This window comes from Gemmatimonadaceae bacterium (assembly GCA_036273715.1).
GTDB lineage: Bacteria > Gemmatimonadota > Gemmatimonadetes > Gemmatimonadales > Gemmatimonadaceae > JADGGM01.
This window is the reverse complement of the sequence record DASUHB010000028.1, coordinates 1-57,671: the sequence shown is the minus strand read 5'-3', so window position 1 is coordinate 57,671 and position 57,671 is coordinate 1. Positions and strand designations below refer to the sequence as shown.

The following is a 57,671-nucleotide window of genomic DNA, read 5'->3' as shown; positions in this document are numbered from 1 at the left end:
TTTCCCGCTCGACGAACAGCTCGTACTCGTATCTGAGAGAGCGTGGTCGTTGGCTCATTTTGGCACAGTCGCGGGGAGACGAGTGGGGTGCCACCTAAAGTAGAACTTTGTCCGTAGCGCGCAAGTCCCTATGCAGGTTCGACGTGGACTGTGACGCTTGATGCACCAAGTTCAGTGTGCAGTCTAGCCTCCACTGCGTCGGACACACGATGAGCCGCTTCCACGGACATGTTTCGGTCGACGCCGATGGTCACCTCGACGAGGAGCACACCTGAGGCCATGGCGCGCGACCGCACCGCACGCACATCCATGACGCCGGTAACCGCGCTCAGCAGCTGGCGAATGTCGCGCGCTTCGATGGCTCGTTCATCGACCAGGACCGGAACCGTCCGCCGCACGATGTCGAATCCGTTGCGGGCGATCACGAGCGCGACGGCGATCGCGAGGAATGGATCGACGATGCCCCACCCGTACCGCGTGAGCACGAGCGACACGACGGCGGCGCAGGTGACGTAGACATCGCTCCGCGTATGCGCTGCATCGGCCGAGAGAAATGCGCTGTCGAGCAGCTCGCCGCGCCGTCGTTCGTACCAGACGACGAGCACGTTCACGAGCATCGTGGCGGCGACGAGCGCCAACTGCGGAATGGTCGCTTCGTGCGGCGTGTTGCCGCCGAGCACGTAGCGCACGCCTTCACGCAGCAATTCGAAGCACGTGATCGACAGAAATCCGACGATCGCGAGCGCGCCTAACGTCTCGAACTTTTGGTGTCCATAGGGATGTTCTTCGTCGGGAGCGCGCGACGCGACGCCGACGAGCACGATGCCCAGCACGTTGTTGAGCACATCGAGACCGGATTCGAGCGCCGCGCCGAGCACCGAGAGTGCGCGCGTGTGCACGCCGACGGCGATTTTGATCGCCACGACGAGCACGTTCAGCGCGAGAATGATCAGCAGTGTGTTGCGGACGGCGGTCGCGCGCGCCGAGCGGGGTCCGGCCGCTGCGGCTGGCGAGGGCTGAGTGGCATGCGCAGGGCTGGGCACGCCGAAGGATACGGTGCGCCTGGAATCGTAGCCAGTGTCGTGCGCGCGTAGATTCTGAGGTCGCGTCACCATCGTGGACCGGGGTCGAAATGCCGGAGCTGCCTGAAGTCGAGCACGCCGCGCGCGTCCTTCGCGCGGCGATCACGGGTCGTCGCATCACGCGCGTGCGCGTGCTGCATCGATCGTTGCGGCGGACGCTGCCGCCGGCCGCGCAACGCCGCCTCACCGGGCGCGTCGTGCGGGCGGTGGAGCGCCGCGGCAAGCACCAGGTGCTGCACCTGGACGACGGCACTGCGTTAGTCGCGCACTTCCGCATGACCGGAGACTGGGTGATCGGTCGAGCGGGGGCGCCCATGGAGCCGTACGCGCGCGCCGAGCTCGAGCTGGACGATGGCGGGCGCGTGACGTTGTCCGACTCGCGCGCGCTGGCCACCCTGACGCTGACCCGCGATCTGGCCGGCACGCTGCCGCCGTTAGGCCCGGAGCCGGAGGACGCATCCCTCACGCCGGCGTCCCTCGCCGCTTCGTTGGCGCGCCGCCGCGGCGCCATCAAACCCGCGCTGCTCGATCAGCGGGTGATCGCCGGCATCGGGAACATCTACGCCGCCGAGGCGCTCTGGCGTGCGCGCATCGACCCGCGCACCGCCGCCAGCTCGTTAGGCATTCCGCGCCTCCGCCGCTTGATCGGCGCCATCCGCACGGTGCTCCGGCGTTCGCCCGCCGGCCGCTACCAGACCGACGCCGCCGTCGCGCGCTGGAACGTCTACGACCGCGAGGGCCTCGCGTGCCGGCGCTGCGGCAGCACGATCACCAGAATCGTGCAGGCAGGGCGATCGACGTACTACTGCCCGCAGTGCCAGGTGTGAGCGGTCAGTCTGCTTCGACGATTGCCGCCTTGATATAGCCGGTTTCGGGGATCGTCAGCACTTCCGGATGATCCAGCGGTTGACCCAGCAGCTGGCGGAGCGTGATGCGGCGGCCGCTGTCCGCGGCGGCGCTTGTCAGCATGTCGAGGAACATCGGCTTCGACAGATGGAAGCTGCAGCTGGCGGTGAAGAGCATACCGCCGGGAGCGAGCAAACGCATCGCGCGCAGGTTGATCTCCTTGTAGCCGCGGAGCGCGGCGGCAAGCGAGGAGCGCGTCTTCGCGAACGCGGGGGGATCGAGCACGATGGTGTCGTAGTGTTCGCCGCGCGACTCCGCGTCGCGCAGAAAATCGAACACGTCGGCTTCCACGAAATCGATCGTGGCGAGGTCGTTCCGCGCGGCGTTCTCGCGCGCTCGCGCAAGCGCGGCGCCCGAGCTGTCCACGGCGGTCACCCGCTCCGCGCGTTGGGCGAGGTGCAGCGCGAACGAGCCGTGATAGCTGAAGCAGTCCAAGGCGCGTCCACGCGCCAGTTGGCCGGCGCGCACGCGGTTCTCGCGCTGATCGAGAAACGCGCCGGTCTTCTGGCCGTCCCACGGCGCCGCAAGGTAGCGCACGCCGTGTTCGCGCACCTCGATCTCGCGCGGCACGGCGCCCGCGAGGAGCTCGGTCGTGCGCGCCAGGCCTTCTTTCGCGCGGACGGCCGCGTCGTTGCGCGCCAGGATGCCGGCCGGCGCGAGCACGTCGCCTAACGCTTCCAGGATGGGGCCGCGAAACGCGTCCACGCCGGCGCTGAGCAACTGCACCACCACCCACTCGCCGTAGCGGTCCACGATCAGCGATGGGCATCCGTCCGCCTCGGCGTGCACGACGCGCCAGGCCGACGTCACTGCGCCTAACGATGCCCGCCGGCCGGCGCTCCGGCGCAGCCGGTCGCGCCACCACGACGCGTCGATCACCGCATCGGCGCGCGCGTCGAGCAGCCGGAGCGAGATCTCCGACGCCGGGCTCCAGAGCGCCCAGCCTAACGGGTGCCGCGAGGCGTCGCGCACCAGCACCGCGCCGGCCGGAGCGTCCGGCCGCCGCGCCACATCGCTGCGATAGATCCACGGATGGCCGCTCGCCCAACGGCGGGCGCCCTTCCTCGATACCACGGCCTCCGCGTTCACTGCCCCGTCGTCGCGGCCGATCCGCCCGCGGCCAGCACCAGCCGCCGAAGCTGCGGAATGATCGCCAGCCGCAGCAGTCCCCGCGGCGCGGCGAGCGAATCGAGTTGCGCCAATCGGCCCGACGTCCACGCCGGCGCCGCGGGCTGGCCGCCTTCCAGCTGCCGCAGCGCTTCCGCGCCGATCGCCCCGGCCGTCGCCAGCGCGGCAGCGGCGCTGTCGGCGTCGGTCAGCAGCGGTGCGCGCGCCGAGAGCGCGGCGATGGCGGGCGCGATCTGCTGCCACCGGTTGAACATCGTCGCCAACGAGTCGCGCAGGCCCGCGCCGCGCTCGGGCGCATGAAAGAGCGTGTCGAGCATCATCGAGAGCGCGCGTCCGCCCGCGGCGTCGGGCGTCACGATGTCGCCCGGCGCCACCAACGGCGTGAAGGACGTCGGCCGGCGCATGTGCATCCGCTGCCCCAGGCTCACCGGTTCGACCACACGCTGCAGGTCGCGCAGCGGCGCGATGCCGTCGGTTTGCGCGATCAGCCGCCACAGGGCGTCGGGCCCGGAGAGCTGGTGCACGCCGACATCGGCCAGCTCAACGTTCACCGCGCCTAACCGGCGATACATGTCGTGCACCTGCACCACCGTAGCCGGCGACCACAGCCGCTCGGCGATCGCCGCCGTACGCGGCCAGATGCGCGAGTCGATCGTTTCCGGAGTCACCAGCTCGCCCCACATGCAGGCCTCCCCGCCTAACACACGCCCGGCCTGCGCGCTGTCCACCTCCGCCCCCGCGGGAATCGGGTCCACCGCGTACAGTTGGCCTGCGGTCGACATCGCATCCAGATAGTAGCCTGCCGAGAGAATGCCCGAGTAGCCTTGCTGCGCCGCCGTGAACAGCGAGGCCTGACCGCGCCACGATTGAATCACCACGTCGTGCGGAAGATCGGGATGCAGAATTTCGTCCCACCCCACGACGCGCTTGTGTTGGGCGGCCAGGATGCGCGCAAGGCGCCGGTTGAAGTACGCCTGGAGCGCGCCGAAATCCTTGAGCTTGTGGCGTCGCATGAACCGGTGGATGGCCGTGTTGGGCTCCCATGCGCGCGCATCCACCTCATCGCCGCCGATGTGCCAATATCGATCCGGAAACAGCGGCGCCATCTCGGCCACGAATCGGGTGATGAACCGGTACACCGATTCGCGCGTCGGATCGAACGCGGCGGCCGTGAAGTTGTAGTCTGTGGGGAGCGAGTAGGGTCCCGGCGCGCTGGCGAGCGACGGGTATCCCACGAACCAGCTGATCGAGTGCCCCGGCATGTCGAACTCGGGGACCACGCGAATGCCCCGATCGCGTGCGTACGCCACCACCTCGCGTATCTGCGCCTGCGTGTAATACGATCCGTCGGAGCCGAGCGCCTGCAGCTTCGGATAGCGTCTGCTCTCGACGCGGAATGCTTGGTCGTCGCTCAGATGCCAGTGCAGCACGTTGAGCTTGACGGCAGCCATCGCGTCCAGATTGCGCTCGATGACGTCCACCGGTTCGAAGTGCCGCGAGACATCGATCAACAGGCCGCGCCAGGGAAATCGGGGACGATCGGCGATGTGCGCGAGGGGAATCGTGAAACCCGCGCTCCCGCCCGTGACTAACTGTTGAAACGTCTCCAGTCCGCGCAGCGCGCCAACGACCGTCGGCGCGCGAAGCACGGCACGAAACGTCGTCACGTCGAGCGTGTACGATTCGTTTTCGTCGACGGATTGCACCGCTTCGCCGGGGCCCCGCACGTCGATCACCAGCGTGCCTAACAAGGAGTCGTGCGCCACCGCGTGCGACAACGGCAACCCGGTGCGGCGCGCCAGCCGGGTGATCGCCCGGTCGGCGGCGCGGAGGAGCCGGCCGTCCTTGAAGCGGGGCACCGCGACGCGGAACGAGGAGGTGAGCGCAAGCTGTCCGCCCGAATCGACATGAACCGACGCGGGCATCGGCATGAGCGACAACTGAGCGACCGCGGTGGAGTCGAACGATTGGGCTGCGCCAGACGTCGCAGCAGCGACCAGCACCAGGCTGAGCGAGAACGAATAAGACGGGTGCATGAAACGACGGCGTGAAGGGAAGTGAGAAGCGAGGCGACTTGGCTGGAGGTACGAGATCAGTTCGTGTCCACCGGGATGACGATCGGCGGATGGAATCGGTGGCGGGTTGCTATCGAGGCCGGCGTTGTCGTGTGCTGGTGAAGCGCACCCGAGTTTCGGGTCGCATGAGTTTAGAACATTTACGCTCGCGAAGAAACGGACAGCGCACGCGCTCCATCAGCGGCCGAGCGCCGCGCGGAGGGTTCGCGCGGCCTGCTCCGGATCACTCGCGCCGAAAATCGCGCGAATCACTGCGACGCCGACCGCACCTGCGGCAATGGCGTGAGCCCCGTTGATCGCATCGATTCCACCGATCGCCACCGCGGGCTTCTTCGTGAGTGCAATGAGATCCGCGAGGCGGGTTGTCCCGATCGACGCGCCGGCGTCGTGCTTCGAATCTGTCGCATAGATGGGCCCGATGCCTACGTAGTCGGCGTCGGCCGCAAGCGCTACTTCCGCATCCGAGCCGACGCTCGCGCCGATAATGAATGCGCGCGGTACGACGCGACGCAGCGCCGCCGGCGGAATGTCTTCCGGTCCCACGTGCACGCCGGCGGCGCCGGCCGCGATCGCGACATCGGCTCGATCATTCACGATGAGCGGAACGCCGGGAGGAAGCGATGCCACGAGGGCGCGCGCCACTTCCACCATCGTCCGGGCATCGGCATCTTTGAGTCGCAATTGAATCATGGTCGCGCCGCCGCGCGCCGCGGCTTGCGCGCGAGCGATGAGACCGGCCGCATCGTCCGGCGCACCGTCGGTGATTGCGACCAGCGTCAGCATTTCAGGAGCGAGCATGGATGTCCTTGCAGGATGAGCGGCACTTCGGCGCTCTGCGCGGCGCCACGACCATCGACCGCGACGACCCGTCCCACGTTCGCGATGCCACGCGCGAACTGCTCGAGCACATGGTCGCCATCAATAACATAGCCGTCGCCGACATCATCAGCGTGGTCTTCACCGTCTCGGAGGACATCACGAGCGACTTTCCGGCGCGGGCGGCGCGGGATCTGGGATGGGTGGACGTGCCGCTCCTGTGCGCCACCGAGATTCCGGTGCAGGGGGGCCTGGCGCACTGCATCCGGGTGCTGATCCATCTGGAATCGGCGCGTCCCCGCAGCGAGCTGCGTCCGGTGTATCTGCGCGGCGCCGCGCATCTGCGCGACTAACGGAACGCGGCGCAGCGGGGGAGGCTATCTGCCGCTGCCGTGCTCGCGGCGGATCTCGGCCTTCGCCGCTTTGTGCTCCTTGAACGTCGTGCGGAACTCGTGGTGCCCGTCGGTGTCGGCCACGAAATAGAGGTAAGGCACCGACGCCGGAAAGAGCGCCGCTTCGATACTTGCGCGGCCCGGCGACGCGATCGGTCCCGGCGGCAGCCCGGGATGGCGATAGGTGTTGTACGGCGAGTCGACCTCGAGGTCGCGGTAGGTGACGCGATCGTGGTGTTCGCCTAACGCATATTGCACGGTCGGGTCGGCCTGGAGCGGCATCTGATCCTTGAGCCGGTTGTGGTACACGGCCGCGATCACCGGCCGCTCTTCGGGCAGCCGCGCTTCCTTCTCGACGATCGAGGCGAGCGTGACGATGTCGTTGCGGCTCATCGCCAGTTGCTGCAACCGGTCGTCCCACCGCGGATCCCACACCTGCTCGAAGCGGTGCACCATTTCACGCACGGCGTCGCGCGGCGACGTGCCGTAGGCAAACACGTACGTGTCGGGGAAGAGATAGCCCTCGAGCGTCGGCGTCGGAACGTCGAGCTCGCGCAACAGCGAGGTGTCGCGCACCGCGGCTTCGACCGAATCCTCGGGTGCGCCGAGGGCGGTGACTAACGCAGGCACGATCTCGCGCAGCGACCACCCTTCGGGAATCGTGAGCCGGCGCTCCAATCCTTGCCCTTCGTGCAACGCCTGCACCAGCGCGCTCCAACCCATGTCCCGTTGCAATCCATACGTGCCCGCCTTGATGTCGCGGTCACGGCCGGTCACTTGCGCGTAGAGCCGGAAGAGCCGCGGGGATCCGACGAGGCCGGCATGACGCAGCGAATCCGCGGCGACGCGAAACGTCGCGCCCGGCGGAATCGTGACGCGCACGATGCGCCCGTGGGGCGAACCGCCGCACGCCGCAAGCCCAACGAAGAGCACCGACGCGCCAAGGCGGCGCGCGTTAGCCCTCCATGTGCAACGCATGTTGAAGCAGGATTGTGGCGGCAAGCGCATCAACATCCCCCTTCCGGCCACGCGTCGAGCCCTGCATCTCGCGGATGGCGCGGAGCGCCGCCGCGGTGGAGTACCGCTCATCGACGAGTGAAACCGGCCAACCGGTACGCCGCTCGAGCTCGACGGCCACGCGCCGAACCTCCTGGCTGCGCGGCGTTTCGTCGCCATTGTCGTCGAGGGGAAGACCGAAGACCACCGCTACAGCTTCCAGTTCCGTGCCGCGTTGCACGATCTGCGCGATGGGCGCCCGCTTTCCCGCGCGACGCGCGATGAAGCCGGCGGGCGACGCAATCATGCGTGTGGGATCGGAGATCGCGAGGCCAACGCGGCGATCGCCGTAATCTATCGCGAGCACGCGTCCGGGAAGGGACACGCGGACGTCGTCGTGACCGCCCGAGACACGGGACGCGGGCGGAAGCGAGGACGGTTCGTGCGACCCGCCTTCCTCGTCCCGCGTTCCGCTCATCCCTGCGCCATCGTGGCGAAAAACTCTTTGTTGGTCTTCGTGCGCTGCATGCGCTGAAGCAGAAACTCGATCGCTTCCGTGGATGGCATGTCGCCGAGGAAGTTGCGCAGCAGGTACACGCGATTGAGCTCTTCCTGCGTGAGCAGCAATTCTTCTTTTCGCGTGCCCGAGCGCTGAATGTCGATCGCCGGGAACACGCGGCGATCAGCGATCTTGCGATCGAGCACGAGCTCCATGTTGCCCGTGCCCTTGAATTCCTCGAAGATCACCTCGTCCATGCGCGACCCCGTCTCGATGAGCGCGGTCGCGATGATCGTCAGGGAGCCGCCCTCGTCGATGTTGCGCGCCGCGCCGAAAAACCGCTTCGGCTTGTGCAACGCGTGCGCATCGACGCCGCCGGAGAGAATCTTGCCCGAGTGCGGCACGACCACGTTGTGCGCACGCGCGAGCCGCGTGATCGAGTCGAGGAGGATCACGACATCCTTGCCATGCTCGACTAACCGCTTCGCTTTTTCGATCACCATGTCCGCGACTTGCACGTGGCGGTCCGCCGGCTCATCGAACGTCGAGCTGATCACCTCCGCGTCCACCTGCTCTTGCATGTCCGTCACTTCCTCGGGACGCTCATCGATGAGCAGCACGATGAGCGTGACCTCGGGGTGATTCTCGATCACTGCGTTAGCCATCTTCTGCATCAAGATCGTCTTGCCCGCGCGCGGCGGCGCGACGATCAACCCGCGTTGTCCCTTGCCGATCGGCGCGATGATGTCCACCACGCGCATGCTCAGGTCGCCGCTCGTCGTCTCGAGGCGCAAGCGCTGGTCGGGATATCGCGGACGCAGATTGTCGAACGCGATGCGATGCTTGGCTTTCTCGGGGTCTTCGTTGTTGATGGTCTCGACCTTCAGCAGCGCGAGATATCGTTCGCCTTCCTTCGGCGGACGCACCTGGCCGAGCACCGTGTCTCCGGTGCGCAGATCGAATCGCTTGATCTGCGACGGAGAGACGTAGATGTCGTCGGGACCGTACAGGTAGTTCCAATCCTGGCTGCGCAGGAAGCCGTATCCTTCGGGCAGGATTTCGAGCACACCTTCGCCGCGCAGGACGATGTCCGAGTCGAGCAAATTCTGCTCGATGCGGAAAATCAGGTCCTGCTTTCGCAGTCCCGAGAAGTTGGAGATATTCAAGTCCTCGGCCATCGTGTGCAGCTCGGCCACGGACTTTTGCTTCAACTCGGCGATATCCACGTACGTCGACTCCGAGGGTGGGGTGCGCTCACTCGGTGCAGATGCGCGACGCAACCGCAGAGACAATTCGAGAATCCCTCCCGATGCAGGCGGGGATGGACTCGGTCGTCACGACGATGTGCGCGGAGTGGTAAGGCGAGGAGGCGTGCAGTAGGCGTTGCCAAGGTAACGTCGCCAAAACAGGCGGTCAAGAGTGCCGAATTTCCCTGTTACAGAGTGCTTTGCGTACTGGCGTGTGCTCGAGTTGGGGAGCCGCGAGATCATCGAAGGGCTTGTCAATCCGGAGCACAGCGGACCGTCACGACTGCTCTCGTCGTACCTCTCGGACTGGGACGGATACTACTACTGGCAACGTGCGCTCGACGGGGACTGGCTGGTCCTCGTGCACGAACGCGCGCCGGTACGCGAGCGGTGGTGGCTGCATGCGGCGCTTTTTCTCGCGGCGATCATCACCACCTCGGTCGGCGGCGCCATGTTCGCCGGTACGGTCGATCCATGGCGCCTCCATACTTTTCTTCACCCGCGGGCCGGTTTCCCGTTTTCCCTCCCGCTGCTGGCCATTCTGCTCGCGCACGAATCGGGCCATTATGTGACCGCGCGGCGATATCGTGTCGATGCGAGCCCGCCGTATTTCATCCCGTTTCCCGCTGCTCTCGATCTGATCGGAACGCTCGGCGCATTCATCAGACTCCGCTCACCCATGTTCGATCGGCGCACGCTGTTCGACATCGGCGTCGCGGGTCCGTTAGCCGGCATCGTCGTCGCGATTCCAGTGCTGCTGATCGGTCTCCACGGCAGCACCTCGCTGCCGGGCGTCGCAACACCGCTGGCATTTGCGCACCAGTTCGCGCGATTCAACGGCGATCCGATTCTGATCGGTGATTCGTTGCTCCTGGCCGCGTGCCGCGCCGTCCTCGGCCTCCACGGATTGGTGGAGCTGAGCCCGCTCGCCGTCGCCGGGTGGGTCGGCATTCTCGTTACGTCGCTCAACCTGCTTCCGTTGGCCCAACTGGACGGCGGACACATCGCGTTCGCCATGCATCCGCGCGCGCAGGTATTCGTCGCGCGCGCGATGTGGCTGGCCCTGATTCCACTCGGCTTCGTGTGGAAGGGATGGTGGTTCTGGGCCGTGCTCGGCTTGGCGATTGGACGCGGACGACTGGCGCATCCTCCGGTAATCGCACCCGAGCGGCCGCTCGACCAACGGCGCGTCATCGTCGGCTGGATCGCAGTCGTGCTGTTCGTCATCACCTTCATGCCGCTCCCGCTGAGCCCTTGACTCGCCGACGCCGGCGCCGTCTCATGCGCCGTCTGGAACCATGCGTCTGCGCCCCTCATTACGTTCAGGGGAAGTTGCGCGCAGTCGATGTGCGGGTACGTCGCGCTCGCTTGCGCCGATGTAAACCACTACCGGGAATTCGATGTGAGTGCACACCGCTTCCGCATCCGCCATCGGTTGGCGGCGCGCCGCTCTCGGTTTGGCTGTCTGTTTCCCGCCGTGCTCGTCATGGCGGCGTGTCATCACGCGCCGCCGCCTGCGCCGCCGCCGCCCGAGGTGTCGGTGCTCACGGTCGAGCCGAAAACCATTCCCGCGGATTTCGAGTACGTTGGGCAAGCCGAGGCATCGAAGCGCGTCGAAGTGCGCGCGCAGGTGTCGGGCGTGATCATCGCGCGTCCGTACGTGGAAGGCACCGACGTGCACAAGGGCGACGTGTTGTTCCGCATCGACCCGACGCCGTACGAAGCCGCGCTGCGCAGCGCGCAGGCGCAACAAGCCGACGCCGAAGCGCGCTTCGCCAACGCCGAGCGGAATCTCAACCGCCTGGTGCCGTTGTTGGGCGAGCACGCGGTCGCCCAGAAGGATGTGGACGACGCGCGCACGGAAGAAGAGCAGGCGCGCGCGGCGGTGAACAACGCGAAGGGCGCGGTGGTGCGGGCGCAGCGCGACTACGACAACACGTTCGTCCGAGCCGAAATCTCCGGACGTGCCGGGCGCGCGAATCTCGTGCTCGGCGCGTTAGTCAGCGGCCCAACGGATCTGCTCACGACGGTCGAGCAGGTGGATCCGATCTACGTGAACTTCAGCCCGTCGGATCAGGACGTGCTGGCCTGGCGTCGCGGGCTCGCCGACAAATCGCTCATCGCCGCACCCGGGCCGATGGGGGTGCGCGCGACACTCGCCGATGGCAGCGTCTACCCGATCGAAGGCACGCTCGACTTCGCCGATCTGGCGGTCCAGGAGAACACCGGAACGCTCGCGCTGCGGGCGTCGTTCAAGAACCCGCAGCATACGCTGCTCCCCGGGCAATTCGTGCGCGTGTCGCTGCTGGGCATGAAGCGCGTCGGCGCCATCCTCGTCCCGCAGCGCGCGGTGCAGCAGAGTATCGGCGGGTCGTTCGTCTACGTCGTCGACTCGGCCAACAAGGTGAGCACGCGCGACGTGAAAGGCGACACGTTCGTCGGCGGCCAGTGGCTGATCAGCAGCGGCCTCACCGCCGGCGATCGCGTCGTGGTGGACGGCATTCAGAAAATCATGCCGGGGGCACCCGTGCGTCCCGTCGCGTACGTGCCGCCGCCTGACACGGGGCGCGCGGCGCGCGGCGACACCGTCCTGACCGCGCCTCCCGGCACCGCGCTCCGGATCGGCACACATGACTAACGATCCCGAAGTCAGATACTTCTTTGTCCGCCGGCCGATCTTCGCGGCGGTGATCTCGATCGCCATCGTGCTGTTAGGCGCGTTCTCGCTGCACCAGCTGCCGATCGACCTGTATCCACCCATCACGCCGCCGGTGGTCCAGGTCACGGCTGTCTATCCGGGCGCCACGGCGCAGGACGTCGCGAACGCAGTGGCAGCGCCCATCGAGCAGCAGCTGTCCGGCATCCCGGGGCTGCTCTACTACAAGTCATCGAACTCCAGCGACGGCTCGATGAACCTGCAGATCTACTTCGACATCTCGCGCGATCAGGATCTCGCGGCCGTCGACGTGCAGAACCAGATCAAGCTGGCCGAACCGCAGCTGCCGCAGGAGGTCGTCCGCAACGGCATCACCGTGAAGAAGGCGCAGACCAACATCCTCATGGGCGTTGCGCTCACGTCGGATGATCCTCGCTACGACGCCGGCTATCTCAGCAACTACGCCGAGATCTACGTGCAAGACGAGCTCAAGCGGCTGCCCGGCGTCGGCGACGCTACCACGTTCGGACAAGCCGACCTGTCGATGTTGATCGACCTGGCGCCCGACCGGCTCGCCCAACTTGGCCTGACGGTGTCCGACGTGGCCGCCGCGGTGGCCGAGCAGAACACGACCAATCCGGCCGGCCGCATCGGACGCGAGCCGTCGCCGGCGGGCACGCAACTGACCATCCCCGTGACGACCCTCGGTCGCCTAACGGATCCGAAACAGTACGAGAACATCATTGTCCGCGCGCGTCCCGATGGCTCGCTCGTGCGCATCGGGGACCTGGGCCGCGTGACCATGGGCCAGCGCGACTACGACCTCTCCGGCCGCCTCGATGGCACGCCGAGCGCGTTGATCCTGGTGTACCTGCGGCCCGGCGCCAGCACGCTCGACGTCGACAAAGCCGTCGTCGCCCGCATGCAGCAGCTGTCGCGGACGTTCCCCCAGGGCGTCCACTGGTCGGTGCCGTTCGATACGACGCCGTTCATCACCCAGTCGATCAAGGAAGTCGTCGAGACGCTGGTCGAAGCGCTGATCCTCGTCACGCTCGTCGTGTTCGTGTTTCTCCAGAGCTGGCGCGCGACGCTCATTCCGTTAGTCGCCGTCCCCGTGTCCATCGTCGGCGCATTCTTCGGCATGCGCCTGCTCGGCTTCTCGATCAATCTGCTCACGCTGTTCGGCCTGGTGCTCGCCATCGGTATCGTCGTCGACGATGCCATTGTCGTGATCGAGAACGTGGACCGCATCATGGCTGCGGAACACGTGCGCCCGGCGGTCGCCGCCGACCGCGCCATCCGGCAGGTGGCCAGCGCGCTCGTGGCGATCGTCCTCGTCCTGTGCGCCGTGTTCATCCCGGTGGCATTCGTCGGCGGCATCACCGGGCAGATGTACAAACAGTTCGCGATCACGATCGTGGTCTCGGTCATCATCTCCGGCATCGTGGCGCTCACGCTCACGCCGGCGCTGTGCGCCGTGCTGCTGCGCCACGAGTCGACCGAGCATCACACCGGGTTCTTCGGCTGGTTCAACCGCCGATTTGCCGGCGTGACCAACCGCTACGTTCGCGGCGTCGAGCACGCGCTCGACCATGCTCGCCCATGGGTCGCTGCGTTCGCCGTCATCGTGATTCTCATCGTCGTGATGAGACGCGTGGTGCCGACGGCCTTTCTTCAGACCGAAGACAAAGGATACTTCGCCATCTCCGTCGAGCTGCCGGACGACGCATCGCTCCAACGGACGGACGCCGTCGTGCGCAGCGTCGAATCGTATCTGCTCAAGCAGCCCGGCGTGAACCACGTGCTGTCGCTCGTTGGATTGAGCCTCATTCAGGGAGCGAACCAGAGCAGCTCGGCCACGATGTTCGTCAACTTGAAACCGTGGGATGAACGCCAGAGCGCCACGGCGATCCTCAATCAGGCGAACGCGCATTTCTTCCGGAATCCGGACGCGCTCGTTTTCGGCTTCAACCTGCCGGAAATTCCCGGCATCGGCGTCACGTCCGGGCTCGAGCTCAACCTGCAGGATCACGGCATCAACGACCTGCAGCGGTTCGCGGCGATCGCCAACCAGTTCGCGAGTGACGCGAACAAGCTCCCGAGTGTGCAGCAGGCGCGCGCATCCATCCGCGTCAATGTGCCGCAGCTCTACGTGGACGTGGATCGCGCCAAGGCAAAATCGCTCGGCGTCTCGCTCACCGATCTGTTTCAGACGCTGCAATCGTTGCTCGGGACGCTGTACGTCAACGATTTCAATCTGTACGGCAAGACCTATCGCGTGCAGATCCAGGCGCAGCAACCGTATCGCGAAGAGCCGCAGGACATCGGCGGTCTGTTCGTGCGCGGGAACGGTCCACAGTTGATTCCGGTGTCGTCGCTGACCACGGTGCGGTTCCGCAGCGGGCCGAACATCGTGACGCGGTTCAACGGGTTCACCTCGGCGTTGGTCACGGCGTCGCCGGGGAACGGCAAGAGCTCGGGCGAGATGCTCGCGGCGGTCGATCAGCTGGTGCAGAACAAGTACGCCGCGCTCGGCGTCGGCGCCGCGCTGAGCGGCGAATCGTACCAGGAGAGCACGTCCACCGGCGGCGGTCTCGTCCTTGCGTTAGGCATCATCATGGTGTTCCTGGTCCTCGCGGCGCAGTACGAGAGCTGGTCGATTCCGTTCGCCGTGCTGTTCGGCGTGCCGTTCGGGGTGCTGGGTGCCTATCTCGGCATGTGGCTGCGCGGGATTCCCTCCGACGTCTACTTCCAGATCGGCATCATCACGGTCGTCGGCCTCGCGGCGAAGAACGCGATTCTGATCGTCGAGTTCGCGAGCGAGCAGCGTGCGCAGGGCAAGTCGGTGCGCGACGCGGCGGTCGAGGCGGGACGCGAGCGGTTGCGACCGATTCTCATGACATCGTTCGCCTTCATCCTCGGCGTCGTTCCGTTAGTCGTGGCCGGCGGCGCGGGGGCGATCAGCCGGCACTCGATCGGCACGGCGGTGTTCGCCGGCATGCTGTTCGCGACGTCGATCGGCATTCTGTTCATTCCGCTGTTCTTCGCCCTGATCCGGCGCGCGAGCGAACATCTGCTGGGGCGCCGGGCAGAAGCCGCCGCGCCACAGCCGGCGTCGACGCGTCCAGCGGAGGGCGACTGATGCGCCGGTTGGCGCTGCCGCTCGTGCTCGCCGCCACGATGGGCGCGTGCGCCGTCGGGCCGGCCTATCACCGCCCGCCGGTCGATACGCCTAACGATTGGCGGCCGCCGTCGCCGCTCGAGGATTCGCTGCGGCCGTTCTACGATTCGCTGGCCGCGCACCCCGACACGAGCCCGGCGACGCAGCGCGATTCGACCATGCCGCTCGCCGACAGCATGCTCTCGCTCATGCCGCCGTCGCCGCCCAACGATACGGCCGCGAGCTCGAACATCGATTGGTTTGCGCTGCTGCAAGACACCGTGCTCCGGCGCCTCGTCGATACGGCCGTCGCCGAGAACCGCACGGTGCGCGTGGCGATCGCGACCATCCAGGAATTCCGCGCCGACTACGGCGTGGCGAAAGGCCCGCTCTTCCCGCAGATCACGGCCAACGGGTCGGCCGGAAAGGAACGCATCTCGTTCGGCGGAACGCCGATCACATTCGACATCTTCTCGGTGACCGGCAACGTGTCCTGGGAGCTCGACTTCTGGGGACGTCTGCGTCGCACCGCCGAGGCTGGGCGTGAAGATCTGCTCGCGACGCAAGAGGCGAAGCGCGCCGTCGTGCTCACGCTCATCAGCGACGTCGCCACGGCGTATCTCGAGCTGCGCGAGCTCGACCTCGACCTCGACATCTCCCGCCGCACGCTCGAATCGCGCCGCGAAACGCTGCGTCTCGCCCAACGACGCTTCCAACAGGGATTGATCTCGGAGCTCGACGTCCGGCAGTTCGAGTCGCAGGTGGCAGATCCCGCGGCTCGCGTGGCCGACTTCGAGCGACAGGTGGTGCAGAAGGAAGATCAGCTCAGCGTGTTGCTTGGCCATCATCCGGCGAACGTGCCGCGCGGCGAACCGCTGCCCGCCGTGCTGTCGTCGATCGCGGTGCCGCGCGCGCTGCCTTCGTCGCTCCTCGAGCGGCGACCCGATGTGCGCGAAGCCGAGGCGCAGCTGCGCGCCGCAACCGCACGCATTGGCATTGCCGAGGCGGCGCGGCTGCCGACGGTGACGATCACGGGCGAATACGGAACGCAGTCCACGACTGCATCGAGTCTGTTCAAGAACAACACGGACATCTACACCGTGCTCGGCGGCATCTCGCTGCCGATTTTCACGGGTGGGCAGTACACGAACGAGGTCAAGGCCGCGCGCGCGCGGGCCGAACAGGCGAAGTACATGTATCAGCAGACCGTGCTCACGGCGCTGCAGGATGCGCAGGATGCGCTGATCGGGTTGCGTGCATCGCACGACCAACTCGTGGCGCAGCAGACGCAGGTGACGGCGCTCCAGAGCGCGTTGCACCTGGCCTCACGCCGATACGACAACGGCATCTCGAGCTACCTCGACGTGCTCGATGCCCAACGCAGTCTGTTCACGGCCGAGCTCACCCTGGCGCAGGTGCAGCGGCAGGAGCTCGTCTCGGCGGTGCAGCTGTACAAGGCGTTAGGCGGGGGGTGGCCGTCGGACACCGGCGGCGCCGGCGGCGGCGCGGCCGGAGCGCCGCGGTGACCGAGCGCTCGCGCGGCCGGCGCCGGGTGCTCGTGATCGACGTCGGCGGCACGCACATCAAGCTGTGGCTTGCCGGACGCAAAGAGCCGGTCAAGATCGACTCGGGACCGCACATGACCGCGGTGCACATGGCGCAGGCCGTGCGCGAGGCCACGCAGGACTGGCGGTTCGACGTGATCTCGATGGGGTATCCCGGGCCGGTGACGCACGACAAGCCGCTGCGGGAGCCGTTCAACCTCGGCGGCGGATGGGTCGGGTTTCCGTTCGCGCGGGCGCTGCACCACCCCGTGCGCATCGTGAACGATGCCGCGCTGCAAGCGTTAGGCAGCTACGAGGGCGGCCACATGTTGTTCCTCGGACTCGGCACGGGTCTGGGGTCGGCGCTGGTGCTGCACGGCACCATCGTGCCGATGGAGCTCGCGCACCTGCCGTATCACAAGGGCAAATCGTACGAAGAGTATCTGGGCGAGGCCGGCCGGTCGAAGCTGGGCAACAAGAAGTGGCGGCGTCACGTGGCCGACGTGTGCGCGCTCCTCGGCAAGGCGCTGCTGCCGGACTACATTCTGTTAGGCGGCGGCAACGTGAAGCACCTCGGGAAGCCGCCGGCGGGCGTCCGGCTCGGGAGCAACGCCAACGTGCTGCGCGGCGGCTACCGGCTCTGGCTGCCGCGCGAGCGGCGGGCGCGGTAGCGCTGGATCAGCCGGTTGGTCGAGCTGTCGTGTGCCAGGCGCGGCTGGGCCGCGCCGCCCAGCTCGGGGATGATGCGGCCGGCGAGGACCTTGCCCAGCTCGACGCCCCATTGGTCGAAGGAGTCGATCTGCCACACGGTGCCCTGCGTGAACACCGAATGCTCGTAGAGCGCCACCAGCGCGCCTAACGACGCCGGGGTCAGCCGGTCGGCGAGGATCGTGCTCGAGGGCCGGTTCCCCTCGCACACCCGGTGCGGCACCAGCCACTCCGGCGTTCCCTCGGCGCGCACCTCGTCGGCGGTCTTGCCGAAGGCCAGCGCCTGCGACTGCGCGAACAGATTCGCCATCAGCAGGTCGTGATGGTCGCCTAACGGAGTCAGCGCGTCGCAGAAGCCGATGAAGTCCGCCGGCACCAGTATGGTGCCCTGGTGCAGCAGCTGGTAAAACGAATGCTGGCCGTTGGTCCCCGGTTCGCCCCAGAAAATCGCCCCCGTCTGATACGCGACGCGGCGTCCGTCCAGCGTCACGTGCTTGCCGTTGCTCTCCATCGTCAACTGCTGTAGGTACGCGGGGAAACGGACCAGGTACTGGTCGTACGGCAGCACGGCGACGGTCTGCGCGCCGAAGAAATCGGCGTACCACACGGCGAGCAGGCCCATGAGGACCGGGAGATTGCGCTCGAACGGCGTCGTGCGGAAATGCTCGTCCATGGCATGGAAGCCGGCCAGCATCTCGTCGAACGCGTCCGCTCCGATGGCGAGCATGGTCGACAAGCCGATCGCCGAGTCCATGGAATAGCGGCCGCCGACCCAGTCCCAGAACTCGAACATGTTGGCGGTGTCGATGCCGAATTCGGTCACGGCCTTGGCGTTCGTCGACACGGCCACGAAGTGTTTGGCAACCGCCGCCTCGTTGCCTAACGCAGCCAGGGTCCACGCGCGCGCGGTGCGCGCGTTGGTCATGGTCTCGAGAGTCGTGAACGTCTTCGATGACACGATGAACAGCGTCTCCGCCGGATCGAGTCCGCGGGTCGCTTCAATGAAATCCGTGCCGTCGACGTTGGACACGAATCCGAACGACAGGTCGCGCTGGCTGTAAAAGCGCAGCGCCTGATAGGCCATCACCGGACCGAGATCAGATCCGCCGATCCCGATGTTGATGACGTGACGGATGCGCTTGCCGGTATGCCCGACCCAGTCGCCCGACCGGACTCTTGTGGTGAAGGCGCGCATCCGATCCAGGACGTCGTGCACCGCGGGGACGACATTCTCGCCGGCGACGGTGATCGTAGATCCGCGCCGTGCACGGAGCGCCACGTGCAGCACGCTCCGGCGTTCCGTGACGTTGATCGCGTCGCCGCGGAACATGGCATCGATGCGCTCGCGCAGTCCGGACTGTCGTGCGAGTTCCAAGAGCAGCCTAAGCGTCTCGTCGGTCACCCGGTGCTTGCTATAGTCGAGATAGAGCCCGGCGCCTTCGGCCACCAGGCGTTCGCCGCGCGCCGGATCGGAGGCGAACAGCGTGCGCAGATGTGCATCGCGGATGGTGCGGAAGTGCGCGTCGAGCGCCGCCCACGCCGGCCGCTCGGTGAGCGGCAGGACGGGCGCCGGCGTCGATGTCGCGAGCGTGGTCATCGGGTCAATCTCCTGCGTTTCTTGCCTAACGAACGCAGCTGCTTGGCCGTGAGCAGCCAGAGCAGGGCGCCCGGCCGGCTCGTTCCGGGCAGGTCGATCGCACAGGCCGCTCCCTTCTCGAGCCTCAGGTTGGGCTCGCCGTTCGCGGTCACGAGCAGGGCTGCGAGCTTCGACAACTGCGGTTCGTGTCCCACCAGTGCGATCGTATCGAGGCCGCGTTGGGCGCGCAACCATCGTGCGACAACCGATGGCTTGACATCCGGAATCAGCTGCTCGAGCACGACCGGTTCCAGGCCCGCGTACTCCTTGGCGACGATGCGGGCCGTCTGCATGGCGCGCCGATACGGGCTCGTGACCAGCCGACCCAAGTCCGGTGCGAGTTTGTGTAAGCCGAGTGTTGCGCGTCGCATCTTTTTCTTGCCGTCGGCGGTCACCGGCCGCTCGGAGTCGGGTTTTCCGGTGCGCGCGAACGTTTCGCGATCGCCGGCTTCCGCATGACGTATGATGATCACGCGCATGGGTGGGATCTCCGCTGGAGCTTGCCGCAACTTACAGCGCGGAGAGACGGCAAGCGTCGAGCCCCATCGTCTGGGGAGACGATGGGGCTCGAGGGGTGGAATGCGCGAGGCGGGATTCGAACCCACGACCTTCGGCTCCGGAGGCCGACGCTCTATCCAGCTGAGCTACTCGCGCAGAAAGCACAAAAGGAGCGCGTCGGCTCCTTTTGTCATGGTCGGGGCGAGTGGATTTGAACCACCGACCTCCTGGTCCCGAACCAGGCGCGCTAACCGGGCTGCGCCACGCCCCGCCGAAGTCCCGCAGGACTTCACGGTGACCATCTACTTAATGATTGTACGCGCCCGGAGAGACTCGAACTCCCAACCTTCTGATCCGTAGTCAGATGCTCTATCCAATTGAGCTACGGGCGCAACGACGATTCGAGACGACGACGGCGGACGCATCCGCGAACAGCTCGCGATGCATCCGCCGAAGCTGACGCAAAGTATTTGGGCGCGATGAGAGCGTCAAGCCGAAGGTGGTGAGCGGAGGCAGGGCATCTCTTGGCGGAAATCAAGAGCGTGCTTTCGGTTGTCCGTCAGTCTCGGGTCGGGTCTGTTCTCAAAAAAACGGTCTTCAGGGATTCGCCCGTTGGGTCGTGAGGCTGGGCCGACCGAGGAGAGCGATACGCTCATGAAGACGCGGACACGGCGCGGACACGACGGACACGACAGGACAAGACACATTCTATGATTTTTATCCGGGCTGTGCCCGTTGTGTCCGGCTTTGTCAGCGTCTTCATGAGCGTCGCACTCTTCCCGTCGGAGACCTGCCTCACGATCCTTGGTCTGCTTTCGTTGGACTTTCCACGCTGCGTTTCCCGGAAATTCCGGAAGAACCTGTTCTTGAAAAACAAAGGCCTCGCTGGAGAACGAGGCATGGGCGGTACAAGACTCGAACTTGTGACCTCCACGATGTCAACGTGGCGCTCTAACCAACTGAGCTAACCGCCCGCATTCGTTGCGCCCCGCATCAGTGGAGGCGAGGGGAATCGAACCCCTGACCTCGTGAATGCCATTCACGCGCTCTCCCAACTGAGCTACGCCCCCGACACAGATTTGCGCCCGGCGTTGCGCATGCCGCCCATTTTGACCGGGAACCTCTCAGGATAGCCGACCCATTAGGAGTTGTCAAGAAACTGGGACTGGCGCGTTGGGCGAATCCTCTTATTTTAGGACCGCTTTCACGAGTGTCTGGTGGCTGCCGGACGCTGGTGAACGCGCCATTGAACTCGCTCGTATATCTCAACATCCGAACACGAAACGCGTTTCGCAATAGAGGCCACGCACCAATGACCGAAGTCAAGCGCCGTCGGCGCCGCGCCGCTCCCGCCGGGATCGCTCCAACCGAGCCCGAGCGTGACATCCTGGATCAATACCTCTACGAGGTGAGCACCTATCCCTTGCTCAAGGGGACGCAGGAGCTCGATCTCGCGCGGAAGATCCGCGCGGGCGATCAGGATGCGCTGCAGGAGCTGGTGAAGCGCAACCTCCGGTTCGTGATTTCGGTGGCGAAGAAGTATCAGAACCGCGGACTTCCGCTCATCGATCTCATTGGTGAGGGGAACGTCGGGTTGCTCACTGCCGCGCGAAAGTTCGATCCTGATCAGGGAGTGAAGTTCATTTCGTATGCGGTCTGGTGGATTCGGCAGGCGATTCTGTCGTCGCTCGCACGCCAGGGGCGCACGGTGCGCGTGCCGCTCAATCGGACGGCGGATCTTTCGCGCATCATCAAGGCGTCGGAGATTCTGCGACAGAAGCTGCGGCGCGAGCCGTTGCCGGAAGAGCTGGCGCATCTCACCGGGTTGTCGGTTGACGTCGTGCAGTCGCTCGCGGCGCTCAACACGGGCGATGTGCGGCTCGATGCGCCGATGGATCCGGAAGGGGATCGGTCGCTCATCGAGCGGTTCGTGGCGGACGAGATGCCGGACGCCGAAGAGGAAGCGATGAACCGGTTCCTCACGGACGAAATCGAGCAGGCGTTGAGCACGCTGCCGGCGCGCGACGCGAAGGTGCTGCGGCTCTACTTCGGGCTGGACGGCGGCCGCGAACATACGCTCGAGGAGATCGGTTCGATGCTCGGCGTCACGCGCGAGCGGGTGCGGCAGCTCAGAGACCGCGCGCTCAAGCGGCTGCGCGAAGGCGACGTCGGTCGTGCGTTAGGCAGCTTCGCCGCCTAACGCGGTGGCCGTGGGCACGATGCACCAAGGCCCGCGCTCGCGCGCGGGCCTTCGTGCATCCTGCCCCCGGCCCGCCCCCACGCTCAGTTGTTCTCGCCGCTCGAGTCGGGACCCGTCCGCCCCACTCGGCGCTTCGTCCAGATCACAATCGTCCCGCACGGTCCGCCGTCCGCGCCCTGGAACTGCATCGGCGTCTCCGCCGAGCTCTTGTAGACTTCGATCGCCGCGACGTCCTGCGGCTGCACGATCTGATCGATGTCGTCTCCGACCGACAGGAACGGCGAGCCGTCGATGTAGTAGGCCACGGGACACGAGCCGCCGTTGGAGTTGCGGTTCACCTGCACCGAATAGCCTTCGCCATCCCACGCCACGGTGAGACCCGGCACCTGGCGGAACAGGTCCGTCGTGCTGATCGGGTTCGACTTCTCGATCTGGTCGCGATCCATGTAGTAGCCCAACCCGCTCTTCTTCCGTTGGTCAAAGCCCGCGATCTCGGAGCCGCGCTTCGCCGTGATCTCCATCGTCTTGAGCACCGTCGTGTGCTCGTCGAGGGTGGCCGTGAGCGTGCTCGGGTGGCGCGGCGTCAGATCGACCGCGAACCGTTTGGGCGAGTAGCCGATCTCGCGCACCTCCACGCTCTGCGTGCCGGCCGGTAGCCCGGTTAGGCGGAACGCGCCGTCGACATCGCTGCGCGCCGAGAGCTGCGTGCCCAAGAGCAGCACCATCGCGCCCTCGAGCGGCTTGCCCTCGGCGGACGTCACGTGGCCGGTGAGCGTCGCGCTGCCGGGCGGCGCCGGTTTGCGCGCCGACGCGGTGTCCGGCGTCCCCGGCGCCGACGCCGGCGCCTGCGCCACCACCGCCGGCCGCTCGCCTAACAGCACGTCGCGCAGTGCCAGCCCGGTGGGCGGCACCGTCACCTCGATCCAGCCGCTGGCACCGGCCGACGAGCGCGCCTGCAATCGCACCAGCGTCTGCGTCGGCACGCCGCAGGCGCGGAACGTGCCCATGTCGTCCGTCAACACACTCGTCGCCTGAGGCACCTTGAGCACCGAATTGCCCGCAACGCTCACGCCCGTCCACATGAGCACCACACGCACTCCCGTCGCCGGCTTTTCCGTCGATGCGTCACGCACGATGCCCATCACCAGCCCGCGCCCTTCCGTGCGCGTCGAGTCGGGACACACCGATGCCACCACGGTTCCCGCCGACGGCACGTACAATTGCACGAACGATGCCTTCCCCTGCGAGATGAGCACCGGCTGCGTCGGCGGCGAGATGCCGAGTGAATCGAGCGTGGGATGAAAAAATCCCACCTGATACATCCCGTCGTGCAGACCGTGAGCTACGATGCGAAACCGTCCCGATGGATCAGTGGTCGCTGCGAAGGTCGTGTTCGTGATGAGGACCGTCGCCCCGGCCAACGGCAGCTCCCGCAGACTGTCCAACACGAAGCCCGTCACGACGACCGTGTCGCCCGATGGCGGCGTCGCAGTATCGGCGACCGGCGCGTGGCTCGCCGGCGTCGCCGGAGCTCGCGTGGTCCCTTTCTTGATTGCCTGCGCGGACACGTGCACCGCCGCCGTACAGGCGAGCGTCGCGACGAGGAGGGATCGAACCATGTCGACTCAATACAGGGAGAGGGCGCGAGGCCGGAATGCCGCGCTCCTGAAGCTTCGACGACGGACGCGAAAATCTCAACACCCGCGGCGGCAATTGCCGCCCTCCCGCACGCGCACGCGTTGCCGCAGCCATCGCCTTGCCGCAGATTATGGGCGTGATCGAGGCGACCGGACGATGGGTCCGCTTCAGAATCGAGGAAGCCGGGCGCGCGGGTCGCTTCCTCGAGGAAGCCGCCCGGGCACTCGCCGCCGGGCGTACCTGGTTTCCCAACGCCACGCTGCAGATGCGGCGACTGGGCGTCGATTCGCTTCCCATCGGGTTGCTCATCGCGATCTTCACCGGCATCGTGCTGGCGCTCCTGGCCAGCTACTCGTTCACGGGCGCGGTTCCACTCTACTTCGTCGGAACGCTGGTCGAAAAGACGATCACGCTCGAGCTCGCGCCGGTGCTCACGGGACTCGCGCTCGCAGGACGCGTGGGCGCGAACATCGCCGCCGAGCTGGGCACGATGCGCGTGACTGAGCAGGTGGATGCGTTGGAAACGCTGGCGTACGATCCGGATGCATATCTCGTCGTGCCGCGGGTGATCGCGGGGACGATCATGTTCCCGCTGATCGTCGGCGTGGCAATGATCGTTGGGTTAGGCGCAGGCTGGCTGGCATCGCTCGGCTTCCTGCAGTTGTCGAGTGACGAATTTCTCAAGGGCGCGCGCCTGTTCTTCAGCGCGTTCGACATCGAATACGGACTCGTGAAATCCGCGAGCTTCGGGTTGGCGGTCACGCTGATCGGCTGCTACAAAGGACTGCGCGCGCGGGGCGGCGCCGAAGGCGTGGGCAATGCAGCCACGGCCGCCGTCGTATACTCCGCAGTGATGATTCTCGTGCTCGATGCTTTCTGGGCCATGACGTGGCTCCATGGACGGTCCTGATGATCAAGTGGGTCGACGTCTACAAGTCATTCGGCGACAAGAAAGTCCTCGATGGATTCACGCTCGATGTCCACGAGGGCGAAGCGGTCGTCATCATCGGGTATTCGGGAGCCGGCAAGTCGGTCGCGATCAAACACGTCGTGGGGTTGCTCGAGCCCGACCGCGGCACCATCGAGGTCGATGACAAAGACGTGCCGACGCTCCCGCGCAAAGAGTTGTACGAGCTGCGTGCGCACATCGGCTACGTGTTTCAATTCGCGGCGCTCTTCGACTCCATGACCATCGGCGACAACGTGGCCATGGGGCTGCGCAAACGCCCCGAGATGTCGGAGAGCGAGATCCAGCAGCGGGTGTCCGAGGCGCTCGAGCTGGTCGACCTCCCCGACGTGCAACAGCGCTATCCGGCCGAGCTCTCGGGCGGCATGCGCAAGCGCGTGGGCATCGCGCGCGCCGTCGCGCTCAGACCCAAGTACATCCTCTACGATGAACCCACCACCGGGCTCGATCCGGTCACCAGCGCGGTGATCGACGAGCTCATGATCCGCATGCGGGAGAAGTTAGGCGTGACGAGCGTCGTCATCACGCACGACATGCGGAGCGCATATCGCGTGGGCAGCCGCATCGCGATGCTGTACGAGGGACGGGTCCGGCAAGTCGGGACGGTGGACCAGATTCAACAATCGAAAGACCCCATCGTGCGCCAGTTCATCGAGGGGCGTGCGACACTCGAAGACGGCGAGACGGCATCGCCGGCCGCGACGGCATCGGCGGCCGCGGTCACTCCCGCACGCGGAGGACGCGCATGAAACGCGGAAATGACTTCACGGTCGGGCTGGTGGTGATCGGGTCGATCGTCGCCATCGTGCTCTTCACTCTCTGGCTGAGCCAGACCAGCATCGGGTCCAAGCAGCGCGATGTCGTGGCGCGCTTCACCGACGTCGGCAACGCGAAGGTCGGCAATTCGGTGGTCATCCGCGGCGTCCAGGCGGGCCGCATCCAATCCATCGAGCTCGAGCCAACCGGATGGGTGTTGGTCAAGATGTCGCTCGACCCCGATATCAAACTGCCGAGCAATCCGGTGGTCGTGCTGAGCGAGTCGAGCATGTTCGGCGAATGGCAGGCCACGATCATGGAGCGCGCGGCGGCGCCCGACGACGCGGATGTGCAGCAGCAGCTCGCGCAATCGGCGGCCGTGGGGCGGGGCAACGCCATCCCCGGCGCGCGGCTGCCGGACATCGCGCAGCTAACGGCCGTCGCGGGACGCATCGCCGGCGACATGTCGCGGGTGGCGGACCGGTTCCAGGTGGCGTTCGACGACCGGGCGGCGAACGAGCTGCGGCAATCGATCCGCAACTTCGCCGACCTGTCGGCCGAGCTCGAGCGCACGGTGCGGTCGCAGTCGGCGAGTCTTACTCAGTTAGGAAGCGACGTCCACAAGACGGTGGGCACCATCAACGCCACCGCGCTGGCCGTGCAGCACACCGCCGACCGCGTCGACTCCTCGACGTCCAAAGGCCAGATCCGCCAGATCATGGACAACGTCGGCGAGGCGTCGGAAGACATCAAGGCGACGTCGCACGACCTGCGCGGCGCGTCGCACACGCTCATCGCGACCCAGCAGCAGCTCGCATCGGTGCTCACGCACGCCGACTCGGTGTTAGGCAAGATCGACCGCGGCCAGGGATCGTTGGGCATGATGGTCAACGACCCGACGCTGTACCAGAACGGCGACGCGCTGCTCTCGCAGATGCGCGAGCTCGTGGCCGAGATCCGCGCGCACCCGCGTCAGTACCTGTCTGTCAAAATCTTCTGATGGTGCGGTCGCGGGCAAAGCGGGAGACGTCGGCCGGCGGCGTCGTGTATCGCCTGGTGGATGGCGCGCCGCTGTTCCTGCTCATCCGCGACGCGTACCACAACTGGGGATTCCCCAAGGGCCACGTCGAACACAACGAAGCGCTCGAGTCGGCGGCACGGCGCGAGGTCGAGGAGGAAACGGGTCTCCACGCGCTGACGCTGCGCGCGCCGATCGATACCATAGATTGGTACTTCCGGTTTCGAGGCCGTCTCGTTCACAAGACCTGTCACTTCTTCCTCATGGAAAGCGCCACCGCGACCACGTCGCCGCAACGCGAGGAAGGCATCACGGCGTGCACGTGGCTGACGCTCGAGGAGGCGTTAGCGCGAGTGTCCTACGAGAACGCGCGCGGCGTGCTCACCCGCGCGGCCGAGCTCGTCCCGCCGGAGCACGGCGCAGGTGTCGCGCCGTGACGCCGCGGCGCGCACGTGTCGCTGCTGCCGGCTCACGTCTCGTGGTGGCACACGCGCCGCGCGCACGAACGCGCGAATTGGTGCGCACGAGTATCTCGCGTCGAGACGGTCGAGTGGCAATTACACGGTCGCTGGGGACGCTCGATCGAAGACTGCACGCCACGCTCGTCGACCTCGTCGTCGTCGACCTGGGTGGACCGGAAGACGTGCTCGCTGCCGCGTCGCTCGCGCGCGAGTTCCCGAGCGTCGCGTTCGTCGCCGTCACGCCGTTCCGTGCGGTCGACGCGCCGGCGATCGCCGCGTGCGCCAACTGCGGCGTCGCCGACGTCCTGGCCGATGGCGTGGACGACGGGATGCTGCGGCACGCCGTGACAGTCCACGGTTTCTCGACGAGATTCGCCACTGCTCTCGCCGAGCCGCCGCGGGAACTCGGCTTGGAGACCCGGATACAGCGAAGCGCCTGGCGATTCATCGCCGGTCGAGCCGGACGAGTGGTCCGGACGCAGGAGTTGGCGAAGGCGCTGGCCGTGACTCGCGAGCACTTGAGCCGGAGTTTCGGGCATGCCGGGAAGCCGCAGGCGACGCTCAAGCGGGTGATCGATTTGGTGCGGCTGCTTGCCGCGGCGGAGTTGGCCAAGAATCCGGGGTATGATTTGCGGGATGTCGTTCGTCTGTTGGGGTACGCATCGGTGTCGCAACTTTCTGCGGTCGCGGAGCGTCTGGTGGGTCGACCAGCAACATCGCTCGCCCGGTTGCGGCCAAATGATCTGATAGAAGGGTTTGTCCGAACGGCATCGCGTGGTCTTGTCTCGTCCGGCACCTTGTGATAAATTTCACAAGCTGCCGAGTGGACTGATTCGGCGGGCCGGCCCATACCTCACACGGACCTCCTAGCCCCACCACCCATGGCATCCGACACCTCGCTCCGCCCCGCAGAGATCAAAGACATCCTTCTGCGCGAGATCGAAGCAGCCGACCTGCACGAGCTCGATGTCGAAGAGGTAGGCACCGTGCTCGAGGTCAAAGACGGCATCGCTCGCATCTACGGCCTCACGAAAGCCATGGCCGGTGAGATGCTCGAAGTCACATCCAGCGAAACCGGCGAGAATGTCGTGGCCCTCGCGCTCAACCTCGAGGAAGACAACATCGGCGCCGTCATCCTCGGCGACTACCTCCAGCTCAAGGAAGGCGACGAAGTCCGCCGCACGGCGCGCGTGCTCGAGGTGCCCGTTGGGCCGGAGCTGGTGGGCCGCGTCGTCGATGGGTTAGGCAACCCGATCGACGGGAAAGGGCCCGTCGCCGCCACGCGGACGCGCAAGGTCGAGTCCGACGCCCCGGGCATCATCGTCAGGCAGCCGGTGAAGGAGCCGCTGCAGACAGGGATCAAGGCCATCGACTCGATGATTCCGATCGGACGCGGCCAGCGCGAGTTGATCATCGGCGACCGCGCGATCGGAAAGACCGCGATCGCGATCGACACGATCATCAATCAGAAGGGCGCTGGCGTGATCTGCGTGTACGTCGCGATCGGCCAGAAGAAGTCGACGGTCGCCTCCACGGTCGAGAAGCTGCGCCAATTCGGGGCGATGGACTACACGATCGTCGTCGTCGCCGCGGCGTCGGATCCGGCGCCGATGCAGTACATCGCGCCGTATACCGGGTGCGCAATGGCCGAGTACTTCATGTACCACGAAGGCAAAGCGACGCTCTGCGTCTACGACGACTTGTCGAAACAGGCCGCCGCCTATCGCGCAATCTCGCTCGTGTTGCGTCGCCCGCCCGGACGCGAAGCGTATCCCGGCGACGTGTTCTATCTGCACTCTCGGCTGCTCGAGCGCGCCGCGAAGATCAGCGAAGATCCATCGGTCGTCGACGACAAGACCATCTTCAAGCCGGGCGGCTCGCTCACGGCGCTGCCGATCATCGAAACGCAAGCCGGCGACGTGTCGGCGTACATTCCGACGAACGTCATCTCGATCACCGATGGGCAGATCTTCCTCGAGGCCGACCTGTTCAACGCGGGCACACGTCCCGCCGTGAACGCCGGCATCTCGGTGTCGCGCGTCGGCGGATCGGCGCAGATCAAAGCGATGCGAGCGGTTGCCGGACGGCTGCGTCTCGACCTCGCGCAATATCGCGAGCTCGAGGCGTTCGCGGCGTTCGCATCGGACCTCGACAAGGCGACCAAGGCGCAGTTGGACCGCGGCGTGCGGACGGTGGAAGTGCTCAAGCAGCCGCAGTACGCGCCGATGCCCGTCGAGCAGCAGGTGATGATCATCTACGCGGTGAGCAACGGGTTCCTCGACGATGTCGCGGTGCACGACATTCGCGAGTGGGAGGCTGGGTTCCACAAATTCATGGCCGAGCAGTTCCCGCAGGTGGGGCAGGCGATCCGGAAGGAGAAGGTGCTGTCGAAGGAGACGGAGGCGGCGCTGCGCCGGGGCATCGAGGCGTACAAGCAGGACTGGGGCACGCGGCGCGGAGCCAAGTGATCCGATCATCCACTCGTCTTCCCGTTCTCCGTTAGGCAATGGCCAAAGGTCGAGAGCTCAAGTCGCGCATCAAGTCCGTCGAGGGCACGCGCAAGATCACGCGCACGATGGAGATGGTGTCGACCTCCAAGCTGAAGCGCGCGCAGGATCGCGTGGTCGCGGCGCGGCCGTACGCACGCGCGCTGGCGGACGTGATCGCCGATCTGTATTCGCCGGCGCTGGCCGAGGAATTCCCGCTGCTCCGGCAGCCGGCCACGGTCAAGCGCGCGGCGGTGCTGCTCATCACGTCGAACCGCGGACTCGCCGGCGCGTTCAACGCGAACCTCATCCGCGAAGCGCGGCACCTGGTGGCCAAGTTAGGCGCGGCCTCCGCCGAGACCGAGTTGCACATCGTCGGCCGCAAGGGCGTCGGGTTCTTCCGCTACATCGGGACGCCGATCGCGTCGTCGCGGGTGGACATCGGCGACCGGCCGCGCGCCGAGCACGCGGCGGAGCTCGTGGATGGCGTGATGCACGACTTCGTGAGCAGACGGCTGGACGCCGTGTACGTCGTGTACGCGAAGTACAATTCGCCGCTCTCGACCCCGCCGACCGCCGATCGCATCCTGCCTGTGACGCCGCCGGAGCGCAAAGGCGCCGCGCGCGACTACCTGCTCTTCCCGAGCGCGCAGGCGATCCTCACGCAGCTGCTCCCGCTCTACGTGCGCAACGCCGTCTACCGGGCGTTGGTGGAGACGGCGGCCGGCGAGCAGGGTGCGCGGCGGACGGCGATGAAGAATGCGACCGACAACGCGGGCGAGATGCTGAACGTGCTCCGGCGGACGTACAACCGGGCGCGGCAGGCGCAGATCACGCAGGAGATCGCCGAGATCGTCGGCGGCGCGGAAGCGCTCAAGGGCTAACGGACTAACGGATCACCGCGGGCGCCGGCGGCGCCGGCGGCGTACACTTTCGGGGAATACACGCATGGCTGCCACGCAAACCGGCAAGGTCGTCCAGGTGATCGGTCCCGTGCTCGACGTGGAATTCGAGTCGGAACACCTCCCGGAGATCTACAACGCGCTCGAGATCGACCAGGATTCCGACGGCGGCGGGCACGTCCGCTTGGTGGCCGAGGTGCAGCAGCACATCGGCCGCAACCAGGTGCGCGCGGTCGCCATGTCGAGCACCGACGGCGTCCAGCGCGGCATGGACGTCACGGACCTCGACGGGCCGATCTCCGTGCCCGTCGGCAACGCTGCGTTAGGCCGCATTCTCAACGTGCTCGGCGAGCCGGTCGACAACGGCGCGGCGATTCCCGCCGACGCGCCCCGCTGGCCGATTCACCGGTCGAGCCCGGCATTCGTGAATCTCGAGCCCAAGACCGAGATCTTCGAGACGGGCATCAAGGTCATCGACCTCATCGCGCCGTTCGTCAAAGGCGGCAAGATCGGCTTGTTCGGCGGCGCCGGCGTCGGGAAGACGGTCATCATCCAGGAGCTCATCAACAACGTGCAGAAGGGACACGGCGGCCGGTCCGTGTTCTGCGGCGTCGGCGAGCGCACGCGCGAGGGCAACGACCTCTACCTCGAGTTCAAGGAAGCCAAGATCCTCGACTCGGTGGCGCTCATCTACGGCCAGATGAACGAGCCGCCGGGCGCCCGCCTGCGCGTGGGCCTCTCCGGCCTAACGGTCGCCGAGTATTTCCGCGATGTGGAACACCAGGACGTGCTCCTGTTCATCGACAACATCTTCCGCTTCACGCAGGCGGGCTCGGAAGTGTCCGCGCTCCTGGGCCGCATGCCGAGCGCCGTGGGGTACCAGCCGACGCTGGCGACGGAAATGGGCGACCTGCAGGAACGCATCACGTCGACCAAGAGCGGATCGATCACGTCGGTGCAGGCGATCTACGTGCCGGCCGACGACATCACCGACCCGGCGCCGGCGACTGCCTTCGCACACCTCGACGCCACCGTCGTATTGTCGCGGGCACTCACCGAGATCGGCATCTATCCTGCTGTGGACCCGCTCGCTTCGGGCTCTCGCATCCTGGCGGCACAGTATCTTGGTGATCGGCATTACAACGCCGCGTCCGAGGTCCTGCGTATTCTGCAGCGGTACAAGGAGCTGCAGGACATCATCGCGATCCTGGGCATGGACGAGTTGTCGGAAGACGACAAGCGCGTGGTCGCGCGTGCGCGCCGCGTGCAACGCTTCCTCTCGCAGCCGTTCGCCGTGGCCCAGCAGTTCACCGGCATCGAAGGCAAGTACGTGAAGCTCGAGGAGACAGTCCAGTCGTTCGAGCGCGTGGTGGCCGGTGAGTTCGATGACCTGCCGGAGCAGGCGTTCTACATGGTGGGCGGAATCGAGGAAGCGGTCGCCAAAGCGAAAACGCTCAAGGATTGAGGCGCCGATCGTGTTGACGGTCTCGGTCATCTCCGCGGAAGCGACGCTGTTCGAGGGCCAGGCGACGGCCGTCATCGCGCCTGCCTTCGACGGCGAGGTCGGTATTCTGACGAACCACGCGCCGATGATCACGGCGTTAGGCAGGGGGACGTTGCGGGTCGAAGACGGGTCGGCCGCACAGCGATTCACGGTGGCCGGCGGTTTCCTACAGGTGGTGGACAATCAGGTCCGGATTGTGACGGAGCAGGCGAGCATCAGTCGGTGATGCGCGCGCCCGGGTGGGCGCGACGAGTTCCAGCCCAGGGGAGGAGTCTCATGAATCGCACGATGTCGACGTTCATCGCCGCGCTCGTTGCAGCTGCGGCCTCGACCATGCTGCCGGGCCAGGTGAGTGCGCAGGCGTGGCACTATCCGGCGTTCCAGTTGCCCGAAGTCTCGACGCGGGAGTTCAATTTCGCGGTGGCGGGCGGAGGCGACTACGGCACGACAGGACTCGCGCAGTGGAGAGAAGGCATCGGCCCGGACACGCACATCGGGTTCGACCTCGGCTTCGCATCGCCATCGGGCGCATCGACGCTGTTTCTGATCGGCGGCGGCATCGGCCAGCAACTGATCCGCTCGACGCAGGACATGCCCATCGACCTCATGCTCACCGGCGGCCTGTACGGCGCGTTTTCGAGCGACATCGGCTTTCTCCGTATCCCGATCGGCGTGGTCGCCGGACACCGGTTCCCGCTGCAGAACGGGATGTCGCTGACGCCGTACGCCGCGCCGCGGCTGTCGATCGACGCCTGCGTTAGCTCGTGCAATGGAGAAGGCACGGATGCCAACGTGAACTTCGACATCGGGCTCGATTGGGCAGTGAACTCGATGCTGTCGCTGCGCGGCGCGCTCACGGTCGGCGCGGTGGGGTCGGGACCGAGCCAGACGGGTTTCGGCTTCGGTCTCGCGTTCCGACCGCAGACGATCCGGCATTAGGGGACACGGCCTCTGCAGGTCGTGGCGAGTATGCGAAGGGCCGCCTGACGACTCGGGCGGCCCTTTCCATTCGTTAGCTGGAGGATTGGATATGGCTCATATTTTGCTCGCCCACAGCGCCACCGAGTCAGCGAGGGGTGGCCAGCTATGAGTGAGCCGACGATTCTCATCGTTGATGACAGTAGAGAAAACGCGGACATTCTGCGGCGGTACCTCGAGCTCAGGGGCTATGCCGTCCGGATTGCGTACAACGCCAACGAAGCGATGGCGCTCTTCGATGGCGTGCATCCGGCGCTGGTGCTACTGGATGTGTTGATGCCGGGGCGCGATGGGTGGGCGGTGTGCCGCGCGATGCGCGAGCATCCGCACGGCGCGCACACGCGCATCGTGATGCTGAGCGGGTTAGGCGAACGGCAGGTGCGCGAGGGGATGGTGCTCACCGGCGCGGACGACGTCATCACGAAGCCGATCGAGCTGCCCGAGCTCGCCGAGTGCGTCCGGCGCAACCTCGGCGCCGGCGCGGATGTCGGCGTGTCGCCGGGGCCGCCGGCAGGCCGTTAGGCGACGGGTCGTTCGGGCCGGGCGCGTTCGAGAAGGGTCTCGACCAGGCGGGCCGACCGGTCCGCCGCACCCAGGCCGTTTCGCACCACCGCGCGCGCCCGTTCGCCGGCCGACCGGCGCGCCGCCTCCGAATGCAGCCATCCGATGAGGGCGCCGGCGAGCGCGGTTGCCTGCGGGACGGGTACGCCGCCGCCCGCTTTGGCGAGCAGCATCGCGTCCCGGCTTCGCTCGCAGCGCGGCCCGAAGGCCACCGGCGCGCCGAAGGCGGCCGGCTCGATCACCGAGTGCAGGCCCGCGTCGTGGAATCCGCCGCCGACGAAGGCCGCGGTCGCCAGCGCGTAGAGCTCGCCTAACACCCCGACGCGATCCACGAGCACCACATCGGCGGCCGTCGCGTGCGCGCCGTCCAGGCGGGCGAGCGAGAGGCGCTCGGCAGCCGCCCAGTGCTCGATCGACGCCAGGTGCGACGGCGCCGGTTCGTGCGGCGCGATGATCAGCCGGACATTGGGAATCTGCCGGCGCACCGAGCGCCAGGCCGGCATCAGCACCGCCTCATCGGCCGGCCAGGTCGAGCCGGCGACGATCGTTGGGCGGGGGCTGGCTAACGGCGCCAGCAGCGGCCCGGCGCGGTCGACGCTCTGGGCGCGCGACCACACCTGGTCGTAGCGGGTGTCGCCCGTGACCTCGAGCGCCGTCTCGCGCACGCCTAACGAAAGTAGCCGGCCCGCGTCGTCCTGGTCGACGGCGCCCACGGCGTCGAGCCGCGCGTAGGCATCGCGCAGCAGGGCCGCCACGACACGCGACCGCCGCGCCGAGCGCGCGGACAGCGTCGCGCTGATGAGGCCCAAGGCCACGCCGCGCCGCGACGCCTCGCGCGTCAGCTCCGGCCACACATCGAGCTTGCTGTACACGAGCGCGTCGGGCCGCAGCGCGTCCAGGGCCGCGCGCGCGTCGGCCGCCGAATCGAACGGCAAATAGTCGGCGAAGTCGGCGCCTAACGAATGCGCGAACCGCTCGGCGCTGGGAGAGAAATGGGTGTAGGCGAGCTGCAGCGTGTCGTGCGAGGCGCGGAGCCGCTCGATCACCGGCCGCGCCTGCAGCCCTTCGCCGACCGACGGCGCGTGCATCCACAGTAAAGGCCGCGCGGCGTCGCGGTGGGCAGCGCCCCACGCGGCGTAGCGCTCGAGAATTCCCTTGCGCGCGCCGAGCGATCGCCAGAATTTGCCGTCGCGCTCGGGCGCAACCGACGCCGCAAAGCGCGCGACCTCGACGGCAAACCCGTAGAGCGGTCGGAACATGGTACCGCGCCGGCGTGGAAGCGACGTCAGCTACTGCGCCTTGACCTTGGCCAACTGCGCGTCGATCACCGCGCGGAATTGGTCTAACGGCTGGGCGCCGGAGATCTTCGCGGTGCCGATGATGAACGTCGGCGTCGCCTGCACGCCGCTTTCATCGGCGCGATCCATGTCGCCCTGAATGAGTGCGCGCATCTGATGCTGCGTGACGCATTTCGTGTACGCGTCCCGCGATACGCCGACGCTCGCCGCCAGCGAATCGAGCGTCGGTTGGGGGTTGGCCAGGTTCTCCCACCGCGGCTGCGATGCGAACAGCGAGTCGTGCATCGGCCAGAATTTTCCCTGCGCCGCGGCACACATCGCAGCCTCAGCCGCCGGCCACGCGTTCTTGTGGATCGAGAGAGGGAAGTTGATGTACGCGAAGCGAATCTTGCCCGTGTCGACGTACTCGGACTTGATCGCCTGGTAGCTCTGGTCGTGCCATTCGCGACAGAACGGGCACTGGAAATCGCTGATCTCGATCACCCACAGCGGTGCCGTGGGGCTACCCTCGACACGCGCGTGATCCGCGACACGGTCGAGCGCGGTATCGCCCTTGGGCGCCGGCGTCGTCGGCCGCGACGCTACCGGCGCCGAAGCGGAAACCGGCGTGGCGCGATCGCTTGCAGAAGAGCCGCAACCCACCGACACGCATACCGCGACGACAGCAGCAAGCGCGCTCGCCTTGACCAAGTCCATGAGTCCTCAGAAATCGGAAAACACGCGCCGCAACACGACGTTGCGGCGATCGAGAATGTACGTATAGCCGCGACGCGACGCGAGCGCGGTCGCGAATCCCATTTCGCGGGCCAGTCCCAGTGTGCGCATGGGCGTCGTGCCGAGGTCGATCACGTACACGCCCTCCGGTCCGGCCGCGACGAACAGGCGCTGGCGATCGATCGACACGTCGTAGGCAAAGTGGGCGATGGTCCACGACGCGACGGCGCGGGGCGCCGACGGGTTGCTCACGTCGAACAGGCGCACACCGCGCTCGCCTAACGCAACGGCGATGGTGTCGCCGCCGCGGGACATGTTGAGCCCCACCGACTCGAGCGGCGCTTCACCAACGCGGACCAGCGAGTCGCTCGAGACCTTGAAGGCGATCAGGTTGCGGTCGGTCGTCGCCCAGAGCAGGCCGTGGTCCGAATCGAGGAGCAGTGCGTGTACGGGCGACTGCATGGTGATGCCCGGCCAGGTACGGGCGGTGTCGTCGGAGAGCGGCGCGATCTCGATGCGGTCGTTCACCGCAACGAACACGCGGTGGGAACCGCCGGCAATCGCCTCGACGTCGCCGGGTCGGACGAGTGCACCAGGACCCTCCTCCGGCGGGAACATGTACAGGCCGGAAGGCGAGCCGACCGCGAGCCAGCCGGTCGTCGGCGAGAGCGCGATCGCCATGATACTGTTGAGCCCGCGTGCGCGAAGTATCCCGGCTTCCATGGCGCCGGACAGGGGCAGCATTTCGACGCCGGCGCTTCCGCCCACCGCGATCTGCGAGTCGTCGGCTGCCAAGACGATCGGCTCGCCCTCGAGATGCGCGTTGACGCTCGAGAGGTGGAGCGGGACGACGCCGCGATATCGCGAGTTATAGGTCCGGTCTGCCTCGTGTCCGAAGGCGAAGCCGATGCCGGCGCCGATGAGCGTCGACCCAACCACCACACAGGGCACGCCGAGGCAGCCCGTTCCTCCTTTCCCGCCCGAACTACTGCGAACGCCCAGTCCCAAGACGCCCCCGAGGACGGCGCCGAGGATCGTGTACAGCTTGGTTCGTGAGGACCGGGGGGCGATCGCCTCCTGGTCAGTCTGGGCTGAGAGGGTGGCGACGCAGCCGCGTGCCGCGTTGGCGAAGACGGTCGCGGCGAACCAGCAGGCGAGTGTCCGGCGGCCGATCGAGGTCAAGCGCCACGAAACCTTGGCACAATGCCCAACGGGTGCGGACCGGCCTGTGACATTAGCACGAGAGAGGGCCATGCGAGAAACCCGGTAAACGGAGGCACCGCTGGGGAACGGACGACGATGTCAGAGCACGGCACTGTCTGGCAGGAGCGCCAAGGAGGACATACTTTACCACTCCTTGACGTAATCCGGAAACTATCTGTATACTCTGCCCGCGTCTATTTGCTCCGTCACCCCATTGCCGCGTTCACCGGTGGCTGCCTCTGAGCCTGTTTTGTCGGCGCCGTCCAGCTCTCTCCCGCCGTTCCGACTCCGTGGTGCATCCGCACCGCGTGCTCCCTTTCGCGCCTCGACTGGTCCGGTGCGTCCGCACCGGTACCACCTGCACACTCGTCACCGCGGAGGTGCCTAACCCAATCACCTGAAATTGTCAGTGCGCTGCCCTGCGCGTGCACGGCGGCGGCAGTTCCCATGTTCTCGTCGACACACCTTTTGGAAGAGGTGGCAAGGAGGAAGAATGGGACGTTTCGTTCGTAGAGCCATCGCGGTCGCGTGCGCGATAGCAGTTCTTCCTGCGTTTGCAGCTGCGCAGGAGGGCACGACGATCAACGGTCGCGTGACGAGTGAGGCAGGAGCCCCGCTCAGTTCCGCGAGCGTATTTATCGAAGGCATGAACATCGGGAGCCTGAGCGACGCGGACGGCAAGTATTCGTTTGTCGTTCCATCGGCGCGTGTGAAGGGCCAGCAGGTGACGGTCACCGCTCGCCTCATCGGCTTCAAGGCTCAATCGGTGCAGGTCACGCTCAGCGCCGGCACGCTGACGCAGAACTTCACGCTGTCGGCGAATCCGCTGCGGCTTGGTGAAGTGGTCGTCACGGGTGAAGGCACGCAGACGGTACGCGAGCGTCTGGGTTCCGTCGTCAATTCGGTGGACACCACCCTCGTTACGAAGTCAGACGAGACCAACGTGGTGTCGGCACTTGCCGGCAAGGCGCCGAATGTCGAAGTCGTGTCGCAGTCCGGCGATCCGGGCTCGTCCTCGTACATCCGGATTCGCGGACCCAAGACCATCACGGGCGACGCGCAGCCGCTGTTCATCGTGGACGGCGTGCCGATCGACAACTCGACGATGACCACGGAGTCGCCGGAAGGCGGCGCCGCGGCGTCGAACCGCGCGTCGGACATCAACTCCGACGACATCGCGTCGATCGACATTCTCAAGGGCGCGGCGGCGTCGGCGATTTACGGCGCCCGCGCGGGCGCAGGTGTCGTGATCATCACGACCAAGCGCGGTCAGTCGGGTCAGACGCGGACGTCGTTGCGGACAAGCTATTCGTTCGACAAGGTGACGCAGGGTCCGCCGCTCAACACTCAGTACGGACAGGGTAGCGAAGGCGTATCGCCGAGCTGTTACGCACTCGCTGCGCCCGTGCCGGATTGCGGCGATCCAAATCCTCAGGGAACCAAGGTTGCATCCAGCAATTCATGGGGCCCGCTCTTGCCCGCTGGCACACCGACCTACAATCACTTCGACGACTTGTTCGTCACCGGTCACAACTGGAACACCACGTTGGATCTGTCGGGCGGCAGCGACAAGACGTTGTACTTCGTCTCGGGCAGCCTGGACAACAACCGTGGTCAGATCACGGGGCCTAACGACTGGTACAGGCGCAATACCGTGCGCGTGAATGCGTCGCACCAGATGCTCGAGAACCTCAAGGTGGGCATCGACGCGCAGTACTCGGACGTCCGGGCCAAGTACGTGCAGCAGGGGTCCAACGTCGACGGTCTGTTGCTCGGCTCACTCCGCACGCCGCCGGAATTCAACAACTTCGAGTTCCTCGATCCGACCAGCATGACCCAGCGGTCGTATCGGTTCCCGTGGCCGACGGTCAACACGCCGATGCACACGCGTGGATACGACAACCCGATCTTCGAGATTTACGAGCAGAGCAACAACTCAGCGGTCCAGCGAACCTTCGGCAACGCGAACATCGAGTGGGATGCGTTCGACTGGCTCAAGGTCAAGGAAGTCTTCGGCGCCGACTACTACACCGACCAGCGTCTCGATGGACTGCCGTACAGCTCGTCGGGTCAGCCGACCGGCCAGGTGATCGAAGGTGATCTCAAGAACTACATCATCGACCACAATCTGACGGCGACCGTCACGCACACCTTCTCTCCGAGCGCGAGCGCAAACCTCACGCTTGGCCAGAACCTGAATGCGACGACGTTCAGGCAAATCTTTGTGACGGGTGTCTCGCTCGTCGCGGCCCAGCCGTACACCATCGGCAACACGACGACGTTCACGCCTAACGATTTCCAGAGCTACGTTCACGCGGAACGCTACTTCGGTTCGGCCAATGTCTATCTCTGGAATCAGTTGAACCTCGAGGTCTCGGCGACGAACGATGGATTTTCCTCGTTCGGTGTCAACTCACAGCGCCACTGGTTCCCCAGCGGCAACTTCGCCTGGAACGTTGTCCAGAATACCGGAGACAACAAGAGCATCCTCTCCTATGCGAAAATCCGTGGCGCATACGGCGAGGCCGGCATTCAGCCGAACGCTTACAGCACGCTGCAGACCTACGCTTCCGGATTCTCGGTTGGCGATGCAGGCTGGGGCGATGCGTTGTTCATCAACCAGGCCGGGTTGGGCGGTTTGGCGCAGGGCAGTCTGCACGCGCAGCCGAACCTCGGTCCTGAGCGTACGAAGGAGTTCGAGGCTGGCGTTGACGTCGGCTTGTTCGGTAGCCGTGCCGACGCGTCCTTCACGGGATATCTCGATCGCACCGAAGGCGCAATTTTCGGTCTACCGTTAGCCAATTCGACCGGCTTCTCCGCGATCACGGCGAACGCGGGCGTCATCCGCAACCGCGGTCTCGAGACGTCGATCAACTATCGGCCGATCATGCGGTCGGATCTCACATGGGAAGTCGGTTTGAACTGGTCGAAGAACGAGAACCGCCTGGTGAATCTGTCGGGTCAGCAATTCACCGACCTGGCCACCGGCGGCGGATTCACCGGTGCAGTGCCAACGGCCTGGTATGGCGCGAGCGTCGGCGTGATTCGTGGTAACGATTTCGCGCGGTGCGGTCGTGGCCTCAACATCAACGGCGTCGACATTGACTCGCAATGCGGCGACGCACCCAAAGGTGCGCTGTACATCGGAGCCGATGGCTTCCCGATTCTCGACCCCACGCAGCGCATCATTTCGGATGGTAATCCGAAATGGATTGGCAGCGTGCACACCTCGGTGACGTTCAAGAAGCTGACGTTATCCGGATTGTTGGATGTCAAGCACGGCGGTCAGATCTGGGACGGCACGCGCGGCGCGCTGTACAACTTCGGCGCCCACAAAGACACCGACATCCGCGGCAACTCGTTCGTGTTCGGTAAGACGTGGCTCCCCGGTCCTGTCGGCGGCCCTGGCGCGGGCATGTCCGTGGTGCTCAACCAGGATACGTGGTTCACCGACCTTGGTAGCGGCTTTGGTCCGGTCGGATCGCAGTTTGTCGAGGATGGCAGCTACGTGAAGCTGCGTGAGATCGGCGTCGCCTACTCCTTGGATCAGCAGTTCATCAAGGCGTGGGGCTTCAGCAGCATCGACCTTCGCCTCTCCGCGCGGAACCTGCACACCTGGACGAACTATCGTGGCATCGATCCGGAAGCGAACCTCGCGGGTGCGACATCGCTCATTCAGGGTGTCGACTACTTCAACAACCCGCAGGCGCGTTCGTTCGTGCTCTCGTTCGGCCTGAATCGATGACCGCTGACCTTGCACAAGAGAGAGCTACCGTATGCATAGATATCTGAAGCTCGCTGTGAGCACGGTCCTGCCGATTGCACTGCTCGCCGGGTGCAATGATTGGCTAACGGGAAACGGGCTCACGACCAACCCCAACCGCCCGGTGAAGGCCGGCACGAGCCAGTTGTTCATTGGCGTGACGGTGACGCAAACCGTGCTGCAGACGGGCGACTTCGCCCGGCTGTTCAGCATGTGGATGCAGTCCATGGCGGGGACGGACCGGCAGTACGTACCACTCGCGAACTACGTGTTCGACGAGGACGCGTTCTCAGGCGATTGGAGCAACGCCTACACGGGCGGCGGCTTGATCGACGAACGCGCGATTCAAAGCCAGTCCTTGGCGTCCGGAGACACTGCGTATGCCGGCGTCGCCAAGGTGATGGAAGCGTTGACGATGGGAACGGTCGCCGATGTGTGGGGCGACGTTCCGTACAGCGAGGCTGTGAGCTCCAACCTCCAGCCGTCGCTGGATCCGCAGCAGCAAGTGTTTGCGGAAGTCGAGGCCCAGCTCGATACGGCCATCGTGTACATGCAGTGCGCCTCCGCCACCTGCGCCGGTCCCGGACCGAACGACTTATGGTACGGCGGTGATCTGACGAAGTGGATCGCGCTCGCGCATACCCTGAAAGCGCGCTATTTCCTGCACACGACGTCGCAAGATCAGACGGCGTACGCGGCGGCCCTTGCGGAAGCGCAGCAGGGGATTGCGGACACGACGGGCGATTTCAGGTCGTACCAAAGCTCCGATCCCAATGAAGCCAACCTCTGGGAGCAGTTCATCGTTATCCAACGGTCCGGCTACATTGGTGCAGGTGCGTTCCTCGTGAATCTGCTCAAGTCCACGAGCGATCCACGGTTGGCACTCTACTACAGCACCAATTCGGTGGGTCAGTATGCCGGGGCACCGCCGGGCGGCGGTGGTGGCGACTGGTCAAACCTGAGTAACACGCGCATCGACCCGGCGTTCCGGCAGCCGATCGTGACGTTCGCGGAGAACGAGCTCATTATCGCCGAGGCTGCGTTGCACGCAGGCGATAATGCGACAGCGCTCGCCGCGTTCAATGCGGAGCGCGCCTCTCAGCACGTTCCTGCGTTCGCCGGAACGCTTACGCTCAGCGACATTATTACTGAGAAGTACATTGCCGACTTCCAGGAAATCGAAGTTTGGAACGACTGGAAGCGGACCTGCCTGCCGAACTTGGTGGCGGCGACCCCGGCTGGTATTCCGGGCCGGGTATTGTACCCGCTCTCCGCTGAGCGCGATGCAAACCAGAACATTCCGGCGCCGAATCAGCAGCCGGTTCGGAACTGGGATCAGCCTAACGCATGCCCAACGAATCTCTGACCACGCTGGGTATGGGCGCGGACTCGATGCGCTGAGTCCGCAGCCAGGGTACGTGGCTCGGCCCGGTTTCCCATGCGGGAAGCCGGGCCGAGCACTTTTTTCGGGTGGCGCAGGTATAGGTATGTGTTCGCGAGCGCCGATTGTCGTGCCGCGCTACCTTGACGGTGCGCCTTGAGCGGCGCGAATATGCATGTTACAGTTTTTGTCACCGGGGAGACGCCTAAATGCGAATTGCGCCGTTTGCAATGCTCGTCCTGTGCGGCTGCTACGTAACGACGCCGGTCGCCATGCAGCCGGCCCCCGTCCCGGGCACCAAGCTTCACGTGCAACTGACGGACGCGGGCACTGCATCGCTCGCGCAGTACCTTGGACCGAATGTCAACTTCGTCGATGGCCGTCTGCTGAGCGAGAGCGACACCAGCATGGCGCTGTCGGTATCTGGAACGACGCTCAGATCGGGGGACGAACAGTACTGGAAGGGTGAAGACATCTCACTGCCGCACAGCGCGATCGCGACGATTCAGCAGAAGAAAGTGTCGTGGTGGCGGAGCGGATTGCTCGCAGGAGGTCTCCTGGCAGCTCTCGTTTCGATCCCGCTCGCGGCGGGTAGCTCGTCGGGCGGGCCGAGGCATAGCGGTACGGGAGGACAGCAGTAACGCGACGGGCGTCGCCCGCCTGAAGTCAATACACGGCGATGGTCGACCTGTTGAGGTCGGTCTCGAGAGTCCACCGAACTTCCGTGCCGGGCTTGAGCACGATCACTTGGGTCGTGATCGTGTAAGGGGTACCGATGGCGTGAGCGATGAGTTGCACCTCACCGAGATCGCTCAGCAGATACTTGGGGAAGACAACGTTCGTCACCGCGGTCGCGTTCACGCTGGCTAAATGCGACTGCATGCCTCGATGCAGCACCTGAATATCGACGTTCTGCCAATTGCGATTGTCGACGCGTAGGGTTGCAGGCCCGCCACCCGCCGATTCGTTGGGCGGGTGATGGTGCCAACACGAAACGGAGGCGACCGCCACTGCAGCGATCACGACGAGACGCATGCGACCGAGCATGGCTCTCCACCCTTCTCCGATGCGACGAGTGTGGCTTTCCATTCGGAGATCTTAATCACGCTGACCGATCGAGCGACGTCAAGATTATCCACGCGCATTCGAGTCGCCTATCTCCTTTGCTTGCACGAGCGTCAGTCTTTTACCTAGGCGATGTTTAATGAGTCATAGACCGATACGCGTCCACACCACACGTCTCCCTGGAGGATGCATGCGCGCGTCGCGGTCCAGCGTAGCGCTCTCGATCTTGGCCCTCGGAGCGGCGTTGGTCGCGGTGCCAGTGGCGTCGGCGCAGGATTCGTCGGCTACGGCTCCGGCAGAACCGCCGCAAAACGACCTGTATCCAGCCACACTCAACTACGGCACCGGCCTCATCGATGACCCGGTCGCTTGGGTGTCGCCATCCTCTGGCGATCTCTGGGTACAGACCTCGGCAAAGCACATTCCGTACAATCTGATCAACCAAGCACCGCTCAATACTTCGTCGCAGTGGAACACGAATCTGTCGATCGATTCACACTGGGGCGGTCGCTACGAGGTGGGTTTCTCGCTCTACAGTCAGAACCCGGAGTGGGGGTTTTTCGGCCAGGCGCTGCTACTAAAGGAAGAGCAGGGCAAGTCGTGGCCGGCGATCGCCGTCGGATTCCGGAATCTGGGGCCGTATCCGCACGAGGAACGCATGCTCGTCGGACACGACGTCCAGATCGACTCGACCGGCAACGGCGAGGATGTGACGTCGCCGTTCGCGCGCCACTTTCATTCGACGCCGACGCTGTACGGTGTGGCCACCAAGTCGTTCGCGGTTGGGCGGACCAGCGATGCGAGCCTTACGTTAGGCTACGGCGATGGGCTGTTTTCGGATGAGGGCGACCTGGGCCGCAACTACAACGACAAGGGCACGATCGCCAAGGGCCTTTTCCTCGGCGGCCGATACGCGATTCATCCGGGGCCGAACACGCGGTTCGATTTCGTCGCCGAGAACAACGGATTCGACTGGAACGCCGGCGTCGTGGCCACGTGGCGCGGCATCTCGCTCGGCGTTTACGGGACGGAGCTCGAGGAAGGGTCCAAGTCGCCCACGAAAGGCACGCTGTACAACCTGTACAATTACACGAAAGTCAATTTCAGCCTGGGCTACAGCGGCAACCTGCACGACATTGCGCAGGGCGTCGTGCTCCGCTCGCGCGTCGCCGAGCTGCAGCGCGAGGAGACGCGGCTGCATCTCGAGCTGGCGAAGCGCGAAGAGCGCATCACGGCGCTCGATGACCAACTGCGTAAGGCTCAGGCCGGCGAGCTGGCCGAGGTGGCCAAGCGGCGCCAGCAGCTCGAGTCCGAGATCCAGGCCGAGCGCGATGCGATCCAGAAGGCCGAAGATCGATTGAAGGCGTTGCAGTCCGGCCAGCAGAAGCCGCCCGACCAGCCGCCGCCGACGAAGCCGGATTCCACCACGCCGCCCGCGCGCTAACGGAGACTTCGACCTCATGTCCATGACGCGATGCTGCGCCGCGCTGGCTGCGCTGTTCGTGATGATTCCGGCCGGTGCGCATGCCCAACAAATGAACTACCCGCAGACCCTGTACTGGGGCTCGGGCTTGATCGACATTCCCGTGGCGTGGGTGTCGCCGCTCTCCGGCGACTTCTCGCTCGCGATCTCCGGCAAAACCGTAAAAGGATCCGAGCTTTCGTCCGGACTCGGCGTCGGCAAGGGAATCAATTCGAACTTCGCGATCTATACATCCATTCTCGGTCGCGCCGAAGTGGGTCTGTCGGTGTTCTCCGACGCGCCGGAATGGGGCTTCTTTGGCCGCGGCCTGCTGCTCAACGAGGAAGACTTCCGCGGCCGGCCGGGTTTCGTCGGCTGGATTCCGAGCCTGGCGGTGGGTCTCGAAAATGTCGGACCCTACTCGCACATCGACCGGTTCGGGTTAGGCTACTTCCTGTCGCCGCCGACCAACTCGGATCCGAACCGCAATCACGTGGCGGACTCGCTGCACCAGGGCTTCAGCACGGCCGAGACGGTGTACGGCGTGGCGACCAAGTCGTTCTCGCTGTCCGAGCTCGACAAGGATTGGCCGAACATCGGCATGAGCTTCAGCGTTGGCTACGGCAACGGATTGTTCAAGGACGACGGCGGGTTAGGCGCGGTGTACTCGCACCACGCGACCGGCGGCGTGTTCGGCGGCGTCAAGATGGATTTCTATCCGTCTCCGCGAAGCGTCGTGTCGTTCATGTTCGAGAACAACGCCTGGGATTACAATCTCGGTGCGGTGCTGAACTGGCGCGGACTGCAGGCCGGACTGTACTGGACGGAGATGGGCGCGGGCGGCGTGTCGGATACGGCGCACACGCCGTACAACTACGACAAGTTCGCGTTCACCGTGGGATGGCAGAGCAACGTGTTCGGCCTTTTGCGCGGACACGTGCTGCAGGACAAGGTCTCGCAGCTCGAGGCCGAACAAAAAGCGCTGCTCGCCGAAATCGATGCGCGGCAGAAGCGGGTCCAATCGTTGGAGCTGGACATCGACCGCTATCACGCGCAGAACCTGCTCGACGTCGAGCAGCGGCGCGCGCAGGCGGAGCAGGAGCTCAACGCCGAGCGCGACGCCTTGAAGCGCCTCGAGGAACGGCTTCGCAAGCTGGAGCAGAACACGCCACCGCCCCAGGACAAGCCGCCCCAGCAGTGAGTCGTATCAACTACGCGGAACAATGCCCATGAGGAAACGGCACAGCACTCTCGTTCTCGCGGTCGCGTTGGCGCTGGCGCCGGCGATGCTCTGCGCGCAAGCCGATTCGAGCGGCCGCGACGCGGATTCGGCGGCGCAGGCGGTGTACGAGTCGGAGCGCTCGGCGCTCGTCAAGCAGCTCCAGGCGACGCAGGACCAACTGAGCCAGCTTCGCGGCCAACGGGTCGCGCTCGAAGCGGAGATCGACAACGCGATGGCGCAGACCACTGCCCGGCGCGCGAACGACCTGCTCATGAGCACGGAGCAGAACGCGCTCGTCGAGCTGGACAAGACGCTGTCGACGGCGCAGGACAACATGCAGGCGCAGCGCGATCGCATGAGCGCGTTAGGCGACGCGGTGAAGCGCCGGTCCGGCGCGGTGCTCGTCGTCCTGCTGCGCGCCGATTCGTCGCAATCGTCACCGACGGCGGTCGAGATGTCGTTGGACGGCGGCCCGCCGGATACGCGGACCTACTCGGCGATCGCGACGCAGGCGCTCTCGCAGGGCGCCGTGGATGAGCTGTTCCGTTCGGCGGTGTTGCCAGTGGCGCACACGGTGAACGTGAAAGTGACGGTCAACGGACAGCCGGTGACTTCGCGCGCCAGCGTGAACGCGCAAGTGAACGTCGTGACATACCTGCAGTTCACGGTGCGCAACGGCCAGGTGGTTCCGAACACCTGGACGAGCCAAGGGACGACCCCATTCTGATCTGGCCGATTCTGTGATGATGGTTCGCACGCTCGCCGTCGTGGCCGCGCTCGCGTCTCTCGCGGGCGGCGGACGGCGCGTTGCCGCACAGCAGATGACGCGCGACACGACGACCCGCGCCGCCGCCGACAGCGCCGTGCGCGCCGATACCGGCGCGCCCGACTTGTCGCCGGCGCCGGATCAGCAGCGCGGCGTCGACGCGGAAGTCCGCGCCGCGCTGTTCGAGCTCGCGTCATCGCGGCCGCTGGCCGCGCTGGCGCGCCTCGACTGGCTGCGCGCGACCGCCGACTCGACGCGTCCCGATCTCGTGTTCCTGACCGCCGAGGCGTACTACCGGTTAGGCATGGGCGCGCAGTTCCGCTCGGAGGCCGTCCGCCTCGCGGCCGTCCCGGGCGGCATCAAGTATCAGAGCACGGTCGACGCACAGCTGATGCTCGACGCGTTTCGCCGCGGCGACGATCCGACGGTGCGCACGCTGGCCGCGCAGTCGCCGGGCGGCGATCGCGGCCTCACCGCGTTCGTGTCCGGTCTGTCGGCCTATCGCGCGGGGGATTTTGCCGCGGCGCGCAGCGCGTTTGCCACCGCGCGCGCCGCGGGCGGTGTGTACGCGCCGTACGCGCAGTACATGGATGCGCTGTCGGCGATGGGCGGTGACACGACGCACGGCGCGGCGGCGCTCGACGCCCTGCGCTCGCTGACCAGCGTCGCCACGGGTCCGTTCGGCGACCAGGTTCGCCTAACGGCCGCCGAAATTGCGTTCGAGGAGCAGCAGTACGAGGCGGCAGCCGCGTTCGCCGCGGGCGTCGCGCCCTCGAGCAGCGTCGGCGCGCAAGCGCTCCTCACCCGCGCCTGGTCGCTCTACCGTGCGGGGCAGGCCGATTCGGCGCGCTCGGCGTTCGCGACGTTCGCGAAGAACTATCCGAGCTTGCCGCAGCGGGAAGAAGCGCGGCTCATGTCCGGTCAGGTCCTGCTCGAATCCGGCCACACCGAGGACGCCGAGCGCTATTTCGATGCGATGGCCGACTCGGTGGGCGGCGACCTCGCCGCGCTCCAGGCGCGATCGGCGTCCGGGTTAGGCGCGGCGGCAAAGGCGCTGGTCCAGGCCCGCGCGGCCGGCCTCCTGTTCCTCGATGATCCGCGCAGCGGCAAGACGCTCGCGTTGGACGACGACGTCGACGCCGACGCGGCGACGCTGCTGGCGGTGTTCGATGGCTCGGGCGCTCCGCCCTCACGCTCGGCGCCGAGTGTCGTGTCCGTCGCCCAAATCGAGGCGCGGCTGGACTCGCTCGGCCCTGCGTTAGGCGCGGACTTCCCGCGGCGTCTGGTGTACGCCCCGCCGTCGTCGCAGGCCGTGCTGGCGTCGTACACCGACCGCGCGCAACAGCTGTCCAGCGCCGATGCCGCGGTGACCCTGGCGCAGTTCCGCCTGCAGGAGCAGCTCGACGTGCAGGTGATGCGCATCGCCGCCCTCGAAGACCTGCAGCATCTCACCGCGAGCACGCGCGCGAATCTGGCGGCCGAGGAGCAGCAGTTGACGTCGCTGCAGGACTCGCTCGGACGGGTGGCCGCGTCGCTCGACCGGTCGCGCGTGCGCGTGCACACGATGCTGGCGACGCAGGTCGCCGCAACCCAGACCGCCGCCGCCCAGAACGTGCGCATGGTGGACAGCATCCGCACCGCGTTAGGCACAAACGCCTCGGCGGCCGATGCGCACGTGCTCGACATCGAGGCCAACACGGCGTCGATCTACCAGGCGATGGCGGACAGCGTTGCGCATCAGATCGATGCGATCATCGCCAGGCAGCCGCCGTTCGCGTTGCGCGACTCGATCATGGCGCGGCTCGCCCGCGCCCGAGCACTCCATGACACCACGGTCCGCGTGCTCGCCACCGACGATTCGGTCGTGACGCGTGAGCTCGCGGCCATGCGATCCGTCGAAAGCGATCACGTGCGCGCCATGCGCGCCGCGCTGGCGACCGCGGAGTCCGCGCGCGCCGCCGCGGAAACGCAGATGGTCGCGTTGGTCGACGGGGAGCTGCGCGCACGCGCCGCCTCGCAATTGGCGGCGCTGCAGCACGACAAGGAAGCAGCGGATTACGGATCGGCGAGCGCCACGTTCTTCCGCGCCATCGAGCTCGGGGGCGGCGCCGCCGCACCGGCGTCATCTGCGCCGTCGAGCTCCGCGACCCACACGCCCCGGTAGCCGCGATGCGCGCCTCTGCTGCTCTCGCTCTCGCGCTGCCGTCGGCGCTCTTGCTCGCCGGGCCGGGGCACGCGCAATCGCCGCCGCCTGCCCAGGCAGCGGCGGCCGTGGCGTCGGCGCCGGCCAATCCGGTGTCGCCGGCAGCCGAAGACTCCGTCCGCCGCGTAGCGATCGACAAACTGACCGCGTTCATCGCGCGCTACCCGAACAGCACCCTTCGGCCGAACGCGCTCTTCCAGCTGGCCGAGCTGCTCGTGCGCCGCGCCGACGATGAGTTCGCGGCCGCCCAGCGCGCCGGCAACAACGACGTCACGCAGCCGGACTACGCGGCCGCGGTGTCGCGCTACGAGGAGCTGGTCGCCAAGTATCCGACGTTCGTGAACGGCGACGCCGCGGCGTATACGTTAGGCACCCTGTACGCGGCCGATGCGCGCTACGCCGATGCCGCCAGGATGTTCGAGGCCGTCGCGGCCAAGCCGGGGTCGTCGTACCGCGGCGAGGCGTACTTCCGGTTAGGCGACGCGCGGTTCGAGCAGGCGTCCACCCTGCGCGGCGCGCCGCGGCGCACCATGTTCGTGCAGGCCGCCGATGCCTACCAGAACGCCACCAAGACCGCGTCCCCCGACGGCGACATCTATTTCCTGGCGCTCTACAAGCTCGGCTGGTCCTACTACAATCAGGCGACCCAGCCGAACCAGCCCGAGTATGGACAGGCGGTCCAAGTCTTCGGCCGGCTCGTCGCCGAGTACGACAAGCTGACGCCGGAACGCCAAGCCCGGTTAGGCCTGCGCCGCGAAGCCATCGAGTACATGGCGGTCGCGTTCACGCAGACCGGCGGTGCCGACGCCGCCAACGCGTACTTCTCGTCGCACGCCGATGCGGCGAGCTTCGAGCTGCCCGTGCTCCGCCGCGTGGCCGCGAGCCTCCGCGATCAGGGCGACTTCCCGCGCGCCGTCGCGGCCTACCAGGCCGTGGAAGCCAAGGCCCCCACGGATTCCGGCGCGCTCGCGGTCCAACGCGAAATCATCGACATCTACCAGAACCGCGTGCTCGATCCGGAGCACGCGCAGCAGGCGCGCCTCCAGTTGGTCGATCAGTTTGCGCCGGGTACCGATTGGGCCAAGGCCAACGGCCCGCTCGCCGACACCGCTGCGCAAGTGCGCGAGATGATGCTGCGGCAGAGCGCGCAGTACGCGCTGTCGCAGGCCCAACAGAAGAAAGACAGCGCCCGCTTCGCCGCCGCCGCCGACCTGTACGCACGCTACCTGCGCGAGTTCTCCAAATCGGACAGCGCGCAGAACGCGCAGTTCCTGGCGGGCGAGGCGTACTTCGGCGAGCGCGCATACGCCGACGCGGGCGAGGCGTACACGCACGCGGCCTACGATTACAAAGTGGATCCGAAGCTCGGCCAACAAGCGGGTCAGAATGCCGTGGTCGCGTTCGACTCTGCGGTCGCGCACGACAAGGCCGACACGACGATCCAGGACTCGCTCTTCGCGGCCGTCGACCGGTTCGTGGCTGCGTACCCGACGAGCGACGCGGCGCCCAAGGCGCTGATCGAAAAGGGCCGCCGCGCGTCGGAAGCGTCGCGCTGGGACGTGATGGCCAAGACCTTCCAGACGTTCGCCGAGAAGTATCCGGACAATCCGTACACGCCGACGGCGCAGAAACTGATCGGCGATGCCTTCTACAAGCAAGGCAAGTATGCCGAGGCGCAGGGTCAGTGGGAGAAGGCCCAGTCGATTGCCGGTCAGGCGGGACGCGGCAAGCTCGCCGACTCGATCAACATGATTCGCAACGCGGCCGCGGTCACGTACGGCGACTCGCTGATCAAGAGCGGGAACTACGAAGCCGCGGCCGAGCAGGTGTACGTCGCGTATGCGGATCGGAATCCGACGTCGGCGAAAGCACCGGACGCGTTGCGCAACGCGATCGAGACGTTCATGCTCGCCGACAGCGCGGCGCGCGCGAAGAGCGATACGGCGACGTCCCGCACGGACAAGACGCGCGCGCTGGAGCTGGCCGGACGCCTCGTCTCGCAGTATCCGACGTACAAGTACCGCGTGCAGTACCAGGCGCTCGAGACGCAGCTGCTGGCGGATCTCGGCCGGCGCGAGGACGCGGTGAAGGCGCTCGACTCGCTCGTGCAGCAGAATCCGACGTGGCCCGGCCGCGCCGACGCGATGGTTCGGCGCGCCGTGATGCTCGATTCGTTAGGCCACGCGAAGGATGCGGCGGCGGCGTACGGCGCATTCGCGGCCGCGTATCCCCGCGACAAGCGCGCGCCGGACGCGCAATACAACGCGGCCCTGCTGTACGCGCAGGCGGCGGACTCATCGGATGCGGCGCGTGCGTACGGCACGTTCGTCGCGCGCAATCCGCGCGATCCGCGCGCCGGTGCGGCCCAGCAGGCGCGCATCGTCATGCTGAAAGCGGCCGGCGACAGCGCTGCGGCAGCGGCGGAGCTGGCGAAAGCCTGCGTGCGTCCGACGGCGGAATTCAAGGCCACATGCGCCGATCGGCTGGGCGAGGAAGAATTCCGCGCCGGCGCCGCGCTCTATGCGCAGTACAAGCCGCTCGCGCTCAGTATTCCGAGCCGGTTGAACCTCACGCGCAAGGGCGTGGAGCGACTGTCGGCGCCCAAGCGCCGGCTGCTGTCGGCGATGACGGGGCACTTCACGCGGTCGATCGCCGCCGGTTCGCCGCAGTGGCTCGCGGCGTCGTCGTACTTCGTCGGGCTCGCGCAGTGGGAGTACGGCAACTATCTCAAGAACGTGCAACTGCCGGCCGACCTGACGGGCGAGCAGCTGTCGGCCGCGCAGGCAGGCGCGTCACAGCAGGCGGATCAGTACTTCAACGAAGCGCGGAAGACGTGGCAGACGCTGGTGGACAAAGCGGCGCAGGACAAGATCTCGAACGCGTGGGTGGATCGCGCGAAGGCTGCGTTAGGCGGGACGGTGGACGAGTCGCCGTCGCTCGACACGCCGCCCGCGCCGCCGGCGCCCGCCAAACCCGCGGGGACGCCGTGATGCGCGCGAGAACGAGTGTCCGGTTAGCCGTCGCGGCGTGCGCGCTCGCGCTCGGCGCGGCGGCACAGCTGCCTGCGCAGCGCCAGTCGGCGCCGCCGAAGAAGCCGCCCAAGGCGGGTCAGACGATCATCATTCACGGCCAGGTGCCTACGCCGCAGGTCGTGACGGTGCGTCCGCGCGAGGTGCCGGTGTACGACCGGCAGGTGTTAGGCGCGGAGAACGGATCGACATCGTTCTGGCCGGCGGCGATGCCGGGCTACCGCCTGCTGTCGCGCAGCGAGGTCACCGGCAAGTCGCCCACCGACTCGGCGGCCCCATCGGTGGCCTCCGGAGGGGCGGCGCGGGTCGCGGCCGGGGCAGCGCCTAACGCAGCGGCCGGACAGACCACGGATCTCACGGCGCGCACGCGCGAGATGGAAGCCATCCGCAGCGAGCTCGCCCAACGGCGGGCCCGCCTCGATTCGCTCGAGCGCGCGGACCGCGAGGCGGCCGCGAAGCAGCACGCGGCCGATTCGGCATCGTCGGCGGCCGCGCAGTCGAGCCAGAATGCGGCCAACTCCGCGCAGCGCGCCGCGGAAATCAAGGAATTGCTGAAGGAGCTGGAGTACCGCCGGGCGAGACTCGATTCGCTCGAGGCGGTGGTGAAGGCACTCGGCGTGGCCAGAGACACTCTCCGCGCGCCGCACGATACCACTCAACCCAAACGATGAGCGCCACGGCCCCCATGTGCCGCACTTACTCGGAGGACGATCCTAGATGATGACCTTGCTCGAGTACTACCGCGCCGGCGGCCCCGTCATGCACTTCATCCTCGCGGTGGCAGTGTGCGGGGTGGCCGTGTTCATCGAGCGGTTCTACACGATCGTGATCCGCTCCAAGATCAACGGGCGCGCGTTCATCGAGCGGGTGATCCAGCTCGTGCGCGCCGGCAAGATCGAGGACGCGATCAAGCTCTGCCAGCAGTCGAACGCCGTGCTGCCGGACATGGGCCTGCTCATCTTGCGCAGCCGGAGCCGCGACGAGGCCGATCTGCAGAACGTCGCCGACGCTGCGGCCCTGAGCGTGCTGCCGCGCCTCACGCGGCGGCTGCACTACTTGCCGATGCTGGCCAACGTCGCGACCCTGATCGGCTTGTTAGGCACGATCTTCGGGTTGCGCCACGCCTTCCAATCGGTGTCGCTGCAGGCCGCGGCGCAGCGGTCGGCGGCACTGGCGTCGGGTATCGCCGTCGCCCTGAACGCGACGGGCTTCGGTCTGCTCACGGCCGTGCCGTTATCGGTCGCCCACGCGTATCTCGTGAGCCAGGCGGAAGGCATCATCGAGCAGGTGGACGAGTTCCAGGTGCGGCTCATCAACGCGTTGATCGATCGCCCGGACGTGCGCCTGGGCCACCGGTGAGCGCACGCATGACTGCGACTCCCATCGCGCGCTGAGGAGCCTCCGTGGCGAGTCTCTTTCATCGATCCAAGCAACGGCGCGCCGAACGCGCGCCGGTGACGGCGCACGGGAACATCAACCTCGTGCCGCTGGTCGACACGCTCACCTCCATCGTGTTCTTTTCCCTGCTGACCTATCAGGGCGAGACGATGATGGCGCTCACGTCGTTCGACCTCTCGCTGCCGCCGGTGGTGGTGACCACGCCGCAGCAAGCGTCGCAAGTGAAATCCGAGAAAGACGTGCTCAACCTGCTGCTCGCCGTGCGCGTGAGCAACGACGAGCTCGACGTCGAGCACTCGGGCAACGGCGGATTCCGGCAGGCGATCAAGGGACTCGATGCCGCCGCGTTAGGCACGCTGCAGGCGTTGATGACGCAGATCCGCCAGCAGTATCCGCAGAACAAGGACGTGCTCGTCATCCCGTCCGACGACGTGGCCTACGACAACATCATTCACGTGCTGGAGCGATTGCGCTTGGCGGGCTTCACCGGCATTTCACTCGGCACGCGCGCGCGGGGCGGTCCCGCCGCCGCGGGCCCGGCACGGTAGCAGATGAGCAGCCGCGGACGGGACATGCGGGCGGCGCGTCGCGCCGCGCAGTTCGCCAAGTTCCGGATCACCGAGCTCAATCTCGTGCCGTTGGTCGACACGCTGGTGTCGATCGTGTTCTTCGCGCTCACGACGGCCACCGTCGGCGAGCTCTCGCCGGTGGTGCCGGGCGTGCGCCTGCCCGAGGCACACGTCGGCGCCGCTGCGCTGCAACAACTCACGCTCGGCATCGGGCCGCAGGTCACGTTAGGCGGACGGCCGATCATGAGCACGCTGGATGCGGCGCGCGCGCCATCCAATGATCCCACGCAGCCGCTGCTCATCCCGCCGCTGTACGCGGCGATGCGCGTGGCCGCCGACTCGATTCGCCGCGCCGACCGGATCGCCTCCGGGCAACCGCTGGATGTGCCGCTCGCGATTCAGGGCGACAAGAGCATGCGCTATGACCTCCTCGCGCGCATGATGCAGACGGCGCGGCTGGCCGGCTTCCGCAACCTGTCGCTCCAGGTGAGCAAGCAGGAAGGCCCGGTGGATTCCACGGCGGCCGCGACGGGGGCGCGTTAGGCATGGCCGACGCGCCCCGGCAGCCCATGATGCCCACACCCAGGCGGGCGCGCCTGCCGGTGGACGATACCTCGTTCACCCGCAACATGCGCTACGAGTTCGCGGACGCCGAAGGCCGCGCGATCTGGTACTCGTGGATCGTCTCGTGCGCGCTCGGCATCCTGTGGCTGCTGCTCGTCGCATTCGGCCCGATCGTGCCGCCGTCGATTGCCCTGCTGCCGCAGGAAACGCCGCCGATCGACGTGAAGGTCGAAGACCTCTCGCCGCCCGCGCCGACGCCGCAGCCGGCCGCCGCACCGGCCGCGCCGGCTGCCACTCCGCGCCCTGCCCAAGGGGGCGGGCGCAACACGGCGCCCAAAAAGAACGATGCCGCCGCCTTCGGATCCGCGTTCGGCGGCGCCGCAACGAAGCAGGGCGGCGGCATGGTCGGTGACGTGTCCAACGTGCTGCGCGGCGTCGACGTCAACTCCGGCGCGGGCTCGACGCCGGGCCAGAGCGGCAAAGCGGTCATCGGCTACGGCCAGGGCGGCCAGGGCTCGCGTACGCCGGGCCGCGGAGGGTTAGGCGAAGGACTCGGCAACACGCCGGGCGGCGGCGGCTTGGGCGGCGTCGGCGGCGGTGGCGGTGTCGGCTTCTCGTCCGTGAGCGTCGCGCCCCCCAGCGTCATCCGCGCCGAGAAGGTGGGAGGACCCGGGCGCAACGTGTCGGACTTGGGCAACTACGTGCGCGGCCGGCAGTCGCAGCTGCAGTTCTGCTACACCGAGAACGGTCTCAAGGTGAACCCGTCGCTGGCCGGCACCGTGAACGTCGCAGTGACGCTCACCGGCGCCGGCAACGTGACGGGTGTCGACATCACCAACCACACGTGGTCTGGCGCAGGCTCTGCGGAAACGGAAGCCTGCATCAAGCAGAAGATTCTGGGCTGGCACTTCCCGTCGTCCGACCAGGGCGGCGGCACGTACAGCTTCTCGTTCGTATTCAGCAAGTAGCCGCCGGAGCGCCCGGGCTGCCGCGACCGGCTGCCTAACGGGCGCGGCGCGACACAGGAGGCAGATCTGACGGTGTGGTCGAGAGTGTTCCCGCGGCGGCTGGTGAGTGCGCTCGTCGTCGCGCAGGCGCTGCAGCTCCCGGCGCCCACGGGCTACGTGAACGACTTCGCCAACATCATTCCGCAGGCGAGCCAGCAGCAAATCCAGCGGATCATCGACGACGTCCGCACGAAGTCCGGCGGCGAAATCGTCGTCGTCACGCTGCCGGACATCGGCCAGAACGACCCGAATCAAGTCGCGCTGCAAATTGGTCGCACGTGGAAGGTCGGCAAGTTCGGCAAGCCGGGCGATCCGACGCGCAACACGGGTGTCATCATCTTGGTGGTCCCGAAGGAGACCAACTCGAGCGGCCGCGGCCAGTGCTATGTCGGGACGGGGTACGGCGCGGAAGGCTTCATCACCGACGCTGATGCGGGCGACATGTGCCGGTCGGCGGTCGACTTCTTCAAGCAGCGCGACTACGCGAGCGGCATCGAGCAGTTGACGTATCAGGTCGCGCAAAAGTTTGCCGGCGAATACCACTTCACGCTCGACACGACGCTCGCGCCTCCGGAACCGGTGAGCACGAGCAGGGGTGCGAACAACGGATTTCCGCCGATCGTCGCCTTCTTTCTGATTCTGGTGTTCGTCGTGCTGGTCTCGTCGCTGTCGCGCGGACGCGGGTGCGGCGGATGTCTTCCGCTCTTGTTTTTGAGCGGCATGGGCGGCGGTCGCGGCGGATGGGGTGGTGGAGGCGGCGGCTTTGGCGGAGGAGGCGGAGGATTCGGCGGATTCGGGGGCGGTGGCGGCTTCGGTGGTGGTGGCGGTGGCTCGAGCTGGTGAGGCGCACATGGCGAAGATGACACTCGAACAACTGGTGGAGCAGCTGCAGAAGGCATTTGGCGACGGGCTGCGGGCCGTCGTGCTCTATGGCTCGGCGGCTGCGGGCGAGCACATTGCAAAGCGTTCGGATCTCAACGTGCTCGTGCTCGTTCGGTCGCTGGATCTGCCGCTGCTCGAGCGCGAAGCGGCCATCGCGCGCGCCTGGTCCGAGGCGGGACATCCTCCGCCGCTCACGCTCACGGAAGATGAGTGGCGCTCGTCGTCCGACGTGTTTGCCATGGAGTACGCCGACATCCTCGAACGAAATCGCGTGCTGTTCGGCGCGGATCCGTTTTCGGGAATTCGCGTCGACAGAAAGGATCTGCGGAAGCAGCTCGAGCGCGAAGCCATGGGGAAGTTGTTACAGCTGCGTCAGGGGATTCTCGCGACGGGCGGCGATCGGAAGCGGCTGCTCGAATTGCTCGAGGCGAGCCTGAGCACCTTCATGGTGATTTTTCGCGCGGTGTTACGCGACCGGGGGGAAACTCCGTCCACTGACTACGAGGTGCTGTCGCGGCACGTGGCGCAGTCCACCGGCGTGTCGACTGACGCATTCGTGCGCGTCGTTCAACACGTGCGAGGCACGCAGCACCTCACCAAGGACGACGTCCCAACGGTGCTCTCGGCCTATCTGGCCGGGGCACATCAATTGGTTGTCTATCTGGATAAACAAGGAGCTGGATGATGCGACGCATGCTCGCTGCCGCGGCTGTTGTTCTGGTTGCCGCGTGTTCGCACGACAAGAAGCAGGCGACGCCGCCGCCGATCGCGCAGGACACGACGCCGATGAACCTGGATTCCGTGCAGAGTGCGATTCCCGCCGCGGCGCCCGACACCTTCACGCCGCCCAAGCCGCAGTTGGCTGAGAAGCCGATTCCGCCGGCGCCGCCCGCGTTGATCGAGGTGGTGGAGCGCGAGCAATCGTTCTCGCAGTTCTGCTATCAGGAATTCGGGCAGAAGGTGGATCCACGATTGCAGGGGGGCGTGGCGATGCTGGTGACGGTGGGATCGAGCGGCGTCAGCGATGCGCGAGTGAAGGCGGACACGTGGTCATCGAAGGCGGGGAAGTCGGTGAACCAGTGCCTGGATGAGAAGGCGGCGCGCGCGTGGAAACCGACGTCGGGCGCCGTAAAGCCCGGAAAGTACATCGTGCAGTTGAGCTTCAGGCCGGCGTGACTATACCATTCGAGGGACGCTTTGCTCGGAGGTTACGGATGCGAATGCGGTTGCTCGCGCTGTGCTTCGTGCCGCTGTTGGCCGGGTGTGGCTACAACACGATCCAGACGCTGGACGAACAGGCGAAGGCTACTCAGGGTCAGATCGAGGTGCAGCTACAACGCCGCGCCGACCTGATTCCCAACCTCGTGAGCACGGTGAAGGGATACGCGCAGCACGAGGAACAGGTTTTCAACGAGGTTGCCACGGCGCGGTCCGGCCTCGTAGGCGCGATTCAGACGCACGATCCGCAGCAGATGGCCAACGCCAATGCCCAACTCACGTCCGGGTTAGGCAGACTCTTTGCGGTGGCCGAGGCGTATCCGCAGCTCAAGGCCGATCAGAGTTTTTTGAGGCTGCAGGATGAGTTGACGGGAACCGAGAATCGCATTGCGGTCGCGCGCGGAGATTACAACCAGGCCGCGCAGCAATACAACACGTACATCCGGCGCTTCCCGGCGGCGATCACGGCCAAGGTGATCAGTGCGAAGGAGAAACCGTACTTCCAGGTGACGAATCCGGGAGCGCGAGAAGTGCCGAAGGTCGACTTCTCGAATCCTGCACCTGCCGGCTCGACGAGCAAGCCGCAGCCGTAAGGCGAATGGTGTCGCGGCTGGGGATCCAAACGGCGAGGCTCGTACGGCTCGCCGTTGTCTTTGTGCTCACTGCGTGTGCGACCGCGGGAGGTGGACGTGCCGGCGCGCCGCGCGAGCAGATTGTCCCGATCACGTTTCCCCTTGCGGCCGACTCGGTGCGTTTCACGAGCGGGTTCGGCGATCCGCGCGACGGTGGCAAGCGGAGTCACAAGGGCCAGGACATGTTCGTTCCGCGATGGACGCCGATCCTGGCGGCCGTGGACGGCACGGTGGACTGGATCTCGACCAGTCGTCCGAAAAAAGGGAAAGGCTACGAGCTGCTGCTGCGCGGCGATGACGGCAACCTGTATTTCTACGCGCATCTCAATAATGACGATCCGGGCACGCGGGACAACGACGCGCCGCCGCGATACGCCTACGCGCGGGGTTTGAAGAACGGCGATCGGGTATTGGCTGGTGACGTGGTGGGCTACGTGGGCGATTCCGGGGACGCGGAGGCAGCGGGTCCGCACCTGCACTT

The 57,671-nt window shown here is 66.3% G+C and carries 52 protein-coding genes and 5 tRNA genes (1 of these 57 running past the window's edge); 37 read left to right on the top strand and 20 right to left on the bottom strand.

The features are described 5' to 3' along the window. Window positions 1-58, bottom strand: the 5' end (the start) of a protein-coding gene (locus tag VFW04_04800) for a hypothetical protein (GenBank protein HEX5178621.1). The gene continues 722 nt to the left of window position 1, outside the view; only the first 58 of its 780 coding nucleotides appear in the window; the start codon lies at window positions 56-58; the stop codon falls past the left edge of the window. Window positions 59-128: 70 nt separating this feature from the next. Further along, window positions 129-1,043 carry a cation diffusion facilitator family transporter gene (locus VFW04_04795; protein ID HEX5178620.1) on the bottom strand — a complete coding sequence of 305 codons (915 nt, stop codon included), beginning with the start codon at window positions 1,041-1,043 and terminating at the stop codon, window positions 129-131. An 89-nt stretch (window positions 1,044-1,132) separates the two neighbouring features. Here VFW04_04795 and mutM point away from each other — a divergent pair, with 89 nt between their 5' ends. Continuing rightward, a complete protein-coding gene (gene mutM / locus VFW04_04790) occupies window positions 1,133-1,909 on the top strand; it encodes a bifunctional DNA-formamidopyrimidine glycosylase/DNA-(apurinic or apyrimidinic site) lyase (protein HEX5178619.1) in 777 nt (258 codons plus the stop codon). Window positions 1,910-1,913: 4 nt separating this feature from the next. On the opposite strand, the gene VFW04_04785 is transcribed toward mutM, so the two are convergent. The 3 genes from VFW04_04785 to thiE all read right to left on the bottom strand — a co-directional run bounded on the left by VFW04_04785 (window position 1,914) and on the right by thiE (window position 5,989). Next, window positions 1,914-3,062, bottom strand: a complete 1,149-nt coding sequence (locus VFW04_04785; protein ID HEX5178618.1) for a class I SAM-dependent rRNA methyltransferase — start codon at window positions 3,060-3,062, stop codon at window positions 1,914-1,916. Between the two features lie 11 nt (window positions 3,063-3,073). After that, a complete protein-coding gene (locus VFW04_04780) occupies window positions 3,074-5,152 on the bottom strand; it encodes a beta-N-acetylhexosaminidase (GenBank protein HEX5178617.1) in 2,079 nt (692 codons plus the stop codon). 216 nt (window positions 5,153-5,368) lie between these two features. Continuing rightward, a complete protein-coding gene (gene thiE / locus VFW04_04775) occupies window positions 5,369-5,989 on the bottom strand; it encodes a thiamine phosphate synthase (protein ID HEX5178616.1) in 621 nt (206 codons plus the stop codon). 2 nt (window positions 5,990-5,991) lie between these two features. Here thiE and aroH point away from each other — a divergent pair, with 2 nt between their 5' ends. Then, window positions 5,992-6,360, top strand: a complete 369-nt coding sequence (gene aroH / locus VFW04_04770; protein ID HEX5178615.1) for a chorismate mutase — start codon at window positions 5,992-5,994, stop codon at window positions 6,358-6,360. A gap of 24 nt (window positions 6,361-6,384) precedes the next feature. On the opposite strand, the gene mltG is transcribed toward aroH, so the two are convergent. The 3 genes from mltG to rho all read right to left on the bottom strand — a co-directional run bounded on the left by mltG (window position 6,385) and on the right by rho (window position 9,120). Next, window positions 6,385-7,281: an endolytic transglycosylase MltG gene (gene mltG, locus VFW04_04765; protein ID HEX5178614.1), complete on the bottom strand. Its 897-nt coding sequence runs from the start codon at window positions 7,279-7,281 to the stop codon at window positions 6,385-6,387. 73 nt (window positions 7,282-7,354) lie between these two features. Continuing rightward, window positions 7,355-7,873, bottom strand: coding sequence for a Holliday junction resolvase RuvX (gene ruvX / locus VFW04_04760; protein ID HEX5178613.1), 519 nt, complete (start codon window positions 7,871-7,873; stop codon window positions 7,355-7,357). Further along, window positions 7,870-9,120 carry a transcription termination factor Rho gene (gene rho / locus VFW04_04755; GenBank protein ID HEX5178612.1) on the bottom strand — a complete coding sequence of 417 codons (1,251 nt, stop codon included), beginning with the start codon at window positions 9,118-9,120 and terminating at the stop codon, window positions 7,870-7,872. Before rho ends, ruvX begins: the two co-directional genes overlap by 4 nt. A 193-nt stretch (window positions 9,121-9,313) precedes the next feature. Between rho and VFW04_04750 the strand changes: the two genes are divergently transcribed. The 5 genes from VFW04_04750 (at window position 9,314) to VFW04_04730 (ending at window position 17,172) form a co-directional block, all read left to right on the top strand. Beyond that, window positions 9,314-10,399: a site-2 protease family protein gene (locus VFW04_04750; GenBank protein HEX5178611.1), complete on the top strand. Its 1,086-nt coding sequence runs from the start codon at window positions 9,314-9,316 to the stop codon at window positions 10,397-10,399. Between the two features lie 144 nt (window positions 10,400-10,543). Beyond that, window positions 10,544-11,779, top strand: coding sequence for an efflux RND transporter periplasmic adaptor subunit (locus tag VFW04_04745; protein HEX5178610.1), 1,236 nt, complete (start codon window positions 10,544-10,546; stop codon window positions 11,777-11,779). After that, on the top strand, window positions 11,772-14,939 hold the full coding sequence (locus VFW04_04740; GenBank protein HEX5178609.1) for a multidrug efflux RND transporter permease subunit: 3,168 nt from the start codon (window positions 11,772-11,774) through the stop codon (window positions 14,937-14,939). Before VFW04_04745 ends, VFW04_04740 begins: the two co-directional genes overlap by 8 nt. Then, window positions 14,939-16,483, top strand: coding sequence for an efflux transporter outer membrane subunit (locus VFW04_04735; protein ID HEX5178608.1), 1,545 nt, complete (start codon window positions 14,939-14,941; stop codon window positions 16,481-16,483). Before VFW04_04740 ends, VFW04_04735 begins: the two co-directional genes overlap by 1 nt. After that, window positions 16,480-17,172 carry a hypothetical protein gene (locus VFW04_04730; protein HEX5178607.1) on the top strand — a complete coding sequence of 231 codons (693 nt, stop codon included), beginning with the start codon at window positions 16,480-16,482 and terminating at the stop codon, window positions 17,170-17,172. Before VFW04_04735 ends, VFW04_04730 begins: the two co-directional genes overlap by 4 nt. Here the strand turns inward: VFW04_04730 and pgi are convergent. The 7 genes from pgi to VFW04_04695 form a co-directional block, all read right to left on the bottom strand. Beyond that, window positions 17,133-18,806, bottom strand: coding sequence for a glucose-6-phosphate isomerase (pgi, locus tag VFW04_04725; protein HEX5178606.1), 1,674 nt, complete (start codon window positions 18,804-18,806; stop codon window positions 17,133-17,135). The genes VFW04_04730 and pgi overlap by 40 nt on opposite strands. Next, the gene (locus tag VFW04_04720) at window positions 18,803-19,324 is read right to left on the bottom strand and encodes a histidine phosphatase family protein (protein HEX5178605.1); all 522 of its coding nucleotides are present in this window, start codon (window positions 19,322-19,324) and stop codon (window positions 18,803-18,805) included. The genes pgi and VFW04_04720 overlap by 4 nt, the downstream gene beginning before the upstream one ends. A 101-nt stretch (window positions 19,325-19,425) precedes the next feature. After that, a tRNA-Arg gene (locus tag VFW04_04715) sits at window positions 19,426-19,499 on the bottom strand. Window positions 19,500-19,536: 37 nt separating this feature from the next. Further along, window positions 19,537-19,614 (bottom strand) — tRNA-Pro (locus VFW04_04710). A 47-nt stretch (window positions 19,615-19,661) separates the two neighbouring features. Next, window positions 19,662-19,735: transfer RNA gene (locus tag VFW04_04705), tRNA-Arg, on the bottom strand. A 508-nt stretch (window positions 19,736-20,243) separates the two neighbouring features. Beyond that, a tRNA-Val gene (locus VFW04_04700) sits at window positions 20,244-20,317 on the bottom strand. A gap of 23 nt (window positions 20,318-20,340) precedes the next feature. Beyond that, window positions 20,341-20,413: transfer RNA gene (locus tag VFW04_04695), tRNA-Ala, on the bottom strand. A gap of 242 nt (window positions 20,414-20,655) precedes the next feature. Here VFW04_04695 and VFW04_04690 point away from each other — a divergent pair. Continuing rightward, the gene (locus VFW04_04690; protein HEX5178604.1) at window positions 20,656-21,543 is read left to right on the top strand and encodes an RNA polymerase sigma factor RpoD/SigA; all 888 of its coding nucleotides are present in this window, start codon (window positions 20,656-20,658) and stop codon (window positions 21,541-21,543) included. An 83-nt stretch (window positions 21,544-21,626) separates the two neighbouring features. On the opposite strand, the gene VFW04_04685 is transcribed toward VFW04_04690, so the two are convergent. Beyond that, on the bottom strand, window positions 21,627-23,162 hold the full coding sequence (locus VFW04_04685; protein HEX5178603.1) for a carboxypeptidase regulatory-like domain-containing protein: 1,536 nt from the start codon (window positions 23,160-23,162) through the stop codon (window positions 21,627-21,629). A gap of 137 nt (window positions 23,163-23,299) precedes the next feature. On the opposite strand from VFW04_04685, the gene VFW04_04680 reads away from it, so the two are divergent. From VFW04_04680 to VFW04_04630, 11 genes are all read left to right on the top strand, one after another. Continuing rightward, a complete protein-coding gene (locus tag VFW04_04680) occupies window positions 23,300-24,091 on the top strand; it encodes an ABC transporter permease (protein HEX5178602.1) in 792 nt (263 codons plus the stop codon). Next, a complete protein-coding gene (locus VFW04_04675) occupies window positions 24,091-24,897 on the top strand; it encodes an ABC transporter ATP-binding protein (GenBank protein HEX5178601.1) in 807 nt (268 codons plus the stop codon). The genes VFW04_04680 and VFW04_04675 overlap by 1 nt, the downstream gene beginning before the upstream one ends. Then, window positions 24,894-25,904: an MlaD family protein gene (locus VFW04_04670; GenBank protein HEX5178600.1), complete on the top strand. Its 1,011-nt coding sequence runs from the start codon at window positions 24,894-24,896 to the stop codon at window positions 25,902-25,904. Before VFW04_04675 ends, VFW04_04670 begins: the two co-directional genes overlap by 4 nt. A 2-nt stretch (window positions 25,905-25,906) precedes the next feature. Next, a complete protein-coding gene (locus VFW04_04665; protein HEX5178599.1) occupies window positions 25,907-26,359 on the top strand; it encodes an NUDIX hydrolase in 453 nt (150 codons plus the stop codon). Between the two features lie 113 nt (window positions 26,360-26,472). Continuing rightward, window positions 26,473-27,186 carry a helix-turn-helix domain-containing protein gene (locus tag VFW04_04660; protein ID HEX5178598.1) on the top strand — a complete coding sequence of 238 codons (714 nt, stop codon included), beginning with the start codon at window positions 26,473-26,475 and terminating at the stop codon, window positions 27,184-27,186. A gap of 78 nt (window positions 27,187-27,264) precedes the next feature. Next, the gene (gene atpA, locus VFW04_04655; protein ID HEX5178597.1) at window positions 27,265-28,851 is read left to right on the top strand and encodes a F0F1 ATP synthase subunit alpha; all 1,587 of its coding nucleotides are present in this window, start codon (window positions 27,265-27,267) and stop codon (window positions 28,849-28,851) included. 38 nt (window positions 28,852-28,889) lie between these two features. Next, window positions 28,890-29,753 (top strand): ATP synthase F1 subunit gamma, encoded by an 864-nt coding sequence (gene atpG / locus VFW04_04650; protein HEX5178596.1) that lies wholly within the window; start codon window positions 28,890-28,892, stop codon window positions 29,751-29,753. A 64-nt stretch (window positions 29,754-29,817) separates the two neighbouring features. After that, the gene (gene atpD, locus VFW04_04645) at window positions 29,818-31,236 is read left to right on the top strand and encodes a F0F1 ATP synthase subunit beta (protein ID HEX5178595.1); all 1,419 of its coding nucleotides are present in this window, start codon (window positions 29,818-29,820) and stop codon (window positions 31,234-31,236) included. Between the two features lie 10 nt (window positions 31,237-31,246). After that, window positions 31,247-31,501, top strand: a complete 255-nt coding sequence (atpC, locus tag VFW04_04640) for an ATP synthase F1 subunit epsilon (GenBank protein ID HEX5178594.1) — start codon at window positions 31,247-31,249, stop codon at window positions 31,499-31,501. 50 nt (window positions 31,502-31,551) lie between these two features. Next, the gene (locus tag VFW04_04635) at window positions 31,552-32,214 is read left to right on the top strand and encodes a hypothetical protein (GenBank protein ID HEX5178593.1); all 663 of its coding nucleotides are present in this window, start codon (window positions 31,552-31,554) and stop codon (window positions 32,212-32,214) included. A gap of 147 nt (window positions 32,215-32,361) precedes the next feature. Further along, window positions 32,362-32,775 (top strand): response regulator, encoded by a 414-nt coding sequence (locus tag VFW04_04630; protein ID HEX5178592.1) that lies wholly within the window; start codon window positions 32,362-32,364, stop codon window positions 32,773-32,775. Here VFW04_04630 and VFW04_04625 read toward each other — a convergent pair. The 3 genes from VFW04_04625 to VFW04_04615 are packed head-to-tail and all read right to left on the bottom strand — an operon-like array spanning window position 32,772 to window position 35,777. After that, a complete protein-coding gene (locus VFW04_04625; protein ID HEX5178591.1) occupies window positions 32,772-34,073 on the bottom strand; it encodes a glycosyltransferase N-terminal domain-containing protein in 1,302 nt (433 codons plus the stop codon). The two genes, VFW04_04630 and VFW04_04625, sit on opposite strands and share 4 nt — an antisense overlap. Window positions 34,074-34,103: 30 nt before the next feature. After that, window positions 34,104-34,808, bottom strand: coding sequence for a thioredoxin domain-containing protein (locus VFW04_04620; GenBank protein HEX5178590.1), 705 nt, complete (start codon window positions 34,806-34,808; stop codon window positions 34,104-34,106). A gap of 6 nt (window positions 34,809-34,814) precedes the next feature. After that, the gene (locus VFW04_04615) at window positions 34,815-35,777 is read right to left on the bottom strand and encodes a hypothetical protein (protein ID HEX5178589.1); all 963 of its coding nucleotides are present in this window, start codon (window positions 35,775-35,777) and stop codon (window positions 34,815-34,817) included. Window positions 35,778-36,522: 745 nt separating this feature from the next. On the opposite strand from VFW04_04615, the gene VFW04_04610 reads away from it, so the two are divergent. From VFW04_04610 to VFW04_04600, 3 genes are all read left to right on the top strand, one after another. Continuing rightward, window positions 36,523-39,774, top strand: coding sequence for a SusC/RagA family TonB-linked outer membrane protein (locus VFW04_04610; protein ID HEX5178588.1), 3,252 nt, complete (start codon window positions 36,523-36,525; stop codon window positions 39,772-39,774). A 31-nt stretch (window positions 39,775-39,805) separates the two neighbouring features. Continuing rightward, window positions 39,806-41,158 (top strand): SusD/RagB family nutrient-binding outer membrane lipoprotein, encoded by a 1,353-nt coding sequence (locus VFW04_04605; protein HEX5178587.1) that lies wholly within the window; start codon window positions 39,806-39,808, stop codon window positions 41,156-41,158. A gap of 224 nt (window positions 41,159-41,382) precedes the next feature. Continuing rightward, window positions 41,383-41,814: a hypothetical protein gene (locus tag VFW04_04600; GenBank protein ID HEX5178586.1), complete on the top strand. Its 432-nt coding sequence runs from the start codon at window positions 41,383-41,385 to the stop codon at window positions 41,812-41,814. Between the two features lie 25 nt (window positions 41,815-41,839). Here VFW04_04600 and VFW04_04595 read toward each other — a convergent pair whose 3' ends face one another. Then, the gene (locus VFW04_04595) at window positions 41,840-42,220 is read right to left on the bottom strand and encodes a hypothetical protein (protein ID HEX5178585.1); all 381 of its coding nucleotides are present in this window, start codon (window positions 42,218-42,220) and stop codon (window positions 41,840-41,842) included. A 208-nt stretch (window positions 42,221-42,428) separates the two neighbouring features. Between VFW04_04595 and VFW04_04590 the strand changes: the two genes are divergently transcribed. The 15 genes from VFW04_04590 to VFW04_04520 all read left to right on the top strand — a co-directional run. Then, complete coding sequence (locus tag VFW04_04590; GenBank protein ID HEX5178584.1) at window positions 42,429-43,682, top strand: hypothetical protein; 1,254 nt, start codon at window positions 42,429-42,431, stop codon at window positions 43,680-43,682. 16 nt (window positions 43,683-43,698) lie between these two features. Beyond that, on the top strand, window positions 43,699-44,901 hold the full coding sequence (locus tag VFW04_04585) for a hypothetical protein (protein HEX5178583.1): 1,203 nt from the start codon (window positions 43,699-43,701) through the stop codon (window positions 44,899-44,901). A gap of 28 nt (window positions 44,902-44,929) precedes the next feature. Beyond that, window positions 44,930-45,649 carry a hypothetical protein gene (locus VFW04_04580; protein ID HEX5178582.1) on the top strand — a complete coding sequence of 240 codons (720 nt, stop codon included), beginning with the start codon at window positions 44,930-44,932 and terminating at the stop codon, window positions 45,647-45,649. Between the two features lie 16 nt (window positions 45,650-45,665). Next, window positions 45,666-47,852: a tetratricopeptide repeat protein gene (locus VFW04_04575; protein HEX5178581.1), complete on the top strand. Its 2,187-nt coding sequence runs from the start codon at window positions 45,666-45,668 to the stop codon at window positions 47,850-47,852. Window positions 47,853-47,857: 5 nt separating this feature from the next. Continuing rightward, a complete protein-coding gene (locus tag VFW04_04570) occupies window positions 47,858-50,881 on the top strand; it encodes a tetratricopeptide repeat protein (GenBank protein HEX5178580.1) in 3,024 nt (1,007 codons plus the stop codon). After that, the gene (locus VFW04_04565) at window positions 50,878-51,591 is read left to right on the top strand and encodes a hypothetical protein (GenBank protein ID HEX5178579.1); all 714 of its coding nucleotides are present in this window, start codon (window positions 50,878-50,880) and stop codon (window positions 51,589-51,591) included. The genes VFW04_04570 and VFW04_04565 overlap by 4 nt, the downstream gene beginning before the upstream one ends. Before the next feature lie 46 nt (window positions 51,592-51,637). After that, window positions 51,638-52,279 (top strand): MotA/TolQ/ExbB proton channel family protein, encoded by a 642-nt coding sequence (locus tag VFW04_04560; protein ID HEX5178578.1) that lies wholly within the window; start codon window positions 51,638-51,640, stop codon window positions 52,277-52,279. A 44-nt stretch (window positions 52,280-52,323) separates the two neighbouring features. Further along, window positions 52,324-52,866: a biopolymer transporter ExbD gene (locus VFW04_04555; protein HEX5178577.1), complete on the top strand. Its 543-nt coding sequence runs from the start codon at window positions 52,324-52,326 to the stop codon at window positions 52,864-52,866. A 24-nt stretch (window positions 52,867-52,890) separates the two neighbouring features. Continuing rightward, entirely contained in the window at window positions 52,891-53,430 is a 540-nt protein-coding gene (locus tag VFW04_04550; protein ID HEX5178576.1) for a biopolymer transporter ExbD, read from the top strand. A 2-nt stretch (window positions 53,431-53,432) separates the two neighbouring features. Beyond that, entirely contained in the window at window positions 53,433-54,419 is a 987-nt protein-coding gene (locus VFW04_04545; protein ID HEX5178575.1) for an AgmX/PglI C-terminal domain-containing protein, read from the top strand. A gap of 72 nt (window positions 54,420-54,491) precedes the next feature. Then, window positions 54,492-55,301, top strand: coding sequence for a TPM domain-containing protein (locus VFW04_04540; protein HEX5178574.1), 810 nt, complete (start codon window positions 54,492-54,494; stop codon window positions 55,299-55,301). A gap of 7 nt (window positions 55,302-55,308) precedes the next feature. Continuing rightward, window positions 55,309-56,025 carry a nucleotidyltransferase domain-containing protein gene (locus VFW04_04535; protein ID HEX5178573.1) on the top strand — a complete coding sequence of 239 codons (717 nt, stop codon included), beginning with the start codon at window positions 55,309-55,311 and terminating at the stop codon, window positions 56,023-56,025. After that, a complete protein-coding gene (locus tag VFW04_04530; GenBank protein ID HEX5178572.1) occupies window positions 56,022-56,516 on the top strand; it encodes a hypothetical protein in 495 nt (164 codons plus the stop codon). Before VFW04_04535 ends, VFW04_04530 begins: the two co-directional genes overlap by 4 nt. 38 nt (window positions 56,517-56,554) lie before the next feature. Further along, a complete protein-coding gene (locus VFW04_04525) occupies window positions 56,555-57,151 on the top strand; it encodes a LemA family protein (protein ID HEX5178571.1) in 597 nt (198 codons plus the stop codon). 221 nt (window positions 57,152-57,372) lie between these two features. After that, window positions 57,373-57,671 (top strand): M23 family metallopeptidase (locus VFW04_04520; GenBank protein ID HEX5178570.1); only part of this gene is annotated, 299 nt, incomplete at its 3' end.

What these genes read in the sequence shown, in the direction of transcription:
- mutM (HEX5178619.1), top strand. Translation starts at nt 1,133, where the DNA reads ATGCCGGAGCTGCCTGAAGTCGAGCACGCCGCGCGCGTCCTTCGCGCG.
- VFW04_04780 (HEX5178617.1), bottom strand. Translation starts at nt 5,152, where the DNA reads ATGCACCCGTCTTATTCGTTCTCGCTCAGCCTGGTGCTGGTCGCTGCT.
- thiE (HEX5178616.1), bottom strand. Translation starts at nt 5,989, where the DNA reads ATGCTCGCTCCTGAAATGCTGACGCTGGTCGCAATCACCGACGGTGCG.
- aroH (HEX5178615.1), top strand. Translation starts at nt 5,992, where the DNA reads ATGTCCTTGCAGGATGAGCGGCACTTCGGCGCTCTGCGCGGCGCCACG.
- ruvX (HEX5178613.1), bottom strand. Translation starts at nt 7,873, where the DNA reads ATGAGCGGAACGCGGGACGAGGAAGGCGGGTCGCACGAACCGTCCTCG.
- VFW04_04740 (HEX5178609.1), top strand. Translation starts at nt 11,772, where the DNA reads ATGACTAACGATCCCGAAGTCAGATACTTCTTTGTCCGCCGGCCGATC.
- VFW04_04735 (HEX5178608.1), top strand. Translation starts at nt 14,939, where the DNA reads ATGCGCCGGTTGGCGCTGCCGCTCGTGCTCGCCGCCACGATGGGCGCG.
- pgi (HEX5178606.1), bottom strand. Translation starts at nt 18,806, where the DNA reads ATGACCACGCTCGCGACATCGACGCCGGCGCCCGTCCTGCCGCTCACC.
- VFW04_04720 (HEX5178605.1), bottom strand. Translation starts at nt 19,324, where the DNA reads ATGCGCGTGATCATCATACGTCATGCGGAAGCCGGCGATCGCGAAACG.
- VFW04_04690 (HEX5178604.1), top strand. Translation starts at nt 20,656, where the DNA reads ATGACCGAAGTCAAGCGCCGTCGGCGCCGCGCCGCTCCCGCCGGGATC.
- VFW04_04685 (HEX5178603.1), bottom strand. Translation starts at nt 23,162, where the DNA reads ATGGTTCGATCCCTCCTCGTCGCGACGCTCGCCTGTACGGCGGCGGTG.
- VFW04_04675 (HEX5178601.1), top strand. Translation starts at nt 24,091, where the DNA reads ATGATCAAGTGGGTCGACGTCTACAAGTCATTCGGCGACAAGAAAGTC.
- VFW04_04670 (HEX5178600.1), top strand. Translation starts at nt 24,894, where the DNA reads ATGAAACGCGGAAATGACTTCACGGTCGGGCTGGTGGTGATCGGGTCG.
- atpA (HEX5178597.1), top strand. Translation starts at nt 27,265, where the DNA reads ATGGCATCCGACACCTCGCTCCGCCCCGCAGAGATCAAAGACATCCTT.
- atpG (HEX5178596.1), top strand. Translation starts at nt 28,890, where the DNA reads ATGGCCAAAGGTCGAGAGCTCAAGTCGCGCATCAAGTCCGTCGAGGGC.
- atpD (HEX5178595.1), top strand. Translation starts at nt 29,818, where the DNA reads ATGGCTGCCACGCAAACCGGCAAGGTCGTCCAGGTGATCGGTCCCGTG.
- VFW04_04635 (HEX5178593.1), top strand. Translation starts at nt 31,552, where the DNA reads ATGAATCGCACGATGTCGACGTTCATCGCCGCGCTCGTTGCAGCTGCG.
- VFW04_04630 (HEX5178592.1), top strand. Translation starts at nt 32,362, where the DNA reads ATGAGTGAGCCGACGATTCTCATCGTTGATGACAGTAGAGAAAACGCG.
- VFW04_04625 (HEX5178591.1), bottom strand. Translation starts at nt 34,073, where the DNA reads ATGTTCCGACCGCTCTACGGGTTTGCCGTCGAGGTCGCGCGCTTTGCG.
- VFW04_04620 (HEX5178590.1), bottom strand. Translation starts at nt 34,808, where the DNA reads ATGGACTTGGTCAAGGCGAGCGCGCTTGCTGCTGTCGTCGCGGTATGC.
- VFW04_04610 (HEX5178588.1), top strand. Translation starts at nt 36,523, where the DNA reads ATGGGACGTTTCGTTCGTAGAGCCATCGCGGTCGCGTGCGCGATAGCA.
- VFW04_04605 (HEX5178587.1), top strand. Translation starts at nt 39,806, where the DNA reads ATGCATAGATATCTGAAGCTCGCTGTGAGCACGGTCCTGCCGATTGCA.
- VFW04_04600 (HEX5178586.1), top strand. Translation starts at nt 41,383, where the DNA reads ATGCGAATTGCGCCGTTTGCAATGCTCGTCCTGTGCGGCTGCTACGTA.
- VFW04_04595 (HEX5178585.1), bottom strand. Translation starts at nt 42,220, where the DNA reads ATGCTCGGTCGCATGCGTCTCGTCGTGATCGCTGCAGTGGCGGTCGCC.
- VFW04_04590 (HEX5178584.1), top strand. Translation starts at nt 42,429, where the DNA reads ATGCGCGCGTCGCGGTCCAGCGTAGCGCTCTCGATCTTGGCCCTCGGA.
- VFW04_04585 (HEX5178583.1), top strand. Translation starts at nt 43,699, where the DNA reads ATGTCCATGACGCGATGCTGCGCCGCGCTGGCTGCGCTGTTCGTGATG.
- VFW04_04580 (HEX5178582.1), top strand. Translation starts at nt 44,930, where the DNA reads ATGAGGAAACGGCACAGCACTCTCGTTCTCGCGGTCGCGTTGGCGCTG.
- VFW04_04575 (HEX5178581.1), top strand. Translation starts at nt 45,666, where the DNA reads ATGATGGTTCGCACGCTCGCCGTCGTGGCCGCGCTCGCGTCTCTCGCG.
- VFW04_04570 (HEX5178580.1), top strand. Translation starts at nt 47,858, where the DNA reads ATGCGCGCCTCTGCTGCTCTCGCTCTCGCGCTGCCGTCGGCGCTCTTG.
- VFW04_04560 (HEX5178578.1), top strand. Translation starts at nt 51,638, where the DNA reads ATGATGACCTTGCTCGAGTACTACCGCGCCGGCGGCCCCGTCATGCAC.
- VFW04_04550 (HEX5178576.1), top strand. Translation starts at nt 52,891, where the DNA reads ATGCGGGCGGCGCGTCGCGCCGCGCAGTTCGCCAAGTTCCGGATCACC.
- VFW04_04545 (HEX5178575.1), top strand. Translation starts at nt 53,433, where the DNA reads ATGGCCGACGCGCCCCGGCAGCCCATGATGCCCACACCCAGGCGGGCG.
- VFW04_04535 (HEX5178573.1), top strand. Translation starts at nt 55,309, where the DNA reads ATGGCGAAGATGACACTCGAACAACTGGTGGAGCAGCTGCAGAAGGCA.
- VFW04_04530 (HEX5178572.1), top strand. Translation starts at nt 56,022, where the DNA reads ATGATGCGACGCATGCTCGCTGCCGCGGCTGTTGTTCTGGTTGCCGCG.
- VFW04_04525 (HEX5178571.1), top strand. Translation starts at nt 56,555, where the DNA reads ATGCGAATGCGGTTGCTCGCGCTGTGCTTCGTGCCGCTGTTGGCCGGG.